General features: G+C 40.1%; 54 protein-coding genes, 1 other RNA gene and 2 pseudogenes (2 of these 57 cut by a window edge). 33 read left to right on the forward strand and 24 right to left on the reverse strand.

From position 1 onward, the window contains the following. The 5 genes in view from bamA to lpxA are tightly spaced (at most 41 nt apart) and all read left to right on the forward strand, a layout consistent with a single transcriptional unit that may run on beyond the window. Positions 1–904 carry the final stretch of an outer membrane protein assembly factor BamA gene (gene bamA / locus FTU34_RS04030; RefSeq protein ID WP_373686473.1) on the forward strand. It extends 1,637 nt beyond the left edge of the window, so the window shows 904 of its 2,541 coding nt (coding positions 1,638–2,541); its start codon lies beyond the left edge, outside the window; it ends in the stop codon at positions 902–904. A gap of 41 nt (positions 905–945) precedes the next feature. Continuing rightward, positions 946–1,446 (forward strand): OmpH family outer membrane protein, encoded by a 501-nt coding sequence (locus FTU34_RS04035; RefSeq protein ID WP_180034786.1) that lies wholly within the window; start codon positions 946–948, stop codon positions 1,444–1,446. Positions 1,447–1,449: 3 nt separating this feature from the next. Beyond that, the gene (lpxD, locus tag FTU34_RS04040; protein WP_180034787.1) at positions 1,450–2,520 is read left to right on the forward strand and encodes a UDP-3-O-(3-hydroxymyristoyl)glucosamine N-acyltransferase; all 1,071 of its coding nucleotides are present in this window, start codon (positions 1,450–1,452) and stop codon (positions 2,518–2,520) included. Positions 2,521–2,525: 5 nt separating this feature from the next. Next, a complete protein-coding gene (fabZ, locus tag FTU34_RS04045; RefSeq protein ID WP_171263789.1) occupies positions 2,526–3,011 on the forward strand; it encodes a 3-hydroxyacyl-ACP dehydratase FabZ in 486 nt (161 codons plus the stop codon). Next, entirely contained in the window at positions 3,008–3,796 is a 789-nt protein-coding gene (gene lpxA / locus FTU34_RS04050) for an acyl-ACP--UDP-N-acetylglucosamine O-acyltransferase (RefSeq protein ID WP_180034788.1), read from the forward strand. Before fabZ ends, lpxA begins: the two co-directional genes overlap by 4 nt. Before the next feature lie 59 nt (positions 3,797–3,855). On the opposite strand, the pseudogene FTU34_RS04055 reads toward lpxA, so the two are convergent. Beyond that, positions 3,856–4,717 (reverse strand): annotated as a pseudogene (locus FTU34_RS04055) (YbgF trimerization domain-containing protein). 291 nt (positions 4,718–5,008) lie between these two features. Here FTU34_RS04055 and ffs point away from each other — a divergent pair. After that, positions 5,009–5,105: signal recognition particle sRNA small type (gene ffs / locus FTU34_RS04060), an RNA gene on the forward strand. A gap of 107 nt (positions 5,106–5,212) precedes the next feature. Here ffs and FTU34_RS04065 read toward each other — a convergent pair. The 4 genes from FTU34_RS04065 to FTU34_RS04080 all read right to left on the reverse strand — a co-directional run bounded on the left by FTU34_RS04065 (position 5,213) and on the right by FTU34_RS04080 (position 8,261). Next, a complete protein-coding gene (locus FTU34_RS04065) occupies positions 5,213–5,857 on the reverse strand; it encodes a regulatory protein RecX (protein ID WP_180034789.1) in 645 nt (214 codons plus the stop codon). Positions 5,858–5,937: 80 nt separating this feature from the next. Further along, positions 5,938–6,981: a recombinase RecA gene (gene recA / locus FTU34_RS04070; protein ID WP_078193524.1), complete on the reverse strand. Its 1,044-nt coding sequence runs from the start codon at positions 6,979–6,981 to the stop codon at positions 5,938–5,940. 145 nt (positions 6,982–7,126) lie between these two features. After that, positions 7,127–7,567, reverse strand: coding sequence for an RNA-binding S4 domain-containing protein (locus tag FTU34_RS04075; protein WP_168377604.1), 441 nt, complete (start codon positions 7,565–7,567; stop codon positions 7,127–7,129). Then, positions 7,560–8,261 (reverse strand): HAD-IA family hydrolase, encoded by a 702-nt coding sequence (locus FTU34_RS04080; protein WP_180034790.1) that lies wholly within the window; start codon positions 8,259–8,261, stop codon positions 7,560–7,562. The genes FTU34_RS04075 and FTU34_RS04080 overlap by 8 nt, the downstream gene beginning before the upstream one ends. 13 nt (positions 8,262–8,274) lie before the next feature. Here FTU34_RS04080 and FTU34_RS04085 point away from each other — a divergent pair, with 13 nt between their 5' ends. Together FTU34_RS04085 and FTU34_RS04090 are read left to right on the forward strand one after the other, a co-directional pair. Beyond that, entirely contained in the window at positions 8,275–9,126 is an 852-nt protein-coding gene (locus FTU34_RS04085; protein WP_180034791.1) for a 3'(2'),5'-bisphosphate nucleotidase CysQ, read from the forward strand. A 69-nt stretch (positions 9,127–9,195) separates the two neighbouring features. Beyond that, on the forward strand, positions 9,196–9,939 hold the full coding sequence (locus tag FTU34_RS04090; protein WP_078188709.1) for a histidine phosphatase family protein: 744 nt from the start codon (positions 9,196–9,198) through the stop codon (positions 9,937–9,939). Positions 9,940–10,027: 88 nt separating this feature from the next. Here FTU34_RS04090 and FTU34_RS04095 read toward each other — a convergent pair whose 3' ends face one another. Continuing rightward, on the reverse strand, positions 10,028–10,471 hold the full coding sequence (locus FTU34_RS04095; protein ID WP_180034792.1) for a hypothetical protein: 444 nt from the start codon (positions 10,469–10,471) through the stop codon (positions 10,028–10,030). A 444-nt stretch (positions 10,472–10,915) separates the two neighbouring features. Between FTU34_RS04095 and FTU34_RS04100 the strand changes: the two genes are divergently transcribed. Continuing rightward, positions 10,916–13,510 (forward strand): M66 family metalloprotease, encoded by a 2,595-nt coding sequence (locus FTU34_RS04100; protein WP_180034793.1) that lies wholly within the window; start codon positions 10,916–10,918, stop codon positions 13,508–13,510. A gap of 94 nt (positions 13,511–13,604) precedes the next feature. On the opposite strand, the gene rpsT is transcribed toward FTU34_RS04100, so the two are convergent. Continuing rightward, entirely contained in the window at positions 13,605–13,871 is a 267-nt protein-coding gene (rpsT, locus tag FTU34_RS04105) for a 30S ribosomal protein S20 (protein WP_078188707.1), read from the reverse strand. A gap of 215 nt (positions 13,872–14,086) precedes the next feature. Between rpsT and FTU34_RS04110 the strand changes: the two genes are divergently transcribed. The 6 genes from FTU34_RS04110 (at position 14,087) to FTU34_RS04135 (ending at position 19,718) form a co-directional block, all read left to right on the forward strand. Further along, a complete protein-coding gene (locus FTU34_RS04110; protein WP_180034794.1) occupies positions 14,087–14,752 on the forward strand; it encodes an NAD(P)H-binding protein in 666 nt (221 codons plus the stop codon). 10 nt (positions 14,753–14,762) lie between these two features. Continuing rightward, positions 14,763–15,275 carry a ribonuclease E activity regulator RraA gene (rraA, locus tag FTU34_RS04115; RefSeq protein WP_180034795.1) on the forward strand — a complete coding sequence of 171 codons (513 nt, stop codon included), beginning with the start codon at positions 14,763–14,765 and terminating at the stop codon, positions 15,273–15,275. A 147-nt stretch (positions 15,276–15,422) separates the two neighbouring features. After that, entirely contained in the window at positions 15,423–16,202 is a 780-nt protein-coding gene (locus FTU34_RS04120) for a glutathione S-transferase N-terminal domain-containing protein (protein ID WP_180034796.1), read from the forward strand. A 224-nt stretch (positions 16,203–16,426) separates the two neighbouring features. Next, positions 16,427–17,110 (forward strand): response regulator transcription factor, encoded by a 684-nt coding sequence (locus tag FTU34_RS04125; RefSeq protein WP_078188703.1) that lies wholly within the window; start codon positions 16,427–16,429, stop codon positions 17,108–17,110. Beyond that, positions 17,110–19,002: an ATP-binding protein gene (locus tag FTU34_RS04130; protein WP_180034797.1), complete on the forward strand. Its 1,893-nt coding sequence runs from the start codon at positions 17,110–17,112 to the stop codon at positions 19,000–19,002. The genes FTU34_RS04125 and FTU34_RS04130 overlap by 1 nt, the downstream gene beginning before the upstream one ends. Before the next feature lie 20 nt (positions 19,003–19,022). Further along, positions 19,023–19,718 carry a hypothetical protein gene (locus FTU34_RS04135; RefSeq protein ID WP_180034798.1) on the forward strand — a complete coding sequence of 232 codons (696 nt, stop codon included), beginning with the start codon at positions 19,023–19,025 and terminating at the stop codon, positions 19,716–19,718. A gap of 50 nt (positions 19,719–19,768) precedes the next feature. Here FTU34_RS04135 and FTU34_RS04140 read toward each other — a convergent pair whose 3' ends face one another. The 4 genes from FTU34_RS04140 to FTU34_RS04155 all read right to left on the reverse strand — a co-directional run bounded on the left by FTU34_RS04140 (position 19,769) and on the right by FTU34_RS04155 (position 22,660). Then, positions 19,769–20,935: a cupin domain-containing protein gene (locus FTU34_RS04140; RefSeq protein WP_180034799.1), complete on the reverse strand. Its 1,167-nt coding sequence runs from the start codon at positions 20,933–20,935 to the stop codon at positions 19,769–19,771. Between the two features lie 96 nt (positions 20,936–21,031). Further along, entirely contained in the window at positions 21,032–21,577 is a 546-nt protein-coding gene (locus tag FTU34_RS04145; protein WP_162689708.1) for a hypothetical protein, read from the reverse strand. Positions 21,578–21,683: 106 nt separating this feature from the next. Next, complete coding sequence (locus FTU34_RS04150; protein WP_078193512.1) at positions 21,684–22,277, reverse strand: nucleoside triphosphate pyrophosphatase; 594 nt, start codon at positions 22,275–22,277, stop codon at positions 21,684–21,686. Beyond that, positions 22,277–22,660, reverse strand: a complete 384-nt coding sequence (locus FTU34_RS04155) for a DUF2237 family protein (RefSeq protein WP_078193708.1) — start codon at positions 22,658–22,660, stop codon at positions 22,277–22,279. Before FTU34_RS04155 ends, FTU34_RS04150 begins: the two co-directional genes overlap by 1 nt. 140 nt (positions 22,661–22,800) lie before the next feature. Between FTU34_RS04155 and FTU34_RS04160 the strand changes: the two genes are divergently transcribed. From FTU34_RS04160 to FTU34_RS04175, 4 genes are all read left to right on the forward strand, one after another. Then, entirely contained in the window at positions 22,801–23,988 is a 1,188-nt protein-coding gene (locus FTU34_RS04160) for a phosphoglycerate kinase (RefSeq protein ID WP_180034800.1), read from the forward strand. Between the two features lie 151 nt (positions 23,989–24,139). Continuing rightward, the gene (locus FTU34_RS04165; protein ID WP_180034801.1) at positions 24,140–24,415 is read left to right on the forward strand and encodes a hypothetical protein; all 276 of its coding nucleotides are present in this window, start codon (positions 24,140–24,142) and stop codon (positions 24,413–24,415) included. A gap of 122 nt (positions 24,416–24,537) precedes the next feature. Continuing rightward, positions 24,538–25,575, forward strand: a complete 1,038-nt coding sequence (fba, locus tag FTU34_RS04170; RefSeq protein ID WP_078193509.1) for a class II fructose-bisphosphate aldolase — start codon at positions 24,538–24,540, stop codon at positions 25,573–25,575. Between the two features lie 111 nt (positions 25,576–25,686). Further along, a complete protein-coding gene (locus FTU34_RS04175; RefSeq protein ID WP_078193508.1) occupies positions 25,687–26,541 on the forward strand; it encodes an EamA family transporter in 855 nt (284 codons plus the stop codon). Here FTU34_RS04175 and FTU34_RS04180 read toward each other — a convergent pair. From FTU34_RS04180 to nfsB, 3 genes are all read right to left on the reverse strand, one after another. Then, on the reverse strand, positions 26,501–26,731 hold the full coding sequence (locus FTU34_RS04180; protein WP_168379675.1) for a hypothetical protein: 231 nt from the start codon (positions 26,729–26,731) through the stop codon (positions 26,501–26,503). The genes FTU34_RS04175 and FTU34_RS04180 overlap by 41 nt on opposite strands. 148 nt (positions 26,732–26,879) lie before the next feature. Next, on the reverse strand, positions 26,880–27,113 hold the full coding sequence (locus FTU34_RS04185; protein ID WP_078188692.1) for a hypothetical protein: 234 nt from the start codon (positions 27,111–27,113) through the stop codon (positions 26,880–26,882). Positions 27,114–27,228: 115 nt separating this feature from the next. Continuing rightward, positions 27,229–27,882 (reverse strand): oxygen-insensitive NAD(P)H nitroreductase, encoded by a 654-nt coding sequence (gene nfsB / locus FTU34_RS04190; protein WP_111883737.1) that lies wholly within the window; start codon positions 27,880–27,882, stop codon positions 27,229–27,231. 252 nt (positions 27,883–28,134) lie between these two features. Between nfsB and hpaI the strand changes: the two genes are divergently transcribed. Both hpaI and FTU34_RS04200 read left to right on the forward strand, forming a co-directional pair. Next, positions 28,135–28,929 (forward strand): 4-hydroxy-2-oxoheptanedioate aldolase, encoded by a 795-nt coding sequence (hpaI, locus tag FTU34_RS04195; RefSeq protein WP_180034802.1) that lies wholly within the window; start codon positions 28,135–28,137, stop codon positions 28,927–28,929. Positions 28,930–29,256: 327 nt separating this feature from the next. Beyond that, on the forward strand, positions 29,257–29,475 hold the full coding sequence (locus FTU34_RS04200) for a transposase (protein WP_111883736.1): 219 nt from the start codon (positions 29,257–29,259) through the stop codon (positions 29,473–29,475). A 52-nt stretch (positions 29,476–29,527) separates the two neighbouring features. Here the strand turns inward: FTU34_RS04200 and FTU34_RS04205 are convergent, their stop codons facing one another. Then, positions 29,528–30,937: an LLM class flavin-dependent oxidoreductase gene (locus FTU34_RS04205; RefSeq protein ID WP_180034803.1), complete on the reverse strand. Its 1,410-nt coding sequence runs from the start codon at positions 30,935–30,937 to the stop codon at positions 29,528–29,530. A 303-nt stretch (positions 30,938–31,240) separates the two neighbouring features. Here FTU34_RS04205 and FTU34_RS04210 point away from each other — a divergent pair, with 303 nt between their 5' ends. Further along, positions 31,241–32,488 carry an SfnB family sulfur acquisition oxidoreductase gene (locus tag FTU34_RS04210; protein ID WP_180034804.1) on the forward strand — a complete coding sequence of 416 codons (1,248 nt, stop codon included), beginning with the start codon at positions 31,241–31,243 and terminating at the stop codon, positions 32,486–32,488. Between the two features lie 12 nt (positions 32,489–32,500). Then, positions 32,501–33,760 (forward strand): monooxygenase, encoded by a 1,260-nt coding sequence (locus FTU34_RS04215; RefSeq protein ID WP_180034805.1) that lies wholly within the window; start codon positions 32,501–32,503, stop codon positions 33,758–33,760. 233 nt (positions 33,761–33,993) lie between these two features. On the opposite strand, the gene FTU34_RS04220 is transcribed toward FTU34_RS04215, so the two are convergent. Next, complete coding sequence (locus tag FTU34_RS04220; protein WP_180034806.1) at positions 33,994–34,713, reverse strand: UDP-2,3-diacylglucosamine diphosphatase; 720 nt, start codon at positions 34,711–34,713, stop codon at positions 33,994–33,996. Positions 34,714–34,851: 138 nt separating this feature from the next. Then, on the reverse strand, positions 34,852–35,361 hold the full coding sequence (locus FTU34_RS04225; protein ID WP_078193500.1) for a peptidylprolyl isomerase: 510 nt from the start codon (positions 35,359–35,361) through the stop codon (positions 34,852–34,854). Between the two features lie 168 nt (positions 35,362–35,529). Between FTU34_RS04225 and FTU34_RS04230 the strand changes: the two genes are divergently transcribed. Beyond that, complete coding sequence (locus tag FTU34_RS04230) at positions 35,530–37,257, forward strand: glutamine--tRNA ligase/YqeY domain fusion protein (RefSeq protein WP_180034807.1); 1,728 nt, start codon at positions 35,530–35,532, stop codon at positions 37,255–37,257. A gap of 135 nt (positions 37,258–37,392) precedes the next feature. Continuing rightward, positions 37,393–38,304 (forward strand): bestrophin family protein, encoded by a 912-nt coding sequence (locus FTU34_RS04235; RefSeq protein ID WP_180034808.1) that lies wholly within the window; start codon positions 37,393–37,395, stop codon positions 38,302–38,304. Positions 38,305–38,313: 9 nt separating this feature from the next. Here FTU34_RS04235 and FTU34_RS04240 read toward each other — a convergent pair whose 3' ends face one another. Continuing rightward, entirely contained in the window at positions 38,314–39,237 is a 924-nt protein-coding gene (locus FTU34_RS04240; RefSeq protein WP_180034809.1) for a LysR family transcriptional regulator, read from the reverse strand. A gap of 96 nt (positions 39,238–39,333) precedes the next feature. Between FTU34_RS04240 and FTU34_RS04245 the strand changes: the two are divergent. Together FTU34_RS04245 and FTU34_RS04250 are read left to right on the forward strand one after the other, a co-directional pair. Next, a pseudogene (locus FTU34_RS04245) lies at positions 39,334–40,399 on the forward strand (aldo/keto reductase). 80 nt (positions 40,400–40,479) lie between these two features. Beyond that, positions 40,480–40,938 carry an SRPBCC domain-containing protein gene (locus FTU34_RS04250; RefSeq protein ID WP_372491103.1) on the forward strand — a complete coding sequence of 153 codons (459 nt, stop codon included), beginning with the start codon at positions 40,480–40,482 and terminating at the stop codon, positions 40,936–40,938. A 139-nt stretch (positions 40,939–41,077) separates the two neighbouring features. Here the strand turns inward: FTU34_RS04250 and FTU34_RS04255 are convergent, their stop codons facing one another. Then, complete coding sequence (locus FTU34_RS04255; protein ID WP_111883727.1) at positions 41,078–41,614, reverse strand: lecithin retinol acyltransferase family protein; 537 nt, start codon at positions 41,612–41,614, stop codon at positions 41,078–41,080. Positions 41,615–41,749: 135 nt separating this feature from the next. Here FTU34_RS04255 and FTU34_RS04260 point away from each other — a divergent pair, with 135 nt between their 5' ends. Continuing rightward, positions 41,750–42,526, forward strand: a complete 777-nt coding sequence (locus FTU34_RS04260; RefSeq protein ID WP_257226213.1) for a phosphodiester glycosidase family protein — start codon at positions 41,750–41,752, stop codon at positions 42,524–42,526. A gap of 56 nt (positions 42,527–42,582) precedes the next feature. Here FTU34_RS04260 and FTU34_RS04265 read toward each other — a convergent pair whose 3' ends face one another. The 4 genes from FTU34_RS04265 to putA all read right to left on the reverse strand — a co-directional run bounded on the left by FTU34_RS04265 (position 42,583) and on the right by putA (position 48,615). Beyond that, entirely contained in the window at positions 42,583–42,831 is a 249-nt protein-coding gene (locus FTU34_RS04265; RefSeq protein WP_111883726.1) for a hypothetical protein, read from the reverse strand. Positions 42,832–43,094: 263 nt separating this feature from the next. Continuing rightward, entirely contained in the window at positions 43,095–43,319 is a 225-nt protein-coding gene (locus FTU34_RS04270; protein ID WP_078188679.1) for a hypothetical protein, read from the reverse strand. Between the two features lie 252 nt (positions 43,320–43,571). Next, on the reverse strand, positions 43,572–44,654 hold the full coding sequence (gene trmA, locus FTU34_RS04275) for a tRNA (uridine(54)-C5)-methyltransferase TrmA (protein WP_180034810.1): 1,083 nt from the start codon (positions 44,652–44,654) through the stop codon (positions 43,572–43,574). 229 nt (positions 44,655–44,883) lie between these two features. Further along, positions 44,884–48,615 (reverse strand): trifunctional transcriptional regulator/proline dehydrogenase/L-glutamate gamma-semialdehyde dehydrogenase, encoded by a 3,732-nt coding sequence (gene putA / locus FTU34_RS04280; protein ID WP_180034811.1) that lies wholly within the window; start codon positions 48,613–48,615, stop codon positions 44,884–44,886. Between the two features lie 133 nt (positions 48,616–48,748). Here putA and FTU34_RS04285 point away from each other — a divergent pair, with 133 nt between their 5' ends. Beyond that, positions 48,749–49,243, forward strand: coding sequence for an Lrp/AsnC ligand binding domain-containing protein (locus FTU34_RS04285; RefSeq protein WP_180034812.1), 495 nt, complete (start codon positions 48,749–48,751; stop codon positions 49,241–49,243). Between the two features lie 61 nt (positions 49,244–49,304). On the opposite strand, the gene putP is transcribed toward FTU34_RS04285, so the two are convergent. Continuing rightward, a complete protein-coding gene (gene putP / locus FTU34_RS04290; RefSeq protein ID WP_078193488.1) occupies positions 49,305–50,807 on the reverse strand; it encodes a sodium/proline symporter PutP in 1,503 nt (500 codons plus the stop codon). 423 nt (positions 50,808–51,230) lie between these two features. Here putP and aspA point away from each other — a divergent pair, with 423 nt between their 5' ends. The 4 genes from aspA to FTU34_RS04310 form a co-directional block, all read left to right on the forward strand. Further along, positions 51,231–52,679 (forward strand): aspartate ammonia-lyase, encoded by a 1,449-nt coding sequence (gene aspA, locus FTU34_RS04295; RefSeq protein WP_180034813.1) that lies wholly within the window; start codon positions 51,231–51,233, stop codon positions 52,677–52,679. A gap of 335 nt (positions 52,680–53,014) precedes the next feature. Continuing rightward, positions 53,015–53,371: a hypothetical protein gene (locus FTU34_RS04300; RefSeq protein ID WP_078193486.1), complete on the forward strand. Its 357-nt coding sequence runs from the start codon at positions 53,015–53,017 to the stop codon at positions 53,369–53,371. 179 nt (positions 53,372–53,550) lie between these two features. Beyond that, positions 53,551–57,018, forward strand: coding sequence for a transcription-repair coupling factor (gene mfd, locus FTU34_RS04305; RefSeq protein WP_180034852.1), 3,468 nt, complete (start codon positions 53,551–53,553; stop codon positions 57,016–57,018). A 223-nt stretch (positions 57,019–57,241) separates the two neighbouring features. Continuing rightward, positions 57,242–57,671: the 5' portion of an HIT domain-containing protein gene (locus FTU34_RS04310; protein WP_067762788.1), read on the forward strand. It continues 5 nt past the right edge of the window; only the first 430 of its 435 coding nucleotides appear in the window; the start codon lies at positions 57,242–57,244; the stop codon falls past the right edge of the window.

The following is a 57,671-nucleotide window of genomic DNA, read 5'->3' on the forward strand; positions in this document are numbered from 1 at the left end:
GCCAAAAGGGCAAGGTGAATATTGTTCATCGGGCAATACTTCTTCACAGTGGGATCTTGATTTAGCTGCAAATCCTAACCTTGAAAAACCTACTGATAAAGAAGATGAGTATTTTAAAAAGTTATGTAGAAACTCAGTAAATGAAGACATTGGTTTTACAGGATTTGATGATGAGTTTTCTGGTGATTTTTTAACATATAATCTTAATCTTGGTTGGTCTTACAACACTTTAAACCGTCCAGTATTCCCAACATCGGGCATGTCACATCGTATTAATGCAGAGGTTGCATTACCTGGTAGTGATGTTGAGTATCAAAAAGCAACATATGATGTTCAAGCTTTCTTCCCGTTGGGCAAAGACTTTGTTTTACGTGGCTATGGTAAGTTAGGCTACGGTAATGATCTACCATTCTATAAAAACTTCTATGCTGGTGGTTTTGGTTCGGTCCGTGGCTATGACAACAGTACTTTAGGTCCAAAATATCCAGGTGTAACTTATAATGAATCGCACAAAATTGATTATGACCCTGAAGAGGTTGGTGGTAACGCCTTAGTACAATTTGGTGCGGAATTAGTTTTACCTGTGCCATTTAAAGGAGATTGGGCTCGTCAAGTTCGTCCAGTATTGTTTGCCGAAGGTGCGCAAGTTTTCGACACGCAATGTGATGTTCCTGAGGGGAAATTATATTTAACAGGTGAGTTGGACGATAAAGGTATTGATGCGAAGAAATATTGTAAAGATAACTTTGGTTTCGACACGAACAATATGCGTTATAGCGTGGGTGCTGGCTTTACTTGGATCACGATGATTGGTCCAATTTCACTCAGTTATGCATTCCCGCTTAATGACAAAGCTGGCGATGAAACAAAAGAAATTCAATTCGAGATTGGTCGTACGTTCTAAGTACGACCCTTCGGGGAATAACAAAATTACAGGTTGATAAGATGAATAAATTATTTGCTGGTTTGGCCGTATTGGGTATGTCATGTTCTGCTGTGGTACATGCAGCAGGTTACGGTGTGGTTGATTTAGAAAAGGTGGTGGATCAAAGCGCTTATCTAAAACAACAAAATGCTCAAATTCAACAGCAATTGAAACCACAAACCACTAAAATTGAATCACTTGCTAAAGAGCTGGAAGCAATGCAACAAAAAGCTCAGCAAGGTGGTGATAAGTTGACTGCTGCGCAAAAGCAGCAAATGGGTCAACAGTATCAAGCTAAACTTAAAGAGCTGACTGATTTACAGCAAAAAGTTCAAGCTTCGGTTCAAGGGAATATTCAGTCCTTAAATCGCACGATGGATACTCGAATCAAGCAAGTTGCAGAACAATTGCGCACAGAAAATAAGTTAGATGTTATTTTGAATAAAAATTCAGCACTTGCGTATGACCCTAAGTTTGATTTAACTGATAAAATGATTCAAAAGGTTAATGCAATTAAATAATCAATGAGTTCTCAAAAATTCAGTTTAGAAAAGCTTGCTCAACTTGTTCAAGGTCAATGTATTGGTCAGCTAGACTTGCAATTCAGTGGAATGGCAAGTCTAGAGAGTGCTCAACCGCATCAGCTTGCATTTTTAAACGCAGAGAAATATCTGAATGAAGCTCAACAGTCTAAGGCTGGTGCGCTGATTGTGACTGCAGACATGCAGTCAAAAATCCCTTCACAGCAAAACTTCATTGTTGTACCCAATCCGTATCTGGCTTTCGCTATTCTAACGCATGTTTTTGAAAAAAAATCTGTAGAAACAGGAATTGAAAGTACTGCCCAAATTCATCCTTCCGCAATCATTTCTGATACTGCTTATATTGGGCATTATGTGGTGATTGGTGCGAATAGTGTGGTGGGTGAAGGAACGCGCATTGAATCACAAGTGAAGATTGATCATGGTGTTGAAATTGGTAAAGATTGTTTTATCGATTCGCATGTGACGATTACTGGTGAAGCCAAGTTAGGTGATCGTGTACGTATCCATGCAAATACGGTGGTCGGTGGTGAAGGATTTGGTTTTGCACCTTATCAAGGGAAATGGCATCGTATTGCTCAATTAGGTTCTGTACGTATCGGGAATGATGTGCGTATTGGTTCAAATTGTAGTATCGACCGTGGTGCTTTAGATGACACAATTTTGGAAGATGGTGTCATTATTGATAACCTTGTGCAAATCGCGCATAACGTCAAAGTTGGTGCAAATACAGCAATGGCTGCGAAATGTGGTATTGCCGGTAGTACAACTATTGGCAAAAATTGTGTGCTAGCAGGGGCTGTTGGTATCGTAGGTCACATTAATATTGCAGATAATGTGACAATTACCGGTATGTCAATGGTCACAAAAAGTATTTCCGTTGCTGGGAGTTATTCTTCAGGTACGCCAATGCTTGAAAGTGGTTCTTGGAAAAAGGCAGCAATCCGCTTTAAACAATTAGCAGATGTGCCATTGACCCAATTGGTCAAACGACTTGATCATATGCAGTCTCAAATTGAGTCCCTTGAATCAACATTTAAATTGCGTAAATAATTATGATGACAGAGTCGAATACCCCAGCTTTCACAAAACCTGAATTACCAATGACTATTCAGACTATTCGTGAATATTTGCCACATCGTTATCCGTTTTTATTGGTTGATCGTGTTGTTGAAGTGACTGACAACGGGATTGTAGGCTATAAAAATGTAACGATTAATGAAGAATTTTTACAAGGCCATTTCCCTGAATACCCAATTATGCCGGGTGTGCTGATTGTTGAAGCATTGGCGCAAGTATCGGGTATTTTAGGTTTCATCATGAATAATGAGAAACCTTCAGCGGGTTCGCTGTTCTTATTTGCTGGTGCAGAGAAGGTTCGATTTAAAAAACAAGTCGTTGCAGGCGATCAACTTGTATTAAAATCGGAATTAGTGATGCAAAAGCGTGGCATTTACAAATATAATTGTGTTGCCACTGTAGATGGCGTAGTCGCAGCAACCGCGGAAATTATGGTTTCGCATCAGAAAACAGAGACAGCATGAGCAATAACGAATTAATTCATCCTACCGCCATTATTGACTCATCAGCAGTAATTGCTCCGGATGTGCAAATTGGACCATATTGTATTATTGGTCCTAAAGTCACAATTGGAGCGGGCACTAAACTGCATTCACATGTTGTGGTGGGTGGTTATACCCGTATTGGTCAACATAACGAAATTTTTCAATTTGCCAGTGTTGGTGAAGTCTGCCAAGACTTAAAATATGCTGGTGAAGAAACCTGGTTAGAAATTGGGGATCATAACTCGATTCGTGAACACTGTAGTTTACACCGTGGTACTGTTCAAGATCAGGGTCTAACTAAAGTTGGTAGTCATAATTTATTGATGGTAAATACACATATTGCACATGACTGTGTGGTAGGTGATCACAATATCTTTGCCAATAATGTCGGTGTTGCAGGCCATGTCCACATCGGTGATTATGTCATCGTAGGTGGTAACTCTGGTATTCACCAATTCTGTAAAATCGATTCATACAGTATGATTGGTGGTGCATCGCTTATTTTGAAAGATGTACCTGCTTATGTCATGGTATCTGGTAATCCAGCCCATGCTTTTGCCATGAACATTGAAGGCATGCGTCGTAAAGGTTGGTCTAAAAATGTGATTCAAGGTTTACGTGAATCTTTTAAATTGATCTATAAAGATGGTTTAACGACGAATGAAGCGATTGAGCGTATTCGCATTGAAATTTTGCCTGAAGTGGCAGAAGCGCAATTGTTGATTGACTCACTTGAGCAGTCTAAGCGCGGTATCGTACGCTAAATGCTGCGAATAAAAAAAGACACCTTATAAGGTGTCTTTTTTTTGCGTTAAAAATAGGACTATTTTTTAACAAAGCCTGCTTCTTCAGATTTTGGATACTTTTGGGTGAGCTTGGTTTTGAGCTGCGTTGCTAAATTGCTATTTCGATCGACATCTTTTGCAATGCTATACAGTTGATATAACGCTCTAGGTGCGCGGGTCGACTCAGGGTATTGATCTACTACGATACTATAGTTCTTTTTCGCTTCTGCATAATTGGTCGGTTCAACAGCAAGGTTGAACTCAGCTAACCAAAAATATGCATTGCTAATATAAACACTGTTAGGATTATTCTTAATAAAGTTTTTCATTGGTGCAATGGCTTTCTTTGCACCACCTTGTTTGTATGCGTCTAAAGCAACGGTATACGCTGCTTTCTCAAGCTCAAGTGAGTCACCACCTGCATTTACAGGTTGGTTTGCAGATGAGCTTAATATTGATTGGGTCGTAGGTTGTTTAACAGGTGTAGGCGCTGTATTAGCTGTTACTGGGTGCAGTACCTTGTTGGTTATCCTCCGCAGCCTCTGTGTCTTCACTTGGATCTACTTTTTGTTGGAGTAGTTCTAAACGTTGATCTAAATCTGCATAGCGGTTTGTAAGTTCACTTTTTAATTGTTCAATAATATTGTCTTGCTCTTCCATTTTACCGCGTAAGCTACGCAATTCATTTTCAAGCTGTTGGTTCTTCTGCATAAGCTGCCAATTCAAATTGGTTGGAGTAGGGGTAGAGCCAGCTCCTGTTTGAATGGCTGTATTATTTGCTGTATACACAGTACCATTATTAGCGCCACTCAAACCACGAGATTCAATTGGAATATTGGCAAATAATGCACCTGAGCAAGTCAATGTAAGGGCACACAATACATGCTGTTTAAACATCATAAAAATTCCATGTAGTTACAAGCATGTCCGTATAGAATAGTTTTATTACAGACAGCTTTAGATAAAACGATAAGCACATTAAAAACGCCAAAGATCTGAATTGCAATAAGCTTTTACAATCTTGTTGTGTATTAAAGTAAAAATATAGTGATGAAGTTTCACGTTTTCTACATCATCGACCATCATATTGATTTATAAATAATCAAACAGTTTTTTCTATTCAGGAATTCTTGGTTTTAGGCTTGCATGTTTATTAAAAATCTCTATACTCTGTTCTTGCAATGGTAGCCCTGCCGGTTACTTCGCAATTGTACTCTATAAACCCCGCCAGGACCGGAAGGTAGCAACGGTAGTAGAAATATGATGTGCCGAAGTCTTGCTGGTAGGGTTGCCACCAGTTTCAACAATAATAAATTAAACGTCCTCTCATTTTTTCAATCCTATATTATTCTTTATTTTAGTTTTATTAATTCTTCATTTAGATCTATATCTTTGTTATTCGTCATCAAATTCTTTACGTGCAATCACTTTAAAAATCGTATCGAGATCAAAGCCTCGATATTGCAAAAAACGTATTTGTTTGGCTTTTTGTTTTGGATCACGTTCAACAGCTTTGCCAAATTTTTTTATCTTGAGCTGGTAGGCTTCAGTGACCCAATCTGTTTCTTTTAATTCATCCTGAATTAATTCACTGTCTACTTTTTTATTTTTTAACGCGAGCTTTATACGATTAGGGCCTTTACCTTTACGTTTTTGACTCGATAGCACCATCTCCGCTACACGCTGATCGCTTTGATAGTTCTCACGTGCGAGTTCTTCCACTAAGTGTATGACTTCTTCACGACTATCCGCATACAGTGCTAATTTTTCGATTAAATCTGCTTTTGAGTATTCTTTACGTGTGAGTACTGCAAAAGCGTACGAGCGTAGACGAGAGCCGCGCAGTCCCGGTTTTTTTTCAGCATGAACATCTTTACCATTGGTGTCAAAATGCAACGCAGTGTGATCGATCACCGAAGTATTGTCATGTGAAATGTCAGTTTGTGCAGCATGATTTACGCAGGTAGTTTCTTCAGCTTCTGCAAACTGTTGTTTCAGTGCTTCATAATCAAGCAAGAGTGGAAAATGGTCTTTAGTCATGGGGTCATTTTAATACAAATTTTGAGTGCAAAACAAAACGCCCCGTAGGGCGTTTCGTCTGCTATTAAAGTATGCTGTAATTAAGCATCTAAAAAGTCTGGTTCTTCTTCGTCTTTGTCTTCTACAGGTGCTGTACCCGTAGTCAGAAGTTGTTCACGAATCAGTTTTTCGATAGTTTGCACAAGTTCAGGGTGTTCTTCTAAGTGGCGAATGGTATTGTTTTTACCTTGCCCAATCTTGTCACCTTGGTATGAATACCAAGCACCTGCTTTTTGAACAATTTCTTGTTGTACTGCGAGGTCAACAAGCTCACCTAAATGGTTCACGCCTTTACCATAAAGAATTTGGAAAATCGCTTCACGGAATGGAGGAGCCATTTTGTTTTTCACAACTTTCACTTTAGTTTCTGAACCAATGATTTCGTCGCCTTCTTTCACTTGACCAATACGGCGGATATCTAAACGTACAGATGCATAGAATTTAAGTGCATTACCACCAGTTGTGGTTTCTGGGCTACCAAACATTACACCAATCTTCATACGGATTTGGTTAATGAAGATCACCATACAGTTCGAACGTTTCGCATTACCGGTAATTTTACGCAGTGCTTGGCTCATCAGGCGAGCTTGTAAGCCCATGTGTGAGTCACCCATTTCGCCTTCAATTTCGGCGCGAGGGGTCAGTGCAGCTACAGAGTCGACAACGATCAGGTCAATGGCACCTGAACGTACCAGCATATCTGCAATTTCAAGTGCTTGTTCACCATTGTCTGGCTGTGAAACAAGTAAGTTATCAATATCTACGCCAAGTTTACGTGCGTATTGAGGGTCTAATGCATGTTCAGCATCGATGAATGCACAAGTACCGCCAGCTTTCTGACATTGTGCAATAGCTTGTAATGTCATAGTCGTTTTACCAGAAGATTCAGGACCGTAGATTTCTACGATACGACCTTTAGGCAAACCACCAATACCTAGTGCGATATCTAATGTTAAAGAACCTGTAGAGACAGCTTCAACTGCCTGTACAGTATTATCACCAAGACGCATAACGGTGTTTTTACCAAACTGCTTTTCAATTTGGCTTAAGGCCGCATTTAACGCCTTGCTTTTATTATCATCCATCTTACAACCTCAATACGATGTCACGAAACAATATACTCAAGTGGATGTATTCAGTTTAGATCTGTTCCACGAGGGTATAGTGACAGAAATCATCCTTTTGTTCTATGAAAATCACAACAGGTGCGACATGTTGTGACGCTTTAACTTAATCATCATTATAAGACCATTGCTGGTCAAACTGTTGATCATTTTCTCTTTTAAATTTACCAATATCTCGACGATCTTTTTTACTTGGTCGATGATCTGGCCGAGCTAGATTATGCAACTTTCTTTGGGATGCGAGCAATTCCCGTTTTGCAATACTGACCTCAGTTTCATCATAAAGCAGCTGAGCGGTGGGGGCAGGCCCACGAACATCCGACAGTGCTTTCACCACCACGGTTTTTTTCTCAAGGCCTTGGGCAATGGTTAATTCCATGCCTACACGAACTTCACGAGAAACTTTAACGCGTTCGCCATTATGATGAACTTTACCGCCTTCAATCGCATTTTTGGCAATAGAGCGTGTTTTAAAAAAACGTGCAGCCCACAACCATTTGTCTATACGCATACCAACCGCATCTTCGGCTAGATTTGATTTACGCATATTTTTTCTGTTCCTCGGCTTGCTCAATCATTTGAGCTTCTAAAATAGGGATTAAATCTGTTAATGCGGACAGCATTGGGTAATTGCAAGTCTCGCGAGGCGCTTTGGCAGATGAAGGCTGCTGAATCGAATAGAGCTGTTCAATCCCAAAAAGTTTTGCACCATTAAGCACTTTTTCTGTGTCATCAATGAAATAACAGTTTTTTGCATCGAAGAGATGTTTGCTTGCTAATATTTGCCAAAACTCAATAAACTCTTTGGCATGACCGAGAGTCTCTGAACTGACGATAACATCAAAATAATCACGAAGACCGGTTTCTTCAAGTTTGAATTGTAAGCCTGCATAGTCGGCATTGGTCGCAAGCCAAATAGGATAGCCATTTTCTTTAAGATAGGTGAGTAGCTCAATGCAGCCTTCGCGTTTAGCCACTTTGGCTTTTTGTTCTATTTGCATTGCCAAAACATCAACGCCAACTTGTGACGTCCAAAAGCGAGAGGAGTACCATTTTAGGGTATGATTATGCTGTTGATAAAAACTAAATAGCGTTTGCTTGCTTTGTTCGAGTGAGCACTTATGCTGTTCAGCATAGCGAATTGGCAGCAGCTCATTCCAAATGAAATCATCATAAGCAAGATCGAGTAAAGTACCGTCCATATCAAAAATGATCGTCGGCTTTTCTGAGTAATTTGGCATATAAAGGTATTCTATGTTTAAAACAACAACAGCACCGCAAGACCCACTGATTTTGCAGTTGGTTCCCATTGTGACACAAGCTTGCGAAATTTTGCGAGAAGAATATCAGCGTTATTGCTCAGGTGCGGATTTTGATGTGGAACGTAAAAGTGATGATTCACCTGTAACGCAAGCTGACTATCGTGCAAATAGCTATATTACCCAAGCATTATCTAAAGTTTCTAGCTTGCCTGTATTGTCAGAGGAAGGTGACAAGTCTGAACGTATGCAATGGCAAAAATTTTGGCTGCTTGATCCTTTGGATGGTACCAAAGAGTTTTTACATAAAAGACCTGAATTTACCATTAATCTGAGTTTGGTTGATGGCGCTAATACCACCTTTGCCATATTGGCGATCCCGGGGGAATATAGCGTATATATTTGCCCCTTAGAGGGACTACCGCTGAAATATGATAGCCAGTCAACTGCATGGTATGAGTATGTTGAAGCCTCTGTAGAGAATGTCGTACACATTGGTTTGAGTCAAAGTGCCAAAAATAAGCCGATTTATACGGACTATCTAGACGCTTTAGAAAAACTTAGTCCTTATCAGGCCTACCATGCTGGTAGTGCATATAAGTTTTGTATGATGTTAGAAGATCGAGTGGATATTTATCCTCGTTTTCACCCCACCTGTGAATGGGATACGAGCGCTGGACAATGTTTAATCGAGCGTATTGGTGGTGGATTGGTTGATTTTAAAGGTCGCGCTTTTTTATATAACCAACGTACAACTTTATTAAATGGTGGATTTATTGCATTTAAAAATGCCGAAATGAAAGAATTGGCCTTAAATGCTTTGGCAAACATGCCTGACAAAACTTGAGCTAAATCGGGTTCATGCTATAGTGTCTGCACACTCCGTTAAATCTCCTGCATATAAGAACTGTCAATTATGGCCCTAGATTTGCTCCCTCCTAGTATGCTGAAAGCAATAGACTTATTGCCGGATGAAAAGACGCCTGTAACATTGTTTACACGTCATTCCATTCGTGAAGTTGTACAAGGACAAGGCTTGGCCGGTTATGACTTGCAACTGACCCATCAAGGACGAGATTTAGCCGAAGCGTGGGGCAGCTATTTGGTTGAAAATACCGACCGTGTTATTCAGCACTGTATTTCGAGTCCAATTCAGCGCTGTGTGGATACGGCAGCATTGATGATTCAAGGTGCAGATAACGTCACGATTGAACCGAATACCCACCATATCGAGATCATTGAACAAGGATTATTGGTCGAGCCGGGAAGTTTTGTGCTCGATATTAAAAAAGCAGGACCATACTTTCAAAAGCAAGGTGCTTTAGGCTTTATCAATAGTTTTGTGAATAATGCTTTGCCGGGTATGAAACAGCCCATTCATGGGGTGGTAGATGTTTTGGAGTTGATTTACAACACTCATCCAACCAATGATTATGGTCTGAGTCTAGCGGTGAGTCATGATACGATTTTGGCTGCAATTCTTGCCATTATTTCAGGTAAAAATATCGTGACACGCGAAGATTGGCCTAAAATGATGGAAGGTTTATTTGTTTGGTTTGAAGGAGATGTATTCCTTGAGTCAAAACTGAAATGGATTTGGCGTGGTGAACTAAATGAATTAAATATTCGTGAATTTCAGCAAGCTGAACAGCAACTTTAAGAAATTTTGCTAATAATAAAAAATTTATAAAAGGCATCCATGTGCGGATGCCTTTTTTATCTGTTTCAGTATTTCATTAAATAAAAGATTAAATATTGGCTTTAATTCGTGCAGGGTATTGATTTAAATCAATACTTGAACCGTCGTCACTATAAGGCCAGCGGCTAGTATTAACAGGTAGATGCTGTTGGTGGATTCGACTGTATTTGTCTGCAGCAATCAATGTCGCAATGTCATGATCCTTAATGCTATACGCTTGTACGATTTCAACTGGATATTGTGTGCGATCAAAAAATTCAGCTTCTGTTTCCCCTTGATGCAGTGCAAAAATACGTTCTACAGCTGGTAAGTACACGCCATATGCTAACCATGAATCTACGCCTTGAGAGGCTTGAATCTCAGCGGTCGATTTCATATTTGAAATGACTTTACCTAAAATGTCTTTTTCACCTTTAGATGTAAAATATTCAATATATTGATTTTCTGCTTCTGCAAATTTTTCTAATGATGGCAAAAATTGGTTAATCGACATTTTTATCCCTCTTTTCATTTGTACAGCAATGGCTGCCTAGGATGAAAATTAAAATACCATAAAAAATATATGGGATTAAGCCATTTCTTAAAATTTTTATTTACAAAGTTTCTAAAAATATCCAGACAATTTCTGTCGGGAATATACGATTGTATTAACAGGTTTACATCTTAATTTTAGTTGAAAAGTGAAGTACCTGTCACATTAATAATGATTCTACCAATACAAAATATTTAGATTTTATTTGAATTGTTAATAAGTGACAAAACACGGCAATTGAATGATTAAAAAAAAGAAAATAGCATTAACTTTGTTGTAAATTATTGATTTATATATTTTATGTAAGTCTCTTTATTGGATTCTTTTGTGGCTAATTGGGGAATAGTAGTGAAAAGTGTGATAGATTTTTCATATAACAAATTATCAATTTGTATTGTGTCATTAATGTTAGTTGCTTGTGGTGGTGGAGGCGGTGGTGATAGTTCAAGTGGTTCTGCATCAACTGCAAATTATCCAGAACCGACTCAAGACATAGTCGATGATACCATTATTGGCTTTTTTGACTACGATGCAAATGATGCTGTTCGTGAAATACGAAATGATTTAGTCGGCAACTTTTCAGCGCAAGTTCAATTTGGTCAAAGTCATTTCGTCGATCCGAATGCGAACGAATCCAAGAAAATGCCACGGTTAACCAGTGAAAAAGAAGCGCTGCTTATCGTGACGCCAACACTTGATATGCAAAACATCAAGCAACTCAAAGTAGAAATCTATCAAAACAACCGCTTAATTCGTACCGCGACATTGGATGATCCGACGCAAATGCCTGTTTCAGACCAGAGTGGGCAAAGAGGTCGTCCAGATGTTTGGTACAGTAAACGTGCGTGGACCACGAAACTCAATTGGGATGAAGTTAAACCCGGTCTAAGATTAAAATTTATTGACGCAAATAAAGTCAGCGGTGAATTGGCTGAGGATAAAATCGATTTTGCTGCACCAGGTGAATTAGTTTTAAATAATATCCGTGTTGGTATGTTGGCAGATAAGCCAAATTCTACCGGCCACTATATGCTACTAGAGCCTGAAAAAGCGGGCACAGATTATTTCCAAACCATTCCTGCAGCAGAAATGACCGTTGCACAATATGATGATATGCAGTTAACACGTGCAATGGTTTCTTCAGGTGTTATTTATGACAGTAAAAGTGCCGGAGATGGGGGTGTCTATGCTGGAGACATGCGTGAGGATGTCGGTAAATCAACCTTTAGTGTTGGTATAAACCTTGCCAACTGGGGCATTACCAGTGCATCTATGGCCAACCAGAGCCAGCCACAATTAACCCAAACAGTGGTTGTCCATCATACGAAGGGGAACTACGCCAATGGTGTGCATACCCATGGCCTGAGTGGCGGTAATGGTATGTTGACACTCTATGATTCTGTAGGGAATGAATTTAGCCATGAAATCGGTCATCACTATGGTTTAGGACATTACCCTGGTCAGGTAGGTGACAATCTATTTTGGGCTGCACATCATGCGGACAGTGGATGGGGTTATATTGCCAATCGCAATATGATGCGCGGAAATCTATCATGGACGGCGACATGGAAGTGGGATGGAGCGAATGGTATCCCAAATTTTAAAAATTTGTTCCCGTACGGAAAAGATGCCATGTCCGGCGGGTATCCTGATAGTAATGTATCACGCTACACACACTATACGGGTTACAGCACATTCCTGAAAATTCAACCACACTTTGACCGTTATGTCTGGGATGAAACTTCGCCTACCGGCTACAAAAAGTGGAACAAAACCACTCGTGAAATGGAAGTCGCTCAACCGAAGATGCCAAATTCTACGGCTCCGGTTTGGTATAACGCAGATCAAAATTATCCACGACCACGGGTTTTTGGTCAGCCTGTCATTACCATTTTAGGGGGCTATGATCCAGTCAATCAAGTTGGTTTGTTGTATCCTGCTGCACGTTCAAACTGGGGTAATGTGTATGACTTAAATGCTGCCAATACCGCTTTGGATCAAGCGGCATGTTGGTTGAATGTGCAATACACGAATAAAGTCAACAATATTGCTTTAGCACCTGCACGATTAGGCAGTAATGCCAATAAATTGCATGTCAATTTAGCTTTGGCAGATCAACCACAGAAAGTTGATTTGTATTGTAAAAAAGCAGGTGAAGAAGCCAAGTTATTAGCAAATATTGATATTCCAGTCTACAGTACAGCGATCAAGCCGGCCGTCAAAATTGGACGTCAGCATGGTTATAGTGCATTGCGTGCTATCGAACTTCCTCAATTAGAAAGTGCTTTGGAAGCGCAAGCTGTAAATGCTGTTGTTGCACTTAATCCAACTGAAAAAATGCTGTACGAGTCCTATAAAAATGACAAGTCATTGATGAATAGTGTGGCGCGACAGCAATTAACCCGTTATGAGTCGCAACAAAACACCGCATACCGACTAAATCGTTGGATGAATGTATATGCACAAGACCTAACCAATCAAGTACCTGAGGCGCAAAGCGCGCTCGAAGCATTTATGAAAAAGCTTTCAGTCACTCAAGAAGGTTTGTTCGAGCAGGCGACATTGATCAAAAATGGTAACAACTGTTTGAAATCTGAAACCTTAACTGATGGAACATTAAATTTATACATCAGTGGCCCAAGCGGTTGTACGGCGGATGATACTGAACAGTGGGTATATGATGCCATTGGTCGGATACACAGTAAGTCAAATCCAGATCAATGCATAACAGGCAACGGTGGTTCAGCTAAAGTGACGCTAGAACGTTGCGTGTTAAACCAAACCAACCAAATTTGGACCATGGACCCTGCGACTACAACGATTCGTCAAAGTGGTCAATGCATGGATTTAAATACGGGACGTTTGCAAAATAACCGTGCGGATTTAATTCGATATAGCTGTACCAACGGTGGCAATCAACGTTGGACAAATTTGACAGCAAGCAAAAACTTATTATGGACATATTTATCAGCGACGAATATGAAACTGATTAATAAATAATCTGTAAAAAGTAAATAAAGTCCTTATTTTTTTGCTTTTAAAAATCAATAGGCACAAAAAAAGCCCTAAAAAGGGCTTTTTTCATCGCAACAAATTAGTTAGCTAAAGCTTTAACTTGTGCATTTAAACGGCTCTTATGACGAGCAGCTTTGTTTTTATGGATGATGCCTTTATCAGCCATACGGTCGATTACAGGAACAGCTTTTTTGTAAGCTTCTGTAGCGACAGCGTAATCACCAGCAGCAATAGCAGCTACTGTGCGTTTAAGATAAGTACGAACCATAGAACGTAAGCTTGCGTTGTGTTGACGTGCTTTAACGTTTTGACGAGCACGTTTTTTTGCTTGAGCAGAGTTTGCCACTCGTGCACTCCTTGAAATAGATTGGTCTGGGCGGGCTGAAATTACATCTGAAAACCAACATCAGAAGAACTATCACCAGCCCGTAAACAAGTGCCATATTGTGATTAAACTAAGCGCTTAAGTCAAGTCTTGACATGCTTTGACAACATTTTAGATGCAGAAAAATTTTAAAGAAAACGTTAGATTAGTCTAAAGTGATTGAGATTGTATGAAAAATGACTAAAAGTATAGAGAATGCGATTGTCATCGGAGCAACAGGATTGGTCGGGCGGGAATTGGTTCGTCAGCTCAGTCAAAATGCAAGATGTAAGAATATTACTGCTGTGGTACGTCAGCGTGACCATGAACTGAATGGACTGGCAAAAGTTCAACAAATGGTGATCAGTGACTTTCTTTCTCTGACTCAGGATGATGTGAGAGATTATAGTCATGCCTTTAGTTGTTTAGGCTCGACCATTAAAAAAGCAGGGTCTAAAGATCATTTTTATCAAATTGATTTTAGCATCAATGCGCATTTTGCTGAATTATTAGAATATACAGATACACAATTGATCATTGTCAGTGCTATGGGCGCTGACGCCAATTCCGCATTTTTTTATAATCGAGTCAAAGGGGAATTGGAATATTATTTAAAAACCTTAAAGTTAAATCAACTTTCGATATTAAAGCCTTCGCTGTTACTTGGTGAGCGTAATGAATCTCGACATTTAGAGGATGCGACACAGAAGCTCTATATGCGCTTTTCGCATTTTGTACCTGACCGTTTCAAGTTTAAGCCAGTGACAGCACAGCAAGTGGCTCATACTATGGTCGAGGCGGCACAAACTCAGACTGAAAAGTTCGAGATTTATGATAATTTACGCATACTAACAATTAAATGAGGGAAATACCGTGTCTACAGTTCCATTCGTCACCTGTGATTTACTTGATGATCATCCAGATAAAGAATTACAAGTGGTGATCCCGTCATTGGATGGTAAGTTCTTTCAAAGTTATGGTGCACGGAAAAGTTTTGGCGGTCAGGTGGTGACGGTCAAATGTTTTGAAGATAACTCTCGTGTTAAAGAATTATTGGCAACCGATGGTACGGGTAAAGTATTGGTTGTGGATGGTGGCGCTTCGATGCGCTGTGCCTTGATGGGCGATATGATTGCTGAATCTGCAGTTAACAATCATTGGAATGGTGTCATTATTTACGGCTGTGTGCGTGATGTCGATGCGATAGCCGAACTTGATTTAGGTGTGCATGCTTTGGCTGCGATTCCACAAAAAAGTAACCGCAAAGGCGTGGGTGAAACAGATATTCCATTAAGTTTTGGTGGGGTAAACATTCAGTCTGGTGATTTTATCTATGCTGATAATAACGGCATCGTTGTTTCAAAAGAGCAATTGGTTGCTTTATAAGCGTATTTGAATTTTTAGTCGTGAAATGAAAGCGTGATTTTTGCTCATACACGACGATATAAATGTGAAAAAGTAAATACAAACATCAGCTGAGGACTCTCGGCTGATGTATAAAAATACGAAATAAAAAAAGAAAGGAAAAAAAGTATGTTGTTGCATCAATTAAAAGTGGCGCAAGCGTTGCTCTCAGGCGTAGCAGAGGGCGGACGTGGTACAAATGGGACGCCTTATCCCAAACAACCTGAAAAAGCCCTTAAACTGTACGAATTTGAAGGTTCTCCGTATTGCCGTCGTGTGCGTGAAGTTTTGACCACACTTAATTTGGATTATGAGGTTTACCCATGTCCCAAAGGGGCTAGAAAGTACCGTTTAGAGGTACAGAAATTGGGTGGAAAACAACAATTTCCTTTCTTGGTGGATGACAATACAGGGGATCGTTTGTACGAATCTCAGCAAATTATTCATCATCTATTTAAACATTATGGTAAAACAGGCCAAACGCCTAAAAAATATGCCAATTATCCTAAAATTCCGTATGTTGCCTATGTTGGAACCTTAATTAATGGGGCTCAAGGCGTGTGGGTGCAGCGTAAAGTCATTCATCGTGATGCTCCAACTCAACTCTTAGAACTGTGGGGTTTTGAAGCGAGTCCTTATACACGCATTGTACGTAGCGCATTGTCTGAAATGGAGTTGGCATATACTTTTCATAATGTGGCTAAGGAGCGTTGGCAAGATCAGGGATTAGCGGTGATGCGCTTAAAACCGGGTAAATATGTACCCCTGAAAGGTGGTAAGCGTGAACAAGTGTTAAAAATCATGGGGAACAATATTCAAGTGCCATATTTGAAAGATCCCAATACAGGTGTTGAACTTTTCGAATCTGAAAAAATTGTGCAATATCTGAAAAAGCAATATTTGGGCTAATCTCACTTAAGTTTAAGCTAAGTGCTGTGTATAGTCAGACAGATGACTATACACATGTTGTAATGATAAATGGGTCTAAAATTAGAAGAAAAATGCATCATAATTGCGCAAATTGAATTAGAATAAATTGTTAAAAATAAGAAATTTACTTAATTACAGGGATATCCTAAAAGGATTAAACTCGTTAATGTAAAAGACATTTCATTTTTCGGGGGAAGTAAATCATGTCACCACAAGAAGTCATACTACCCGTACCTGTGCTCGTCGTTGAAGATGAGGAAATTATTCAATTACGTTTACGTCAAATTTTGACGGAGCTGGGTTATAAGCGGGAAGAGCTTATCTTCACCAAAAATGTCAAAGAATCTATTCAAGCCGTAGAGACCCAACCGATATCCTTAGCCTTAGTTGACTTAGGTTTGCCTGATGGTAGTGGTATCGAAATTATTGAAAAAATACGTTCCCTCGAAAGTAATACTATGATCTTGGTTGTCTCTGCATGGAGTACACAAGAAAGCTTATTTGCTGCGATTAAAGCAGGCGCAACAGGCTATGTATTAAAAGAACGTGATGATGCTGAAGTACTTTTATCTATTCGGAGTATTTTACGTGGTGGGGCGCCGATTGACCCATTTATTGCACGAGAAATCCTCAAACAAATATCTGAAGCTGAAGCACCAAGTCCAGAACAAACAGTCGCCGATGAAGCAGACTTAAACCTGCTGACTAGTCGTGAAAAAGAAATTTTATGTTTGGTTGCTCAAGGTTTGAGTAATCGTGAGATTGCTGAACAGCTTTTTGTATCACGCTATACCGTAGAAAGCCATATTAAACATATTTACCGAAAATTAGCCGTAACGAAACGAACAAAAGCCGTGAGTACAGCAAGATCTATGGGTATTTTATAATGCGTAAAGGAGGATATTTTTTATTATTTATCCTCTGTTTAGTATGGGGGACCTTGAGTCATGCAGAGCAAGTTTTCCCTGTAAATGATCAATGTAATGTGACTGTAAATAGCATTTCACGGGTGAAAACACCATCCAATCAAGAATTACCCAGAACGGGATGGAAAACCACACAATTACCTGATCGTTGGAAAGAAGATAAAGACTGGGAAGGTTATCAAGGTGGTGCTTGGTATAAACTAGACTGGTCTTGGTACTGTAAAAATAATGCCCGTTTGGCAGAACCCATCGTACTATATATTGATTATATCATTAATACGGGTTCAGTCTTTCTGAATGGCGACTTGCTGTGGACCAATAAAAATCTTCAAGAACCGATTTCTAAAAGTTGGAATGTTGCGCGCTATTGGATTTTACCGATAAGTGGAATCAAACATGATCATAATGAAACTTTGATCTATGTGTATGGTTACTCGAGTTTAAATGCTGGCTTGGGCCCAGTAGTATTTAACAATGTAATGGCAACGGTAGAGCAAGCCGAAAAAACAACATTTACACGTCGGACCATATTACAGTTAAATATTTTTCTTTCTGGGGTCTTGGGTCTAATTTGCTTTATCATTTGGTTGATGCGTCCTCGTGATACCAGTTTTGGCTGGTTTGCGCTTTCAACAGTGCTGTGGATTTTATTTCTCAGTAATGCCCTGACTACTGAAACCTTTCCATACCCAGATTCGGTTTTTTCTGCCAAAGCTAATCTGATATTTGTAATGCTGTACTTTCAGTGCTTTAGCATTTATATCTTACGCTTTCTTGGGCGTAAGTTTCCACGAATAGAACTGTCATTTACAATGTTGACTGCTGCACTGATTGGTGTGGTGTGTATTTGGCCATTCGAACAAAATGCAGATATTTCGAACCTTATTTTCTTTTTGTATTGTGCATTCTTTTTTATCACTTACCTCTATCTGTGTAAAATTTGTTTCAAAGAACGAAGAAAGGACTATATTTTATTAGCAATCTGTTTGACTGCGATAATTGTGATAGTCATAGCTGACATCATGGTCTTGGTACTATTTCCAAAAGAAAATTTTACACCTTTATCACCCTTTACTTCACCGATTATAACCTTATTTATAGTGGTGATCTTGGGGGAGAGACTCAATCGAAATATACAGAAAATTGAAAAATATAATGATGATTTGGCATTTGAAGTTCAGAAAGTCAGTGATGAACTATGTAGTAGCTTGAATGATAAACATCAGCTTGAACTGAGTAATGTACGCCTGCAGGAACGGATTAAATTATCGCATGATCTGCATGATGGTCTGGGCGCATCCATTGTGCGCTCGATGATCTTGGTTGATCAGTGTGAAAGTAATATTCCAAACAGACAGTTCTTGTCGATGTTGAAATTATTGCGCGATGATTTAAGGCAAATTATTGATAGTGGATCATCTTTGGATAGCAAGGTGCCAGATTCTCCTTTGCTCTGGATTGCACCTGTACGACATCGCTTTAGTCAGTTAATGGATGAAGTTGAAATGAATGCGAAATGGTGCATTCCTTCACAGTGGGCGATCAAACCAACGGCAATTCAGTGCCTGACTTTAATACGAGTAATTGAAGAAAGCCTGACCAATATTGTGAAACATAGCCAAGCAAATCATGTCAATGTGACGCTGTCACAATTCGAGAATGGCGCATTGTTATTAACTATTGAAGATGATGGCGTCGGTTTTGATGTTGAGAGTGTTTCAAATCATGGCATGAGTATCGGTATGAGAAGTATGAAAATGCGTGTGGAGCGTATAGGCGGAAATTTCAAAATTCATTCTCAGCAAGGCTGTACCATTATTCAAACAGAAATTAATTTAAAATCAGCTGCATAAAATAATAAGTTGAAATAATAATGATGATCAATTCGATATTAAGTCATCTAAAGCGCATTGCATTCTTCTGCTGTGTCACTTTTATAGCAGCTTGTGGTTCGCAGGATCAAGCGCCTAAACCGGGTGAGTATGGGCAAATTTTGTTCCAGCATGCGGTGTTAAGTACCGAAGAAATTCAGCAATTACTCACAGAAAGTCAAAGCGATACAAATGCATTAAACACTAAAAATTTTGCAGTGGATTACACGGCGACATCGAGCCAAAACCCATATCGTGCAGTCTTGTTGGTCAAAGGTAGGGCAATGATCAGTGGTGAGGTATCTGTAAAATTTCAAATTGATAACTACAATGCCGCTATTCAACAAACCTCAAGCAATCTTATGCAAATGGGTGCAGGTATTGATCAGGTTGAACGATTAGAAACATTGGATGCAGGACAAGAATTTATTTTTGTTATGGACGGTGCGCCTTTTTCAGTCAATGCTGCCAATGATCCAAATAGTATGACCAGTCAAATAAGTTTGTTAGAGTCGAGGAATGTAGAGTTTCAAAGTATTGAATTACAAATTTGGCAAGGCAAAGGTAGTCAATACGGTGTAATGCGCTATCTGTGGTTTATTGGATTTGTGTTGTTGATAATATGGGTTTATCACGTCATCGTGGAAAAAAAAGCCGATCAAGTCGAAGATTTTTTAAATCGGAGAAAGCGAAAATAATGCTATTCAGCAGTATAAAAAGGGAGCATGACGCTCCCTTTTTATTGAGTTTATTCAGCTTCCGTTGGGACGAGCATCAGCACAGATTCATTTAATAGCATGGCAATATCTTCTAAGATATCAGCATCATATAAAGATTCGTCTAGCGCTAGACTTTGGCCATCGGCAATGGTTTTTAAATGCACTGCAAATTCGTCTGAGATACAGATTCCTTCGCCATTTGCCCAAAACAAAATATCACCGTCTTGCTCTGTATATAGTAAGCGTGAAGCCGGTTCTAACATGAGTTGATAGCCTTGATCTAAGGCCTCTTCAAGATCACCAGTGCCGATTTCTTCGGCTTCAGGAATATTGTCAGGATATTTAGGTTCTGACATTAAGCTCATGATTGCATCTTCAAGTACGGTTGAATTTTGCAATTGTTCAAATAACTTTTCTTTTAAATACTCAAGTTCATTTTCAGTCACTTGGCCAATCGCACTGATTTGGTCACGTAAAATGTCAGTTAATGGATTTTTAAGTAGAGGATTGTCTGTGAATTTGTCTGTCACTCGATCCATCATTTCAGTGACATTTGGCATGCGGAAGCCAAATGAATAGGTCAGACATTCATCTTCAGCTACGCCATAGTGTGATAGGCCTGGTGGCACATAAAGTAAGTCGCCGGGAGCAAGCACTTCATCAAAATGTACGTCCATTTCTGGTAGTAAGCGAAGTGGTTGACCTTCTACAAATGCAGTATCTGCATCACACATCTGACCCAATTGCCAACGGCGATGACCATAGCCTTGTACGAGGAAGACATCGTAAAAATCAAAATGTTGTCCGACAGAGCCGCCTTTTTGTGCATACGACACCATGATGTCATCACGACGCCATTGCGGAATAAATGAAAACTGCTTCCAAAGCTCGGCTAGGTCAAAAGAATAATGATCGACAGCTTGAACCAATAAAGTCCACAGTTTCGGCATTTTTTGAAAATCGGCTTTAAGTAGTGGAGAAGATTTTACTGTCCATTGGTTAGGATTACGATCTTTTTGTTTGATGAGACGTGCAGTGACGTTATTTTCTAAAGCCAATTCTAGAACGTCTTTCGGTTCAAGTATTTGGGCAATTTCAGGGAGTGCATTTCGAACCAATAATGGTTTTTTTTGCCAATATTCGGCAAGGAATTGTTCAGCGCTGATGCCGCCGAGGATGTCAAGAGAATGAGCCATAGCTAAATACATACAATTTCAATGGATATATTGTCCCTTGAGATTCCAGTTTTTAGCAAGGCTCTATTTTATTAAATTATTTCGATTAGCTTGAGACTATTTTAAAGGATTGTCTTTGAGATATTGCATGACTAATTTTTCAACTTCCAAATCATAGCTATTGGCAGCAGCCGTAGTCGCTGAAAATTTCATGAATTGCTCAAAATGTGCATTGGTATCAATTTTAGTATTTTCTTTATCAGACATTAATTTGAAATGATTCGGCATGACTTTTGCCATCATTTCAACGTTTTCGGTTTGTAATTTTAGAAGTTTTTTTACTTCAACTGTTTGTGGCTGAATGCTTTCAAATTTTTGTTTGCCTAGAGCAACCAGTTTATTGATTTGTTGTTCTGGCGTGTTACTACCACCGGTTTTGGTTTTAGTGCCTAGTTGTTGAATGATTTGCTCCTGCATCGCAGCGCCTTGTTGTTCTAATTCAGCATAGATAAATTTATATTGAACCCACTCATTGACTAAGTTTTTGTTGTATTGCTGAGAGTTGGTCACAGTTTGATTCACTGTATTGGTATGACCGTTTGTCGAACAAAATAGAAGGCTAATGCTAATGAGGCTAGATGAAATTAAATTAAACGTTTTCATGTTTTCAGTTCTTGGTTGTAATAAATAAGTAAGTGACTTTTTAATCATTAGCCCATAAAGAGCTAATGATGTGTTTATTATGCTGTAACAGATAAAGATTTTAAAATTATGGGACTAAGATCTTAAGCTCACGCAAAATATTGCAGAGTTTAATCATCGGCATACCCATGAGTGTAGTTTGGTCTTGCCCGATCATTTCTTCAAATAAGCTAATCCCTAAACTTTCACATTTAAAACTGCCAGCGCAGTGTAACGGTTGTTCAACCTGAACATAACGTTCAATTTCAGGCAAGCTAAGTTTGCGAAACTTCACTTTATAGTGCTCGACAAGGGTTTGTTCAAAACCTGTCGATTTTTGTTGGACACTGAGTGCCGTACTGAAATAAACGATTTTGTCAGAATTGGCTTGAAGCTGCTTAATGGCTTTTTCATCGCAAAGCGGTTTACCGATAAAAATATCTGGTGCGCCTTCGCGCCATGCGACTTGGTCAGAACCAATCACAATCGCGTCTGGGTGTTGGTTTGCAATTGCTGAAGCTTTTTCAAATGCCAGTCGCTTTGCTAACTCATCAGCGTGGTTCTCACCACGAGGTGTTTCGTCTATATCTGGTACGATTGAGAGGTAATCAATCCGTAAACGGTCCATTAGGTCTTTACGGGTTTGGCTGCTAGAAGCCAAAATGATTTTGGAAGTACTCATTACACTGCATATTCCATAAGTACATCAAGCGGTACATAAGACAGCACCGCTTGGTGACACGCTTGTATTTTAATAGGTGGGGCAAATCCTTCTTGATACGCTTCCACCCAGCGAGTCACACAGATACACCAGAAGTCACCAGGTTGTAGTCCTGGAAAACCAACTTCGGGTAAGGGTGTGATTAGGTCATTGCCAACTTTTTGGGAAAAGTTTAAAAATTCAGATGTCATTTGTGCACACATCGTATGCTGACCAAGGTCTGTTGTTGCTGTATGGCAAAAGCCATTTCTAAAATATCCGGTAATCGGATCAAAACAACAGCTTGCCAAGGGTTCGCCTAAAACATTTAAACGATTAATATTTGGGTCTGGATGAATCGACATAAGCGCTGAATCTTTATAAGGCTTTTCGCTATCATAACAAAACTTTGGCTCGACATAGCTTTTCTGCAAAAGAAGCTAACGTTTTTCTGCATAATCATTTAAAATCGTCGCGTTTTGATATCAATAAAAGAGAGTAATGCATGAACTTTCAGCGTATGACTGACCTAGATTTGGCGGGTAAACGTGTTCTGATCCGTGAAGATCTTAACGTACCAGTTAAAAATGGCGTGATTACAAGCGATGCACGTTTACGTGCGGCGTTGCCAACAATTAAAGCAGCTTTAGAAAAAGGTGCTGCTGTAATGGTGTATTCACACTTAGGTCGTCCTGTTGAAGGTGAGCCTAAAGCAGAACAGTCTCTAGCACCTGTAGCCGCTTATTTAACAGAAGCTTTGGGTCAAGATGTTCAACTGATCACTGATTATTTAGACGGTGTTGACGTTGCGCCAGGTCAAGTGGTTTTACTAGAAAACTGCCGTTTCAACGTAGGTGAAAAGAAAAACAATCCTGAATTATCTGCTAAATATGCAGCACTTTGTGATGTTTACGTTATGGATGCATTTGGTACGGCTCACCGTGCAGAAGCATCGACTGAAGGCGTAGCACGTTGTGCAAAAGTGGCTGCCGCAGGTCCTTTACTTGCTGCTGAGCTTGATGCGCTAGGCCGTGCACTTAAAACTCCTGCAAAACCAATGGTTGCGATTGTTGCAGGCTCAAAAGTTTCTACTAAATTAGATGTATTAACTTCACTATCTGACATCTGTGATCAATTGATCGTGGGTGGTGGTATTGCCAATACATTCTTAGCTGCTGCGGGCTTCAATGTTGGTAAATCACTTTGTGAAAATGACCTGATCGACACAGCAAAAGCCATTGCTGCAAAAGTATCTGTACCACTTCCAACAGATGTGGTTGTTGCTGATGCTGCTGAAATTGATTTTGCAGACTTCCTCGGTTCATTAGCTGCTGCTAAAGCTGTCGTGAAAAAAGTTGAAGATGTAACAGACAACGACATGATTTTGGATGTGGGCCCTGAAACTGCAAAAGCATTTGCAGAAATCTTGAAAACTTCAAAAACTATTCTATGGAATGGTCCAGTAGGTGTGTTTGAAGTTGATCAATTCGGCGAAGGCACCAAAGCATTGTCTTTAGCGATTGCAGAATCTGAAGGCTTCTCGATCGCGGGTGGTGGTGACACGCTTGCTGCAATTGATAAATATGAAGTTGCAGACAAAATTGGTTACATCTCGACTGGTGGTGGTGCTTTCCTTGAATTCGTAGAAGGTAAAACACTCCCTGCTGTAGCAGCGCTTCTTGACCGTGCTTAATTTAGTATTATTAATAAGATAATACAGTATTAAAAAAGGTTGGCTTCGGTCAGCCTTTTTTTATCGCCCATTCATTTTGCCGTCATTAAAGTGCAATATTTCTGCAATAAAATTCATCGCAACACCTAATTCGAAGTAGTAGGAAACAACGATGAACTTAAAACTTGCACTTGCTGTACTTTTAATCGCACCATTAACTTTGACAGCTTGTGCTAAAAAAGAGTCTGCACCAACGGAATCAGAAGCATCTGCTGTTGCCGTAGACAATGCTCAAACAACGCCAGAACAACAAAAAGCCATTGATGAACTTGATAAGCCAGTATTGGATGAAAAGAACCAAGATGTTCCTGCTGAAATTGCAAATGCACCTGCAGACGAAGCAACAGCTGACGCTGAAACAGCCGCTTCAGCAACAGCAGCTCACTAAGATTGTTGTCTTTATTTAAAAAGTCCCTGCAAATGCAGGGATTTTTTTTTAAATAGTGTTATTTGTTGCTGAATTGAAATGATTGAGCATGTAGAATATGCGGCATTACCTGGGAGGATATTATGGCTCTTATTTCATTGCGCCAGCTCTTGGATCACGCCGGCGAACATGCTTACGGCGTACCAGCATTCAACGTAAACAACTTAGAACAAATGCGTGCAATTATGCTTGCAGCAGATGCAACAAATTCACCTGTAATTGTACAAGCATCTGCGGGTGCACGTAAGTATGCAGGCGCTCCGTTCTTGCGTCATTTGATTTTGGCAGCAATCGAAGAATGGCCACATATTCCTGTGGTTATGCACCAAGACCATGGTACTAGCCCTGATGTATGTCAACGTTCTATTCAACTTGGCTTCTCATCAGTGATGATGGACGGTTCTTTAGGTGAAGACGGTAAAACGCCAACTTCATACGAATACAACGTAGACGTGACTCGTCGTACTGTTCAAATGGCACATGCGTGTGGCGTTTCAGTAGAAGGCGAAATCGGTTGTTTAGGTAGCCTTGAAACTGGTATGGCTGGTGAAGAAGATGGTGTAGGCGCTGAAGGCGTACTTGATCATTCTCAGCTTTTAACTTCAGTTGAAGAAGCGCGTTCATTTGTAGCTGATACCAATGTTGACGCACTTGCAATTGCAGTGGGTACTTCACACGGTGCGTACAAATTTACTCGCCCACCTACAGGTGACATCTTAGCGATTGACCGTATTAAAGAAATTCACGCTGCGTTACCAAATACGCATCTTGTAATGCACGGTTCAAGCTCTGTGCCACAAGAATGGTTAGCTGTAATTAATGAATTCGGTGGTAACATCGGCGAAACTTATGGTGTTCCAGTAGACCAACTTGTAGACGCAATCAAACACGGTGTTCGTAAAATTAACATCGATACTGACTTACGTCTTGCATCTACAGGTGCTATGCGCCGTATGATGGCTGAAAAACCAGCTGAATTTGACCCACGTAAATTCTTCTCTGCAACTGTTGATGCGATGAAACAAATTTGTATCGATCGTTATGAAGCATTTGGTACAGCGGGTAATGCTGACAAGATTCGTCCAATTTCTTTAGAGAAAATGGTGAGTCACTATAAATAATTTGTCTTGAGATAGATTATTTTTGAAGAAAAGCCCACAATTAAGTGGGCTTTTCTTTGATTTGAACTTAGAAAAATTGCTTTAAATACAACTCAAGAATAAGAGCGTGTCATGGAATTGATCTTTGCTGCCGCGATTTGCAGTGTTCTCGTTTCAGTAATTCTAAAACTATGTCGTGATCGGGGTTTTAACCCTGCACAAATGATCACATGGAATTATGCATCTGCGAGTATTTTATGTTTTCTATGGTTTAAGCCGGATCTAGCTCATATTTCGATTAATAAAACGCCGTGGGTTTTAATTGCGGCTTTGGGTGTATTACTGCCGACGATTTTTTATTGCTTAGCACGCTCACTGCAAACAGCGGGTATTTTAAAAACCGAATTGGCTCAGCGCTTATCTGTTGTGCTTTCTCTTAGCGCAGCCTATTTTATTTTCAGTGAATATTTTAATGCCATTAAGCTCATTGGTATCGCACTTGGTGTACTTGCGGTATTGCTGATTTTATTTTCACAGCGCAAGGGAAGCATTGATGGAAAGCAGGGGATTTTATTTTTATTGAGCGTTTGGGCAGGCTATGCACTGATTGATGTGCTATTAAAATTTGCTTCAGGTTTGGGCATGCAGTTTGCGGTGACTTTAAATTTGGTGTTTATTTGTGCATTTTTACTTTCGAGCATTTATAACATCGTACAGCACGGCAGTTTGGGGCAGACCAAAAACATCCTTGCAGGATTGGGCTTAGGTCTCTTAAACTTTGCTAATATTGCACTGTATGTGAAAGCCCATATGTTGCTTAAAGACACACCTGCAATCGTGTTTGCTGGAATGAATATTTTGGTCGTGGTTTTAGGTGTGGTTGCGGGCCTTATCATCTTTAAAGAAAAATTGAGAGTCGCAACCGTATTTGGTTTGATTGCAGGGATCATGAGTGTGGTTTGCTTAGCATATGCCATGTCTGTCTAAGATAATTTTTAGCAAAAACGATCGGGTGTTGTAGTAAATCATCCCATTCAGCCACGCCCATGAGCAGTCCTTGATCTCGACAGGTTGGACACTCTGGGCAGTGATGATCTGTATATTGATAAGTATGCAGATACATTTGATGGCAATGACCGCATTCAAACTTCATCGGCATTTGTAGTAAATATGACATGTCCCACCTCTGCTTGAATTGTTGTTTTGATTCAAATTATTCAGCAAAGTTCAGACCAATTTATAAATTTTCTATTTTCACATTGTTGCTAAATATGTCGTTATTAAAAAAGCCCTCGTATTGAGGGCTTTTAGTTTTAGAAGCTTAGTTAACGTGTGAGTTGTTGAAATCGTTGTAAGGTATTTTCAAAATAACATTTACCCACTGCAACGGGGTGTTTTAGGAAATCTTGAGTTTCAATCGTGCCTTGTAACTGACCCGGTTGTTTACAGTTTGGGCAGTTTGGATAGCTATGAAGCATATCGCCCGCATATTTTTGTAAATAAACCGTATTGCACGCTTCGCAATGAAATTTCATGGGTAATTTTATAGCTGTAGGCATAGGGAGAGACCTGAGTATATTTTGAGCAGAATATACTCGATAATTGTTTAAATAATAAGTCCCGAAATGACAAAAAAGAGGCAAAATTGCCCCTTTCGTCGGTTTTATGGAAAGCTTAGAGGTGTGTAAAAATTTCTTCAGCATTCAGACGTGATTTAGGTAATTTCGCATTGAAATCATTTTCACTTCGATAACCTAAAGTCATCAGTACAGAAGGAATCAAGTTTTGTTCAACTAAGCCCAATTCTTCAGTGATGATCGCTTCGTCAAATCCACCAATCGGTGTTGCATCGACACCTTCAATGCCTGCTGCCAAAAGCATTTGACCTAAAGCAATAAATGTTTGGTTTTCAGCCCAACGTTGAATATCACCTTTTTCATTACGATAATAATCGACATAACCTGTACGGCTGTCTTTTTGACCTTGTTTTGCTTTGTCATCTTTAAAGCGACCACTACGATCATCCTGATTTAAAAGATTATCTAAATGCTCTGCAGTGATGTCTGCTTTAGTACAGAATAAAATCGTATGTGATGAATCTAAAACTTTTGGGGCATTGTAGGCATATTTTCCTACTAAGGCTTTGGCAATGCGTTGTTTGGCTGCATCATGATCTGCAATAAAAAAATGCCAAGGCTGAATATTAATGGAAGATGGTGTTAAACGGAGTATTTGTAATAAACGCTCAAATTGTTCCTGTGGAATTTTTTTAGCAGGATTATATGCTTTCGTGGTATAGCGTTGTTTTGATACGTTTAACAGATCCATCGAATATCTCCAGATATAGTTTGCTGTAGTTTAGCGGATAAATGGACAAATGGTCTAAGGAGAAAATTTTCCAAGGATAGATCTTAGTCGTATATGCTGTACTCATTGGCTAAAAATTAACAGATTTAAGCTGTATGAAGTGCGAATTAGAGTTATATAAAATCATAAGATAGATAAATGCTATTGGTAGTTTTTGCCAAAAGGCGTTTAATCAATTGTAGTTAATCATAGTTTAAGCATGAGACAGCAGCGATGGATTACACCAATCATTTCAAGAAAAAATTAAAAACCGAACAGCAGATTGGTTTGTGGGTCGGTTTAGCCGATGCTTATGGTACTGAAATAGCTGCAAATGCAGGTTATGACTGGTTGCTCATTGATGGTGAGCATGCGCCAAGTGACTTGCGGACGACATTGTCGCAACTGCAAAGTATTGCAGCATATCCTTCGCAGGCTGTGGTTCGACCTCCAATTGGTAGTGTGCAACTGATTAAACAATTGTTGGATATCGGTGCGCAAACCTTGCTCATCCCTATGGTCGAAACTGTTGAACAAGCTCAACTTATGGTTAAGGCAGTACGTTATCCACCCGAGGGTATTAGAGGCGTTGGTGCAGCATTAGCACGTGCAACACGTTGGAACAGTATTGCTGACTATTATGCAAATGCACATGAAAATATCTGTTTACTGATTCAGATTGAGTCGGTTGAAGGGATTAAAAACTTAGATGAAATACTGAAAATTGATGGCATCGATGGGGTGTTTATTGGTGCCGTGGATTTGTCGGCGACGATGGGTTATCAAGGGAATCCGAATCATCCTGAAGTACAAAAAACCGTGATTGATGCGATTCAGCGCATACGTAAGGCGGGTAAAGCTGCAGGTATTTTGTCAACACAGCATGATGCGACTCAAAAGTATATCGAGTTAGGCACAGAATTTGTTGCCGTGGGTGTCGATACCAGTGTGCTCATGAATTCGTTACGTGAACTTTTATCGAAATACAAAAATGATACCCCAGTTACGAAAACAGAAGGTGGTTACTAAGCGATACAGCCTTCGTTATATTATTCACTGTATGGGTAATTAATTTACTCGATGGTTAAAATTTTAATTCAATAATTTTAGCAAAAGTAGTAGCTTAGAGTATATGTAAACTCTACTTTTGCTAATCAAAGCGCAATATTGTATACTTCTGCTTAACTCGAAGCGGGTAATGTTCCTGCTTATCTTTTTTATTTAGCTGATTGTGATTTATCTGTATTCAAGCTTCTGACTTGAATCTTATCTTTGTAACTACAGAATTATTATTCCAAACCCGATTGATTAATCTCTTTGTTCTGTCACAAAAAGCTCACATGTTGAGTAAATCTTTTGAATATTTTAAATACTTGGCAAACTGCCAAAGCTGTAAATGGCGATGAAATTAATGTGAAATTGGTGCCTTTGAAACGTCAACAAAATACCAATGCTGGTTTAATTTGGGTGGATGTTGGGCAAATGATTGAATTAGAAACAGGCGAGACATTTAACCTGAATCTAGATGGCAAAAGCTTCTATACTGGCCCAAACCAGCTATATCGCTTAGCCTGAAAGCAAAAAACAGCAGATCATCTGCTGTTTTTTTTTGCCTAAATAAAGCGGCTTAAACCATTTCTACGTGTTGATTGATGTTCCCAACTTGAGCGTGGTTTTTATATCGGTATTGCGCCGCACGGTGGTTGTCGGGCAATTTCGCGCCTTGGCCGAAGAGTTTTTCACGCAAGGTTCCGTCAGCATATTCTGTTTGATATACACCACGACGTTGTAATTCTGGTACCACGTATTCCACAATATCTTCAAAACTCTTATGCGCCAATATGTAGGCTAAGTTAAAGCCATCGATACCAGTGTACTCAATCCACTCTTGTAAGCGGTCTGCCACGGTTGCTGGAGAGCCGACAATAACAGGTCCGTTACCGCCGACACTGGTCCATTTTGCAATTTCCTCAATCGTCCAAATTTTATCAGGATCTGCCTCTACATAAGATTGCAGCATAGATTGAATGGCATCGGTTTGAATGTATTCCACTTGATCTGTTGGTTTAAACTGAGAAAAGTCGACACCTGACCAGCCAGAAGCCAGGGTCAAGCCGCCGTCATAGCTGCCATATTGCTGATATTCACGGAACTTAGCTTGGGCTTTTTCATCGGTTTCATCAACCACTATGGCCAGCATGGTATAGATCAGAACAGAATTCGGATCTTTGCCTTCTTTCACTAAATTATGCCGAATACCATCTGCCAGTTTTTTTACAGCAATTTGAGTTGGTGCAGAGATGAAAACACATTCCGCATTTTGACTAGCAAACTGTTGTCCGCGTGCTGAAGCGCCAGCTTGATATAAAACCGGTGTACGCTGGGGTGAAGGTTCGCAAATATGAATGCCAGGAACTGTAAAGTATTTTCCTTCATGTTGAATTGGATGCACTTTGCGGTGATCAGCAAAGATACCATTTTGTTTATCGCGTAGCACAGCATCATCATCCCAAGAACCTTCCCAGAGTTTATAGAGGACCTCTAAATATTCATCTGCGATATCATAGCGGTTATCATGGCTGACTTGGGTTTTCAGACCTAGATTTTTAGAGCCACTTTCTAGATAAGAAGTCACAATGTTCCAACCTGCACGGCCTTTCGTTAGATGATCCAAAGTACTCATACGCCTTGCGAAAGGATAGGGGTGCTCAAATGAAATTGAAGTCGTGACACCAAAGCCTAAATGTTTGGTGACGGCTGCCATTGCGGGAACAATTTGCAAAGGATCATTCACTGGCACTTGCACTGCGCCAGTCAGCGCATGTTCAGCAGAACCATGATAGACATCATAGATACCCAAAACATCTGCTATAAAGACACCATCAAATTTTCCGCGTTCTAAAATTTTTGCTAAGTCAGTCCAATATTCTAAGTCTTTGTATTCGGTGGAACGGTCTAGGGGGTGACGCCATAGACCGGGTGACTGATGTGCAATACAGTTCATTTCAAAGGCATTGAAGCGAATATTTTTAGACATGATTTTTTACTGGGTTATTTAATCTCTTGCATAAGAGGGTATATAAAAATACAGCTGCATTTATTAATAAAAAGTCAAAAACAAATCTGAATAAATGCTAATCATAATTTTTGAATACTTCATATATTCATATGGATAAGCAGATATTTTTTTGTTTGGTACGGCTTATAAAGATTTTGTTTGACAATTAAAAATGTAAATTCCATGTCATGAAAACTGATTTGTTTTGATGATAATTCTATAAATAATCAAAATAAAAAGTGCTAGCTTATTTGAATAATATCTAAACTGAGCATTTTAATAATGACTTCAAAAATTGAAATTAAATTAAAAGAGGCGCAAAACATTCCGCGCGATTTCTATCAACCTAACGGTTTAGCGCATATTATTCGATCTGATCAAGAAGCTATCGAGGTTGCTGAACAATTAGCTGTGGAATTTACAAAAGAATCAGCTAAACGCGATCATGAACGCCGCTTACCTTTACAGGAAGTACAGCAATATTCAGCATCAGGTTTGTGGGGCATTACTGTACCGCGTCAATTTGGTGGTGCAGGAGTGAGTTATAAAACCCTTGCAGAAGTGGTCAAAATTATTTCTAGTGCAGACTCATCCCTAGGACAAATTGCTCAAAACCATTGGGCCTTTGTCGAGCATATTCGTTTGGATGCAAATCCATCACAGCAAGAGTTTTTCTTTGATCAAGTCTTACAAGGTAAACGCTTTGGCAATGCATTTTCAGAAAAAGGTTCCAAAACAGTTGCAGAATTAACAACAGCCATTGAGTTTAAAGATGATCATGCGCTCATTAATGGTCAAAAATTCTTTGCAACAGGCGCTTTGCTTGCACATTGGATACCTGTTGTTGCTGTGAATGATGGAAAGCCTTATGCAGCCTTAGTACCCCAGCATACGCCGGGTTTAACCATTATTAACGACTGGAGTGGTTTTGGACAAAGAACGACAGTCAGCGGTTCTGTACTGTTGGACAATGTCAAAGTGGATTTAAATCACATTGTACCCATTCATCAAGCTTTTGAACGTCCAACGGCTGCGGGCGCTATTTCTCAATTCATTCAATCTGCTGTCGATGCTGGTATTGCGCGCGGTGCGATTAATGAAACGATTCAATATGTGCGCCAGCATGCACGTCCTTGGATTGATTCGGGCTTAGAAAAGGCGGTGCAAGATCCGTATACGATTGCCAACATCGGCGAGTTGAAAATTAAACTCCGAGCTGCAGAGGCAGTGTTGGCTTTGGCGGGTGAAGCGATAGACCGAGCCGTAGAGAACCCAACAGAAGAAACGGTGTCAGAGGCAACACTACTAACAGCAGAATCTAAGGTCCTGACGACTGAAATTGCGTTACTTGCGGCGAATAAACTATTTGAACTCTCAGGCACACGATCAACGTTGTCTGAGCTGAATTTAGACCGTCATTGGCGTAATGCGCGCACGCATACTTTGCACGATCCCGTACGTTGGAAGCTGAATATTGTAGGCAACTACTATTTAAATGATGTACCACCGCCGCGCCATGCTTGGAGTTAAGAGGAGAAGATTATGACGATTCAAAATAATAAACAGCCCTTATCTTTAGGTGCTGACTATGATCAAGTGGCCGCTAAGTTCCGTCCGATTTTTCAGAGAATTGCAGAAGGCGCTTTGGCGCGGGAACAAAATAGGAAACTGCCGTATGATGCAATTTCATTGTTAAAACAAGCTGGATTTGGTGCGGTCCGTGTACCCGTGGCTTTTGGCGGTGAAGGGGTTTCACAAAAACAGTTGTTTCAGCTGTTAATTGAATTGGCTAAGGCCGATTCTAATGTTGTACAGGCATTAAGAGGTCATTTTGCTTTTGTAGAAGACCGTTTAAATGCGCAAAAAACACAAGATCAAACGGTTTGGTTTAAGCGCTTTCTGCAAGGCGATTTGGTCGGTAATGCTTGGACAGAAATCGGAAAAGTTGAAATTGGAGATGTTGTTACCCGAGTTACTGAAAATGCGCAAGGTCAGCTAAGGGTCAATGGTCAAAAATACTATTCTACCGGAACAATCTTTGCAGATTGGATCGATCTATTCGCTTTAGATGAAACAACGAATCAACATGTTATAGCCGCAGTTTCAACATATGACGCTGGCATAAAAGTATACGATGATTGGGATGGCTTTGGCCAAAAAACCACAGGCAGCGGCACACTGAATATTCAAGATGTTAGTATTGATCGTGATCATATTTTGCCGTTCGATCAGCGCTTTAAATATCAAACGGCGTTCTATCAGGTCGTGCATTTGGCAACGCTGGCAGGTATAGCACAAAATGCTGTGGACGTTTTCAGTAATGAAGTCCGTGAACGCACACGTATTTACAGCCATGGTAATGCTGATTTAGTTCGAGATGATGCACAAATTTTACAAGTGATTGGTAAGGCGTCGGCACAGTCTTATGCAGCTGAAGCAATTACACTTCGTGCAGCAGAAGCTTTGGATGTCGCATATTTAAGTCATTTTCAGTCTGATACCCAGTTGGATCAGCAAGCGAATGACCGTGCGGAGCTTGAATCCTCTAAAGGGCAAGTGGTCATATCAGAGTTGGTACTAAATTTGAGTTGTGAGTTGTTTAACGCCTTGGGTGCTTCAGCAAGCTCGACAACTAAACAGTTAGACCGCTTTTGGCGTAATGCTCGTGTAGTGTCATCGCATAATCCACTTATTTATAAACAGAAAGTCATTGGTGATTGGGAGATTAATCAAACGCCGCTACCATATGTATGGCAAATTGGTAATAGTCCAGCAGTTAAGCAACCTGTCATTGCTGCTTAATTAATATCTGAAGATGTTCACTGTGGATGAAAGTAGTCCATAGTGAATTCCTTGTGAAATTATTTTTAAGTTTAAACTTTGTTTTTTTAAGTTTTAAATGACGTTAATCTGCTATATGTAGGATGCAGTTCAATTGATAATCTGTTGAGATAGTCTGGTAAAAGGCTATGTCTTGATATATGGATGTGTTGTTTTAACCAAATTTGACGACAGGATTAACTAAAGTCTAAGGGTTAGTAAGACCATTTTTTTAATTTTAAATCACTCACAGATGGGTTTTCACCAACCTCTAATATTTGAGCTTGTTCTGTGCGCCAGTCCCCTAAAACGATACGTAGTTTGCCATGCACATCATGTATTTGGGGCCGGTGGGTATGTCCATGAATTAGTAGATCGGCTTGCTCTAAAGCTTTTTCTACAGCTTCGGCATTTACATCCATGATGTCATAGGATTTAACTTGCTTGGTTTCTGTACTTTTTTTGCGAAAGCCATTGGCGATTTTTTGTCGAATGCTAAGCGGTAAGCTCTTTAAGAAACCTAAAAGGAAAGGATTACGAATCACTTTACGAAACTTTTGGTAAGACACATCATCGGTGCAAAGTAAATCGCCATGTTCGAGGCGAATTTTATAGTTGCCAATGTGGAGATAATCCACGTCTTGTAATAATTGACCGTGAAATTTATCTAAAAACTTTTGACCCAATGCAAAGTCACGATTACCCACTTGGAAATAAATTTGATTTCCCAACGCAGTAAAATCTTTAAGCGCTGCAATGATTTCGTCTAACCATGGGGCATTAAAGTCATCACCAATCCAAGCATTAAACCAATCACCTAAAATATACAGCTGGGTATTTTGAGTTTTGTATTGTTCTAACAAAGCTAAAAACCCCCGAACGAGTCGAGGGTGTTCAGGTGACAAATGTAAATCAGCGATAAACAGATAGGTCACGAATCTTTTCCTTATTCTAAAAATCCCTCCCAGCCTCCCTTTAGAAAAGGGAGGAGTTCCGACATTTATTTCATATTGAAACTCCCTCCGTTATTAAAGGGACTTGCGCAGCAATGCTACTCAGGGAGAATTTAAAAATTACTCAGAAATGATTTTAGCTGATTCGATTACAACGTTCTCTAGAGGAACGTCTGCGTGGTAGCCACGGTTACCAGTACGAACGCTTTTGATTGCGTCAACAACGTCAAGACCTTCAACTACTTTACCAAATACTGCATAGCCCCAACCTTGCGCTGTTTTACCAGTGTGGTTAAGGAAGGAGTTGTTTTTCACGTTAATGAAGAATTGAGCTGAAGCAGAGTGAGGTGCTTGAGTACGTGCCATAGCGATCGTACCAACATCATTGCTTAAACCGTTGTCAGCTTCGTTTTCAATAGAATCACGAGTTGTTTTTTCTTTGAAGTTTTCATCCATGCCGCCGCCTTGGATCATGAAACCATCAATAACACGGTGGAAAATCACGCCGTCATAGAAACCATCGCGAACATACTGTAAGAAGTTTTCAGCAGTTTTAGGTGCTTTTTCAGTGTTAAGCTCAAGAACAATACGACCTTTATTGGTGTTTAATTCGACTTGAGGAAAACTCATTGTGTAATCTCCTGTACATGGACATGAAAGCCATGGGTTTTTTGGTTGTGAGAAGCATAAGCAAACTGTAAACTACAAGGCAAGTAAAAACGTTACTTTCTTTGTTAAAAATAAAGAAAAGCGTTTTAATTATCCTAATTTTATCTTTATAGAAGTGATTTTATTACCATGAAGCCAAACGATGTTGTTTCATCCCTGCCTAACAATCCGACAACCAAGAACAATGCCCCTGTCGAAGCTGCGCAGCAGGAACAACAGCCAGGCTTAGATTTTGTACGTCAAGTCATTACCGATGATTTATCTGCAGGTCGTACCGAACAAGTTGTAACACGTTTCCCACCAGAGCCAAACGGCTACCTACATATTGGTCATGTAAAAGCTATTTGTCTAAACTTTGGTATTGCTCAAGAATTCGCAGGTCTATGTAACCTCCGTTTTGACGATACAAACCCGGATGCCGAAGAGCAAGAGTATGTAGACGGTATTGCCAATGACGTGAAATGGCTAGGTTTTGAGTGGAACGGCGAGCCACGTTATGCATCAAGCTATTTTGATCAGCTTTACACTTGGGCAGTGCAATTGATTGAACAAGGTGATGCTTATGTGGATTTGCAGAGCCCTGAAGAAATCAAACTAAACCGCGGTAATTTTGTGGAGCCGGGTAAAAATTCGCCGCAACGTGATGCTAGCGTAGAAGAAAACTTAGCGCGTTTTGAACAAATGCGTAATGGTGAGTTGGGAGAAGGTCAGGCAGTACTACGTGCCAAAATTGATATGACTTCACCTAACATCCATATGCGTGATCCTATTTTGTATCGTATTTTGCATTCTGAACATCATCAAACTGGTGATAAATGGAAAATGTACCCAATGTACGACTATGCGCATCCATTATCAGATGCCATTGAAGGGGTTACGCATTCACTGTGTACACTAGAGTTTGTTGATCACCGTCCATTCTATGACTGGGTTGTCGAGAAAGTTAAATCACCATCTGTACCACATCAGTATGAATCAAGCCGCCTAAATGTAGATTACACCATTACCTCTAAACGTAAATTACGTAAATTGGTTGAAGGTGGTTTTGTGAATGGTTGGGATGACCCACGTATGCCGACCGTTGTGGGTATGCGCCGTCGTGGCTTTACTCCAGAAGGTCTACGTGACTTCTGTAAACGTGTAGGTGTAACGAAAGTTGATGGCAGTATCGTAGATGTTGCAATGCTTGAATACTGCATCCGCCAGTCTCTAGAAAATACTGCTGCTCGTGGTATGGCTGTGTTGAATCCACTCAAAGTGACTTTAACTAACTTGCCTGAAGCAATGGATTTGGTGCATGCACGTCATCCAAATGTAGACATGGGTGACCGTATCATTCCGTTGACTCAAGACATTTACATTGATCGTAAAGACTTTGAAGAAGTTGCGCCTAAAGGCTTTAAACGTTTGATTCCGGGCGGTGAAGTGCGTTTACGTCATGCGTATGTGATTAAGTGTGTTGAAGTGATTAAAGACGAGAACGGTGAAGTGGTTGAATTGAAATGTTCAATCGACCCTGAAACTTTAGGTAAAAACCCTGAAGGCCGTAAAGTGAAAGGTGTTGTACATTGGGTTTCTGCAAGCAAGGGTATTGCTGCGGAAGTTCGTATCTACGACCGTTTATTCACTGAATCAGACCCTGAAGTGGGTGATGACTTCCTTGCAAACTTAAATCCAGAATCACTTAAAGTGGTTCAAGCGGTCATTGAGCCTGCATTGGCAGAAGCAAAACCTGAAGATCGTTTCCAATTTGAACGTGAAGGTTACTTTGTTGCAGATCAGTTTGATCATACAGCTGAAAAACCAGTGTTTAACCGCATCTTAGATTTGAAAGACAGTTTTAAACCGGGTAAATAAAATCTTAGTTTTTAAAGGGATTCATCTTTGAATCCCCAATAGGTTAAGATCAAGTAGGTTAAGATTAAGCTCAACTTCGGTTGGGCTTTTTTCATGCTTGAGATGGTTCATTAAGGCAGTACAGAGGGGAAATAAGTGATCATTCGAAATAAAAATAATAGCTTTAAACTTTTATTTGCATGGCATGGCACGATACTCCCAAAAGTCATGCCTGCGTTGGCTGTCGTCGTGAGTTTGTCGGCGATTTTGGTGTATCTTAGCGCTGCACATTACCTGAATACGCCCGAAGTTCCAGCCATCGGGTTTACTATCTTTGGGGTAATTCTGTCGATTTTTTTGAGCTTTCGAAATACTGCCTGTTATGACCGTTGGTGGGAAGGTCGCAAGCTTTGGGGCACATTGATTGCCAATACACGCCACATGATTCGTAATAGCCATGTCCTTGAAGATGAGCAAAGAAACGTGTTGATGTACCGCATCATGCTGTTTTGCAATTTGTTACGTGATCGCTTACGCCATGAATCACAAGATATTGCACATTTTAAAGACGGCGTAGCTTTGACGGATCAGCAATGGCAGCAATGCCGAGACAATATCAATGCACCACAGTATTTACTTGAAATTATTCAAAAAGATTTAGTCAAAACCTATAAACAAGGTCAGATTACAGACATTATTTACAGCACGCTCACATGTTATACTGTAGCGATGGGTGATATCCATGCAGGCTGTGACCGTATCATGACCACGCCATTGCCATTTTCCTATTCGGTGCTTTTACATCGCGCAGTGTATTCATTTTGTCTGATTTTGCCATTTAGCCTAGAGGCCAGTTTAGGGATATGGACACCTGTCATTGTGGCTTTGATTGCATATTTATTTTTAGGTTTGGATGCGTTAAGTGCAGAACTGGAAGAGCCTTTTGGCTTGCAGGAAAATGATTTACCGCTGGACTCGATTGTACGAAACATTGAGCGTGAAATGTATAGCAGCTTAGAAGTTGAACTTCCGCCGCTGATTAAGACTTTTAACAGTAATTTAAGATAAATTCTTGGCCTAATTTTCAGATAAATTCGGCGATACGTACCAAGCATATTGATGCTGAAAATAATCGTCCAAGTGTCGCATAAAAGCCTGTACTTTAGGCGGAACAAAATGTCGATGCGGAATTACCACATAGATTGCAGTACTTTGAACAGGGATCTTGGGTAGAACTTGGATGAGCTTGCCAGATTGTAAATCTTCCTCCACATGCCAGATGGAGTGGTTTGAGATGCCTAAACCTGCAAGTGCTGCTTGGCGTACGCCTTCACCTGAGTTGATATGAACTTGTCCTGAAACAGGTATATTTATGTTGTGTTGATCTTGGACGAATGTCCAAAGCTGCGAAACACCCTTAGGGTATTTCTGTAAAATGCATTGGTGTATAGAGAGCTCTTCTAGGGAGTGAGGTTCGCCATGTTGTTCGATATAGCTAGGCGAGGCACACAAAATACGACGGTTTAAGCTGAGCGGTTTAGCAATCAGTGATGAGTCTTCTAACTGTCCAATACGTATCGCAACATCTAAACCTGCGGAGACCAAATCTAAATTTTGATCGGTCTGTTCAATATCCAAAGTCAATGTTGGATGCAACTTGGCAAAGGCTGCAAATACTGGCCCTAAAATACGATTTCCAAAAACTTCTGAACAGGTGATTTTTAATACGCCGCTGAGTTGTTGTGGTTCAGGCTGAAATTGGCTCAGGAGAGAATTAAATTGTTCGAATAAGGGAAAACCTTGCTGCAATAAAACAGCACCTTCCTGTGTTAAATGTAGCTGCCGTGTAGTGCGATGAAATAAGCGCAGCCCTAAACTATGTTCAAGTCTGTGTAGACGGCTACTAGCGACAGAAACAGAGAGATTGGCTTCTTTGGCAGCTTGACTGATTGAACCCAGTGCCGCCATTCGTGTGAATAAGTCAAAATCTTCAGTTAGCATTATCAATATAATCAAGAAAGTCTTTCTCGATATTCAGGGTTTTTCTGATAAATATCTGTGCCTATTCTGTGTATAAATTAAACACAGGAATTCACCATGAACTATCACAACCTAGGGCAATCTGGCTTACAAGTTTCAGAGTTCGGCTTTGGTGCAGGTACATTTGGCGGGCAAGGCCCTATTTTCTCTGCATGGGGGCAAGCGAGCTTAAATGATGCTCAGCGCATGATTGATCTGTGTATTGATCAAGGCGTGAATTATTTCGATACCGCAGATGCTTATTCAAATGGTGCCTCTGAGCAGATGCTCGGTGCATTACTTCAATCAAAACGCCAAGAGGTGATTATTTCCAGCAAAGTGGGTATCCGATTGAATGATGGAATCAATCAAGGTGGATATTCTAGAAGCTATTTAATTCAAGCCGTAGAGGCGAGTTTAAAGCGTTTAGGCACAGATTATATTGATGTGCTGCAACTGCATCAGTTTGATAGCACGACGCCACTTGAACAGCTGATGCACAGTTTAGATGACTTGGTACGTAGTGGAAAAGTTCGCTATATCGGTACGTCGAATTTTTCAGGCTGGCAGCTCATGAAAGCTCAGTCGATTGCCCAACAGCATGGCTATGAAAAGCTGAGTGTGCATCAAGTCTATTATTCTTCGATTGGACGTGACTATGAATGGGAGTTGATGCCTGCGCAGCATGATCAACAGATTGGTGCAGTGGTTTGGAGTCCGCTGGGCTGGGGGGAGATTAACAGGGAAATTTGATCGTGAGCACGCGATTCCAAAGCAAAGCCGGCTGCATGAAACAGCACAATTCGCACCGCCAGTTCAACACGAGAAGTTATATGCGGTGTTAGATGTAATGCAAGAAATAGCCTTGGAAACAGGGCATTCTATCCCGCAGATTGCATTGAATTGGCTGAAAACCAGACCGACAGTTTCTAGTATTTTGATAGGCGCACGTAATGAACAGCAACTGTTGGAGAACCTTGCGGCGAAGGAATGGTCATTAAGCGTAGAGCAGTTAGCTCGATTAGACGCAGTCAGTGCAGTGTATCCACCTTATCCATACTATCCGTATTGGAATGGGCAATTTGCAGAGAAAAATCCAACGCTAGTGACATCAGCATTTATTTCAGAACATACAGCAGAATAGGGCAATAACAATTCAGTGGTAGGCAATGATCAGTGCTCTGTGCTATCACTGAATAAAATTAAAATACTGTAGGAATGCTGATGAGTGTCGTGATTGAAACCCAGATGTTAATTCGTAAGTCAATCAATATCGTATTTAATGCTTTTGTTGATCCTTTAATAACACAGCATTTTTGGTTTAGTGCATCGAGTGGCTATCTAGAAGAAGGTAAAACCGTGCAATGGACTTGGCAGAAATATAATGCAGTCGCCGATGTAGACGTGCTGAGTATTAAGGAAAACAAATTAATTCAAATACAGTGGGGAGAACCAAAAACTCAAGTCGATTTTATTTTTGAGCAGATTAGCCCGATGGAAACCTACGTTCGTATCAAAAATTCAAAGATTCCTCTGCAAGGTCAGGCATTAATTGATTTTATTATCGATAGTACAGGTGGTTTTACAACGGTTTTGGATGCAGCCAAAATTTATTTAGAACATGGCCTGCAAAGCAATTTGGTTGAAGATAAATTTCCACCTTTTAGCAATGCGAACTTTTAGCAATGTGAAGAGTGACCAAAATTAAGCATGACATCTGATACGCGGTAAGCAGAATCTTGTGTATTGGCACAGGATCTCGAAGCAATGTGCTGATGTATTGAAATTTGATAAAGCCACGGTTCAATGCTGCTGCAGTGAATTAACGATTTTTATGTTCTTCACGCTTTAAATAGGTATAAACCGGCATTTGCATTTTGGCTTTTTCGCGCAGTTTCTTTTTAATATAGAACACCAGTGCAAAGCAAGTGGTGGTCACGGTTAGCATCATACTGCTCATAAAGCTCATCAGAGAACTGACATAGCCAATCGTGGTGAGTCGGTTCATCATACGGAATACTTGTGGACTACTTTCAACACCAGTAATGGCCCAGGTGCATAAGTGTTCACAGTTATTAATAATCAGATGATAGTTGTTTTCATGCATACGTGAGCGCATGCGACGCACCACTTTACGACCTTTAAATTTTGGATTGCTATATGACTGAACGATAATTTTTTTGCCGTGGCTGAAATTTTCGATAGAAGTCATTTCAATTGGATGTTTTTTGAAAAGGTGTGCAAAACCAGAGTAGTGAATGACTCTACCGCGGCCGGCATATATGCCATGATGGCTATAACCGAAGTGTTTAACAATCAGATGTGTTCCAAGAGGAAAACCATCTTTCTGCACGTGCATGAATTTACCAGTCCTACTTTAAATCCGAATTATTTTTAAAGATTAGTCTACTTTTAATCTGTGAATTAATCGACTATTTTAGCGATGATTTAGCTAAAATTTGTTCGATTTTTAACGTGCACTATGGATAGGGTCATGCTTGGTCTTCAATCAACCTCAATGTTTAAAAAAATGCGTTTTATGATGCTGCTCAGTCTGATTTTCTCACCGAGTATTTCCTATGCCAATATTCAAGCGAAACGTGTCAGTCAGCCCATTGCAGTGGATGTGGTTGAAATTTCGGATCTGAGTCAACTAAAGCTCTATTTATATGATGCAGAGCAGCAGCCATATCGAGACCTACAGCGTTTAAAGCAGTCATTAGCGCGTAAGTGTAATACGATGAACTTCGCAATGAATGCAGGGATGTATCATGCAGACTTAGCGCCTGTTGGTCTTTACGTTGAAAATGGGCTGCAGAAAAAAGCCTTGAATCGTGCAACACGAGGCTTTGGTAATTTTTTAATTCAGCCGAATGGTGTTCTAGCATGGAATGACAAGCAAGCGGTGATATTAACTACACAAAAATATGCTTCCACAAATTTTAATGCACGTTATGCGACGCAGTCAGGCCCGATGCTAGTGGTAGATGGAAAAATCAATTCAAACTTTATCCCACAGTCAGATTCATTGAAAATCCGCAATGGTGTGGGGATCAAGAACGGGAAGTTGTATTTTGTGATCAGTCGTGAAGGCGTGTCATTTTATGCATTTGCACAATATTTTAAGCAGCAATTATCGATTAACAATGCCTTGTATTTAGATGGATCTGTGTCTAGTGCAGATATCCAAGCGTTGAATAGACATGATTCAAGTTTGAAAGCTTTAGGGCCAATTGTAGCGTATACAACAGCATCTCAATGCAAACAATAAAAGCCCGAATAATCGGGCTTCATCTGTACAGTGTTTAGATTGATAGAATCTACTGTTTATTTGCCGACTAAACCTAAAAAGGTACTTTGGGTTTGGCACATTTGAATGGCTTGTTCTTTAGATTGTTTTTTAATACTTTCTTCAAACTGTTTTTTCTGTTCTTTGATTTGCTCTTCATTTAAGCCCATTTGTTTCGATAAGGCTTCGAGTTTGTCCCAAGATTCTTCGCATTCTTTGGGAATTTGGCTACAAGCACTTAGACTAAGTATGCAGCAGGCGATTAGGCAAATTGTTAATTTATTCATGTTCATTCCTTTAGTTTTTATATTAATCCAGTTTAGTGGTTATCTGCTTTTTATTTGATGCAATATTAGGTTTTATTGTCGTGTGTTTAAAAATTAGACATCACTGAGTTGCCTTAGAGCATAGCATAAAAGCTGTAAATAGCGATGTGGCCAATCCACAAAACCTGATCTGTAAATAAGCGGCATACTTTTGATTAGACTAAAAAATGAAAAAGGCACTCTGTAAAACAGAATGCCTTGTTTGAACATTGAATGTTCAGACTCTACTGTAGAGGTAGATGCTGGATTTCATTTAATTCCTTACGGCTATAACCGCGCGAAGCGAGTACTTTTTTGATACCGAGGATAACATCTTCATCCGTTGCCTTTGTAAGAGCAGCAATAAGCTGTTCATTGGTTTTACAAGAGCAATCATTTTCAACACAGGCAATTTGATTCTTATGCCCGTTTTGCTGTTCTTTAGCGAACAACTTATGCCAAAAACTCATAGAGCCTTCATTTGCGACCTAACATAGGACGAAATATAACCAATCCAATAAATAAAGCAAGACTACTAAAGTGATATTTTAGCCAGTTGAATGATCATTTTTTCGATTGGACTTTTAGAATCTTTGCCTAATTGATATAAAAAGGCATCCATTGCACTGCATGTGGCGAGAAAATAAAGCTTTTTTAGCATATAAAAAAGGAGCTTTTAGAAAGCTCCTTTTATGACAACAACATGACTTGAAATAATTTGTTTAAATCTTTTCAAGAAACACACCAGACTCTATATGGTGTGTATAAGGGAATTGATCAAACAAGGCAAATTTACTGATTTTATGCGTTTGTGAAAGCAGTTTAAGATTGTCATGCAAAGTATCTGGGTTGCATGAAATATAGATAATGCGTTCAAAACGTTGCAACAGTTTTAGTGTTTCATCATCGATGCCTGCACGCGGTGGATCGACAAATACCGTATCGAAGTTATAGCTTGAAATTTCAATTTCAGCTGCTTCAAGGCGGCGGAATGTACGTTCAGCATTGTAGGCTTGGGTAAACTCTTCAGCTGATAGACGAGCCACTTGAATATTATCAATGCCATTTTGCTCAATATTCCACTGTGCTGCATAGACTGAAGACTTGGCTAATTCTGTTGCCAAAACGCGATTAAAGCGTGTTGAAAGAGGCAGCGTGAAATTACCATTACCACAGTAGAGCTCAAGTAAGTCTTTGTCTGAATGATCGGCAGCCTGACACGCCCATTCCAGCATTTTTTGACATACGCCGGCATTGGGCTGCGTGAAGCTACTTTCGATTTGTTTGTACTGATATTTACGGTCAAACACTTGGAGTTCTTCAATCACATAGTCATCAGTCAAAATCACGCGCTGACCACGACTACGACCATAAATCTTGATATTGAGCTTTTCAGACAGCGCTTTGGCAGCAACTTCCCATTCAGCATTGAGCGGGCAGCGGTAAACCAATGAAACCAGCATTTCACCTTTCAGCGTCGCTAAGAAATGAACCTCAAATAAACGGCTCGATAAGATCTCTTGCGCCTTGAGTTCATATAATAATACGGGCATTAAATCATTAATGCTTTTATCTGCAATCGGGAAATCTTTAATTTCGACAACTTGTTTTTCATTGTCTGCATTGCGTTCAAACATTGCATAGAACATATCATTTTCAGTATGCCAAATTCGGAATTCCGCTCGCATACGAAAGTTTTGTTCAGCAGAAGGAAAAACTTCTAAAGAGGGAGGGTTGTATTCTGAAAATTGAGCCGTAATGCGGGCAACTTTGGCATCAAGTTGTTGCTGATAAGTTGAAGTCATATGCAGTAAAAAATCGCAAACATATTAAAAAAAGTCATGTTAGCAAAATTCACCTTATAAGACTAAATTAATTCCACTTTTGGCTGTATTTATCTGTCGAGAAAATGAGTCTGAATGCGCTAAACAGAATATTTATCTAGGGGTAGTTAAAAAAACGCTCAATCTTTATGGAACATTCATAAAGATTGAGCTAAGTGAGGAACTGATTAGTTGGAGTTCATTCCCATGTTTAATTCATCGTCATTAAGCTGGCATTACCACCGGCTGCCGCTGTATTGACACTGATTGCACGCTCAATCACGAAACGCTCTACAGGGATGTCATATTGGCCTGAAGCTAAATGCGTAATGCCAATAATTGCACCTTCACGAGAAGCGATAACCTGTTGAATCTTTAATAACTCAGCTTGTTCACCATGGTGTAAAACCGCATCAAAATTGCCATGATAAATATCCGTGATCACTTTAAATTGGTCTACGAGGATTTTTGGCATGCTATTTAAGTGTTTCAACACAAAAGTATTGTCTGCAAGTACAACAGGCTGACTACCCACCGATAAAATCGCAGCAATTTGATTCAGTTGATCTGCATCATTATTAGCCAATGAAAGCACACCCTTACGTGCCAAAATGGCATATTGGTTGTTTTCACCGGTTGGTCCTTGCAGTTCAAAACTTTGTCCTGCGGCTATGGCCTGTGGTGTTTGAATCGCAATGCCTGAAAAATGCTGCTTCGCCCAAGCGTTAAAAGCTTCATATGCAGGGAAGTGTGCAGCTTGTGTTTCTGCCTGAGCGGCATAAGGTGTAGCTAATTTTTTCTCAGAAATTTGATGCATTAAACGGTAAAGATATAAAGGACCGCCAGCTTTTGGACCTGTACCTGATAAGCCTTCGCCGCCAAAGGGTTGTACACCAACCACAGCACCTACAATATTACGGTTAATGTACAGGTTGCCGACTTCTGCATGACCGATGACTTTTTGAATCGTGTCATCAATACGTGTATGCAAGCCCATGGTTAAACCATAACCTTTGGCATTAATTTGTGTTAATAGGTTTTCAATCTCACCATATTTGTAGGTGATTAAATGCAATACTGGCCCAAAAACTTCGCGCTCTAAATCATTTAAATTTGGCAGTTCAATCAAAGTTGGTGCAACGAAAGTTCCCGTACTTAAGGCATTGTCATCAGTATTAAACATGATTTGATGTACTGGATAGCCTTTGCTACGCATCTTCTCAATATGTTTTTCAATATTTTGCTGTGCTTCAAGGTCGATCACTGGGCCAATGTCAGTTGCTAAAAGTGCAGGATTTCCGACACGAAGTTGCTTCATCGCACCTTGTAACATGGTACGGACAACGTCCACATTATCTTCTTGTACACAGAGAATACGTAGGGCAGAACAGCGTTGACCTGCACTGTCATAGGCAGAGTTAACGACATCCAATACCACTTGTTCTGTCAATGCTGATGAGTCAACAATCATGGCATTTTGACCACCAGTTTCAGCAATCAATACCACGCTCTCACCAAATTGGTTTAAGCGCTGTGCCACGGTTTTTTGCAAGATACGTGCGACTTCCGTTGAACCTGTAAACATGATGCCTTGGACACGTGAGTCCGCGCTGAGTTTGGCACCAATGGTTTCGCCACGGCCAGGAAGGAGTTGCAATACATCAAACGGAACACCTGCTTCCCATAAAATATGTACAGCTTGAGCAGCAATTAGCGGTGTTTGTTCAGCAGGCTTGGCAATCACGGTATTACCTGCAACCAAGGCCGCAGCAATTTGACCTGTGAAAATAGCCAACGGGAAGTTCCACGGGCTAATGCACAGCACAGTACCAAAGGGTTCAATTTGCGTATTTTCAGCTAGATCAATCATTTGAGCCGCATAATAACGTAGAAAATCTACAGCTTCACGGACTTCAGCAATAGCATTGGCGTAGGTTTTACCGCTTTCACGTGACAACAACACCATAAGAGATTGCAATTGTGCTTCCATCAAATCTGCCGCACGGTTTAAGCATGCTGCACGCTGATCTTTAGCTAAAGTTTTCCATGAAGCTTGGGCATTTACAGCATTATTGAGAGCGATTTCCGCTTGCTCTAGACTAGCTTCACTGACACTGCCGACCACATCACTACGGTTTGCAGGATTTGTAATGTTGATACTTGCAGTATGAATTTCTTCTAAATTAGCGCCCATTGCACTAGCATGCCACTGGGTATGTGCATGCTGTACTGCCGTGGTATTGAGCTGAGATAAGTCGCGATCATTGGCTAAATCGAGTCCTTTTGAGTTGCGACGTTCTGTGCCATACAAATCTTGCGGAAATGGGATAGAAGGATGCTTAGCTCCAGTGATACCTTCTTTTTCAGCCGTCGCTAATATCGTCTGTCTTGGATTTTCAATTAAATCTTCAATTTTTAAATTTTTATCTGCAATACGGTTGACGAAAGAGGTATTCGCACCATTTTCCAGTAGACGTCGAACCAAATAGGCCAATAAGGTTTCATGGTTACCCACTGGTGCATAAATACGACAAGGCACACCCAGTTTGTTATCAGACTTCGAACCCACCACTTGTTCATAGAGGGGTTCACCCATGCCGTGAAGGCACTGAAATTCATACTGGCCTGGATAGTAAAGCTCTGGCTGTGCTAATTGGTAGATCGTAGCAACGGTTTGCGCATTGTGTGTTGCAAACTGAGGATAAATTTGCTCAGGTGCTGCTAAAAGTTTTTTAGCACATGCAATATAAGACAGGTCGGTATGAACTTTGCGCGTAAATACAGGATAGTCACTCATACCTTCAATTTGCGCTTTCTTAATTTCGCTGTCCCAGTATGCACCTTTCACTAAGCGGATCATTAAACGTTTTTGGCTACGCTTAGCGAGGTCAATAATATGGTCGACCACATAGAAACAGCGCTTTTGGTAGGCTTGAATCACAAATCCAATACCTTTCCAATCCGCTAATTTAGGCTCAAAACACAGGCGCTCAAGTAGTTCCAAAGAAATTTCTAGGCGGTCAGTTTCTTCAGCATCAATGTTTAGACCAATATTGTAATGCTTGGCTAATACTGCAAGTTCAAGCACTTTGCCATAAAGTTCGTTATGTACACGGTCGATCTGTGACCGTTGGTAGCGTGGGTGTAGGGCAGATAATTTGATCGAAATGCCTGCTCCGTTATAAACATCCTTACCTTCAGAAGCTTGACCAATCGCGTGGATCGCATCGGTATAGTCTTGATAATAACGTTCTGCATCAGGTTCAGTTAATGCTGCTTCACCCAACATGTCATATGAATAGCGGAAGCCTTTGTCTTCTAAAATTTCTGCATGTTTAAGTGCTTCATTGATGGTCTCGCCTGTAACAAACTGTTCGCCCATCATACGCATAGCCACGTCGACAGCTTTACGGATAATGCCACGACCACTGCGTGCTAAAATACCCGTCAATAGACTAGACAGACTTTTTTGTTGAGGGGTTTCCATCAGTTTGCCCGTCAGCATTAATCCCCAAGCAGCAGCATTAACGAACATGAGGCTACTTTGGCCAACATGATCTTTCCAGTTACCTTGGTTGATTTTATCTTTGATCAGTAAATCACGTGTTGCTTTGTCTGGAATACGGAGTAGCGCTTCAGCTAAACACATGAGCGCGATGCCTTCCTGTGAAGACAATGAAAACTCTTGTAGCAAGCCTTGTACAATGCCTGCTTTACCTGTACCACTTTTACGTTCACGTAATGAATGGGCTAAGTCAAAAGCCAATTGTTGAATTTGTTCGCTGATCGGGGAAGGGATTTCACTGTGTGCTAATAAGTTTTCAATGCACTTAGTTTCAGCACGACGCCATGCTGTATTAATAGATTGTTCAAAGCTATTCTTGTCTTTAAATTCGGTGATGTAGTCATCGCTTCCCGTGACTTCAAATACTTTTCCATTCATGTTTCAAATTTCCGTGTCAAAGTTCTATGACGAGCAAATAAATCTTGAGCTTGATCCTTTATTTAATTTATCATCACAGAATATTTAGCGAATAACTCACTATAGTTTTAATAATATTTAGAGAAAAATTCAGATGAGTAGCCAATATTTGAGCTTAGACCGTATAGATATTCGAATTTTAGAGCTGCTGCAACAAGATGGAAAATTGTCCAATATTAAGCTTGCAGAAATGGTGAATTTATCACCTACTGCGGCGTTGGCACGTGTGCAAAAATTATCGAAGGAAGGCTTTATTTTAGGCTATGAAGCACGTTTAAATCCGGTCTTACTCAACAATGGATTTGTGGTTTTTGTGGAGATTTTACTAGATAAAACCACGCCCAACGTATTGGAAGATTTTTCGGATGCAGTGCGTCAAATTCCAGAAATCGTAGAATGTCACATGATCAGCGGTGGTTTTGATTTTGTGGTGAAAATACGCTGCGCAAATATGGAAGAATTTAGAAAAATTTCAGGGCAGGTGCTTTGGCAATTACCTGGTATCAAGGAAACGCGTAGTTATCCTGTGATGGAAGTGATCAAAGAAAGTATGCAAATTAAGCTGAAACCTGCGGCTCGGCCGAAGTAGCTAATCATCAATAATTGAGTACTAAAAAGGGGCATTTAGCCCCTTTTTAGTGTCAAAAATTTTAGATTTCAGACATTTCTTTTTGATATTGCGCTTCGGCTTTTTCAAAGCGTTCAACCACATCCGCCTCTGGTGCTTTGCCCAATAAGCTCACGACAACGATACTGATCGCAGAGAAAATAAAGCCTGGAATGATTTCGTATAAACCAAGGTGGCCTAAGTAGTTTTTCCACACGATGACAGTCACAGCACCCACGATCATGCCAATGATAGCTCCGTTAAGCGTCATACGTTTCCACAGCAATGAAAGAATAATCAGCGGGCCAAATGCAGCACCGAAACCTGCCCATGCATAAGCCACTAAGCCTAAAACTTTACTTGCAGGGTTCATTGCAAAGGTGATTGCAAATACGGCAATTGCCAAGACCATCGCACGTCCAATCCAAACCAATTCTTTTTGCGATGCGTTTTTACGAATAAATCCTTTGTACAAATCTTCCGTCAAGGTGGTTGAACACACCAATAACTGACAGCTAAGTGTGCTCATCACCGCAGCTAAAATTGCGGCTAAAATAATCCCTGCAATCCACGGATTGAATAGAATTTTAGTCAACTCCATAAATACCGTTTCAGGGTTGGCATTAACGACACTTGCCAGTTCTGGGTGGACTTGGAAGTAAGCAATACCGATATAACCCACTGCTACAGCACCGCCTAGACACAGGATCATCCATGTCATACCAATGCGACGTGCATTCGGAATGGATTTAACAGAATCGGCTGCCATAAAGCGAACCAAAATATGCGGCTGACCAAAATAGCCTAAGCCCCATGCCATGCTGGATAAAATCGCAACTGTACTTAAGCCTTCAAATAAATTGGAAGCTTGTGGGCGAGCTGTTTCCAAAATAGCAGCAAGATTTTGACTGTTATCACCTAAAGCAAGGTAAGCGATGATCGGTGTGATCAGTAGTGCAAAGATCATCAGACCCGCTTGGAAAGTATCGGTCCAACTAATCGCTAAAAATCCACCAATACAGACATAGCTGATGGTTGCAATGGCACCAATCCACAGTGCTGTTGTGTAGTTCCAACCGAATAAACTTTCGAAAAGTCGTGCGCCAGCCACCATGCCAGAAGCACAGTAAATCGCAAAGAAAACTAAAATAACTACAGCTGAAATGATACGTAAAATCTTTTTACGGTCTGCAAAACGGCTTGTGAAATAATCGGGCAGGGTCAGGGCATTATTTTGATATTCGGTATGAACACGCAAGCGTCCTGCAACGATCAGCCAGTTCAACCAAGCACCGATAATTAAGCCGATTGCAATCCAAGCTTCAGAAAGACCAGATAGATAAATTGCACCAGGGAGACCCATGAGTAACCAACCACTCATGTCGGATGCACCTGCTGAAAGTGCGGTCACAACACTTCCTAAACTTCGTCCACCTAAAATGTATTCGTCAAAGTTATGCGTAGCTCTGTAGGCATACAAACCAATGGCAAGCATTGCAAGAATATAAAAAATAAAGGTGACTAATGTCGGGTTTAAATGGCTCATAGGCGGTTCGTCCTTAATGAAAGCAAATCATCTCTGTCCTAGATGAAAATTTGTACTTCTGTCGTAAGTCGCAGATTCAAGCACGATTTAAAAATTACACTCTGTAACCTTTAAGCATATTTTATGTATGTTTTACGTAAATGATATTTTTTCTTATTACAAATCGAATTTTTTATTGTACTGCTGAAATGTTGTCCAGAAGGGAATTTAAATTTTGTTAAGTAAATCTACCTAAGACTTTTCATCACAAAAAGAGAACTAATGAAATTAGGTAAAAATTACACAATGTTACATAGTGAACAAGAAATGTGCATTTGAAATATTTGGTTGCAAATGTGCATCACATCATCTGTAGTGAGATGATTTGAACAGGTCGAATATGAGGTATGCACAGTCTTGGTGCGTAATTAGAGGGAATGCGCAGTGACAACGGTTCAAATGGAAAAAACGAGAATAGAGCATGATTTATTGGGGGATAAAGCAGTCCCGCAGTCATGTTATTACGGCATACATACATTGCGTGCCATCGAAAACTTTCAAATATCAAAGCAGCATGTCGGACAAAATGTAAACTTTGTACGCGCTATTGCTCAGGTAAAAAAAGCATCAGCAGAAACCAATTATCAATTTAACTTAATACAAGATGATATTCGCCAAGCGATTCAGCAAGCGTGTGATGCATTGATTGATCATCCTGAACAATGGGCAGATTCATTTCCAATTGATATTTATCAAGGTGGAGCAGGCACTTCTATTAACATGAATGCCAATGAAGTCATTGCCAATATTGCCCTTGAGTCGCTCGGAGATGCTAAAGGCAGTTATCAACGGATTCATCCAAACGATCATGTTAATAAGTCACAATCCACCAATGATGTCTATCCAACAGCGCTGCGTCTAGCAACATTTAGCGCTTTTGATGCTTTATTTGTGGTTTTAAATCAGCTAATTGGAAGCTTACATATTAAAGCCGATGAGTTTAAACATGTCATCAAAATGGGGCGTACACAGTTACAAGATGCTGTTCCGATGACTTTGGGGCAAGAGTTCCGAGCATTTGCAACATTATTAAAAGAAGATTTGAAGTTGATTGAGCAAAATCGACAGCTTCTATTGGAAATTAATTTAGGTGCGACGGCAATTGGCACTGGCGTGAATTCTCCTGCGGGTTATGCAGCGAAGGCCGTTGAAAATCTAGCTCATTTGACCGGTCTAAAATTGCAAGGTGCAGAAGACTATGTCGAAGCAACCAGCGATTGTGGCGTATTTATTTTATTATCAAGCTGCTTAAAACGTTTAGCTGTCAAACTTTCTAAAATTTGTAATGACTTACGTCTTTTAAGTTCGGGGCCACGAACAGGTTTAGCGGAAATTCGTTTACCTGAGTTACAAGCAGGTTCGTCGATCATGCCTGCAAAGGTTAATCCAGTGATCCCAGAAGTGGTCAACCAAATTGCATTTCGAGTAATGGGGAATGATTTAACCATTACTTTGGCTGCAGAAGCAGGGCAATTACAATTAAATGTCATGGAGCCGGTCATTGCATTGTCCATGAATGAATCGATTGAGCTTTTGGTGAATGCCGTAAAAACATTAGACAGCAAATGTATTCAAGGGATTCAGGCAAATGAGCAAGCGTGTTTTGATGCTGTGATGCGTAGTGTAGGAATCGTGACCTTACTCGATCCATATTTAGGTCATGCAAAATGTGATGAAATCGGTAAGCAATGTATTGCCGAAAATAAAACCATTCGCCAAGTGGTTTTAGAGCAAGAGCTGTTAACTGAAAGTCAATTGGATGAAATTTTCTCGATTGAAAATTTAGTTTCTGAAGTGACACCATTTAGTATGCCACTCGCTCAAGTGAGTTAAATGCTTATTTAAGACTTTTAAATAGCCCAATGATGAGTAAATGACGAAGGTTAAACCTTCGTTTTTTATTTGAAGAAATCAGTGGTAAAGCTAGAGAACTAATCTGATGGCAGTGATGTATTAAGTCTCTAATAGGAACTTAATTTCTAAAAGAAAGTATTGGGTTGAAAATAAAACGCTATATTTGCTTAAGATCGTAATTATAGTTCTATATATAGTCTTGAAGGTTTGGATGAAAAATTTAGCGAATAGATAAAGTCAGAACAGCTTTAACTTGCCCAAAAGAGGACGTAATCGAAGTACAATAGGTTTTTTATCATGTTGTAGATAGTCAGATGTTTAATAAGTTAGTCGATTTATTCAAAGGCGCTAAAGAGTCGCCTGAGCAACTTTACTTAGAACAACACCACATTCAATATGATGAAACACAGGGCTATATCATTGAAGGCGTAGTTTTAAATACATTGTCTGAACGTATGGAATATCTGTCGAATAGAAAAATGACAAATTTCGATGATTTAAAACAGCTCTATGCAACTGCAATGATTATCAATGAAAAAATAGACTTGGAAATTGCAAGTCAACGCTTTGTTGCACGATTAGGCAATACTGAAGAAAATCTGTTGCAGTTTAAACTCTATGTCAAACTATTGAATGATTATTATCGTCAATTCATCCGTGATCGTAAGTAAGTGAAGGGACTGCAGTGTTTGAGTTTGATGGGTGCGTTAAGGGTACTCATCAATAGAAAATTCAAACGCAAATCCATATTGGTTAAAACACTGTATATAGTTGCTTAAATCTCGGAATGTAAAAAGCATCGTGTTAATATGATCACCAAGTGATTAAAACATTAAAAGCTATTTACATCATGTTCCAGCAAGAAATTTCACAACTCAATCTTAAACAGCTCAAAGCTGGCGAAAAGCGGTGGGTCGGAAACTTACAAGGCTCATCTGCTGCATTATTATTTAAAGAAATTAGCAAACAATCCAAACAGTTGTTTGTGATTGTAGCACGTAATAATCAGCATCTCGGGCAGTTAGAAAGTGAGCTGGAATTTTACGGAATTAAGCCGACTATTTTCCCTGATTGGGAAATTTTACCTTATGACCGCCTATCGCCACATCAAGACATCGTTTCTGAGCGCTTGGCGATTTTGTCCAATATGCCACAGCAAGGTGTGTTGTTGGTTTCAGCAACAACTTTAGCGCAGCGAGTTGCGCCTGCATCTTGGGTATTAGGTGAACACTTTGATATTAAAGTAGGTCAAAAATTTGATATAGAACAACAAAAATTAAGATTAGTACAAGCGGGCTATCACTTGGTGGATACCGTTTATGATCATGGTGAATTTGCAGTACGCGGCAGCATCATGGATATTTACGCTTCGGGGCAAAGTTCACCGATTCGTATTGACTTATTTGATGATGAAATCGATACCCTCAAATTCTTTGATCCTGAAACTCAGCGAACCACCCAAAACTTAGATCATTTTACGGTTTTACCTGCAAAAGAATTTCCATTAAAAGAAGCGCGCTCACTGTTTCGTGATCGATATGCGGAAAATTTTCCGACGGCAAATCCAAAGAAAAATCCAATTTATCAGGATGTACAAGATGGCATAGCTTCACCGGGTATTGAGTTTTATTTTCCGTTGTTCTTCTCTGAACAAGCCATGAAAGAGCAAAGTACGCTATTTTCGTACTTACCAGAGAATGGCATTGTCATTACAGATAAAGCTATTGATGACACATTGATTCAGTTTTGGTCGGATATTGTGCGTCGTTATGAAGACCGCCGTCATAATGTCGACCAACCGATTTTGCCGCCAGAGCAGATTTTCCTACAACCAAATCAAGTGTTAGAACAATTAAATCTTTGCCGTCGTATCGTGGCTTCGCCTGAGGCTTTTGATGAACGCAATGGCGTGATCAATCTTGCTGCTGAGATTCCACCCCGTTTACCTGTCGATCCTAAACGTGAAAAGCCATTTTATGCTGTTAAGCAATATATCGATGCGGCAAATTATCCAGTGCTTTTGGTGGCTGAAAGCGCTGGTCGACGTGAAACTTTAAAAGATGCATTGCGTCCAAGTTTGGGTGATATCCCAACGGTCGAAAGTTTTGATGATTTTATGCATTCTATGCATGCGATTGCGATCACCAATGCGCCCTTAGATCGTGGTTTATTGCTAACTGACAAACTCAGTGTAATTTCTGAAAATCAGCTTTATGAACACCGTGTGGTTCAACGTCGTCGTAAACGCCAACAGGAAGTATCAGAAGAGTTTCTTGTTCGTAGTTTAACCGAGCTAAGTATTGGCGCACCTGTGGTTCATATTGATTATGGTGTAGGGCGATATGCAGGTTTAATTACCTTGAGTATCGATGACCAAGACCATGAGTTTTTGCAGTTAGACTATGCCGATGCAGCCAAGGTGTATGTCCCTGTAACAAATCTGCATTTAATTAGCCGATATAGTGGTGGTGACCCGGATCTAGCACCATTACATAAATTGGGCACAGATGCATGGTCTAAAGCCAAACGCAAAGCTTTAGAGCAGATCCATGATGTGGCAGCAGAACTTTTGCATATTCAAGCACGTCGTCACTCGAAGCCGGGTTATGGATTTGAACTGGATCAAAGTCTCTATATGCAGTTTGCCAGTGGCTTCGCCTATGAAGAAACTTTAGACCAAGCCAATGCTATTGAAGCGACACTGTATGACATGCAACAAGCGAAGCCGATGGATCGCTTGGTTTGTGGTGATGTCGGTTTTGGTAAAACAGAAGTGGCCATGCGTGCTGCATTTGTGGCAGTACAAAATAACAAACAAGTGGCTGTACTTGTTCCAACCACGTTGTTGGCGCAGCAGCACTACGAGTCTTTCAAAGACCGTTTTGCGGACTGGCCTGTACGTATTGAAGTCCTATCACGCTTTGGCTCATCAAAATCACATACCAAAACCATTGAAGACCTCGCAGAAGGCAAAGTGGATATCGTGATTGGCACACATAAAATCTTGCAGGAAAGCGTGCAATTTAAAAATCTCGGTCTCATGATCGTGGATGAAGAGCACCGTTTTGGTGTACGTGATAAAGAGCGAATTAAAGCCTTACGTGCCGATGTTGATATGCTAACGCTAACTGCAACGCCTATTCCACGTACGCTGAATATGGCTTTTAGTGGTATGCGTGATCTATCTATTATTGCAACGCCGCCTGCACGTCGACTTGCTGTGAAAACCTTTGTACAAGAGCATACTGGAGATTCAATCAAAGAAGCGATCTTGCGTGAACTATTACGTGGCGGGCAAGTGTATTTCTTACACAACGAAGTCGAGACCATTGAACGCACGGCAGAGACTTTACGTGAATTGGTTCCTGAAGCACGAGTCGCGGTAGCACATGGTCAAATGCGTGAGCGTGAGCTAGAGCAAATCATGCAGCAGTTCTATCACAAAGAATATAACGTGCTGGTGTGTTCAACCATTATTGAAACTGGGATTGACGTACCAAACGCCAATACCATTTTGATTGAGCGTGCAGATAAACTTGGACTAGCGCAGTTGCACCAACTACGTGGTCGTGTTGGTCGATCGCACCATCAAGCCTATGCTTATTTACTAGTGCCTTCGCTCAAAGGTCTAAAAGGTGATGCTGAAAAACGCCTAGATGCCATTTCTCGTGCATCGACTTTGGGTGCGGGTTTCATGTTGGCTACAGAAGACTTAGAAATTCGTGGTGCAGGTGAGTTGCTGGGTGAACAGCAAAGTGGCTCAATGCAAACCATCGGTTATAGTCTATATATGGAAATGCTTGAAAAGGCCACCAAAGCCATTCAAAAAGGCAAAACACCTAACTTTGACTCTCCATTATCATTAACGGCTGAAATTAGCATGCATATGCCAGCCTTAATTCCAGATGATTATTTAGGTGATGTACATCAACGGTTATTGTTCTACAAACGCATTAGTAATACGGATACTCAAGAGAAACTTGATAACATTCGTATGGAGTTGATTGATCGTTTCGGCTTGCCTCCGCAAGCAGTCAAGCAGTTATTCTCTGTCCATCAGTTGCGTTTAAAAGCGGAACAATTGGGTATTACTAAAATTGATATCAGCTCACATGGCGGCAGTATTGAATTCTCGCCAGATACACCAGTTCAAGCCATATCCATCATCCAAATGATGCAAAAGCATCCGACTTTCTTCCGAATGGAAGGTGGACAGCGTCTAAAAGTGATGGTCATGCTCGAAGAATATGACAAACGCATTCAATTTATAAATGACTTATTAGACAGTTTACTGAAGGAATTAGCGCCAAATCACTAGATTTGGCGTATAAATTGCTTGTTTAGAATGAGTAGATTTTTATGCGTGTTTTTTCTATAGAAGAAACGCTTGATTTTTTTGAAAAATTTATTAGAGTCATAAGCAAGCAACGTTTTATTCAAATGCGGTTTATTTGTAATGAAACGTTCTGTACTGAATATTCACACCCATAAGGATGTGATAGTATTAGCCATCATTCTAATTTTGCATCATTTATAAAGATATGTTTAGTTTACATCCACAACTTGCTCAAGATACGTTTTATGTAGGCGACTTTCCTCTGTCAACATGTCGTTTGATGAATGATATGCAATTCCCGTGGCTTATTTTGATTCCACGTGTTCCGGGAATTACAGAGCTTTATGAATTAAGTCAGGCAGACCAAGAGCAGTTTTTACGTGAATCAAGCTGGTTATCAAGCCAATTGTCACGTGTATTCCGTGCAGACAAAATGAATGTAGCTGCATTGGGTAATATGGTTCCACAATTACATTTTCATCATGTTGTTCGTTATCAAAATGATGTGGCTTGGCCGAAACCAGTTTGGGGTACGCCAGCAGTTCCTTATAACAATGATGTCTTGGCACATATGCGCCAAACACTAATGCTTGCACTACGTGGTCAAGGTGATATGCCTTTTGATTGGCGTATGG

This window comes from Acinetobacter sp. YH12094 (assembly GCF_013419295.1).
Classification (GTDB): Bacteria; Pseudomonadota; Gammaproteobacteria; order Pseudomonadales; family Moraxellaceae; genus Acinetobacter; species Acinetobacter amyesii.

Coding starts and splice junctions, on each gene's coding strand:
- FTU34_RS04035 (WP_180034786.1), top strand. CDS start 946: ATGAATAAATTATTTGCTGGTTTGGCCGTATTGGGTATGTCATGTTCT.
- lpxD (WP_180034787.1), top strand. CDS start 1,450: ATGAGTTCTCAAAAATTCAGTTTAGAAAAGCTTGCTCAACTTGTTCAA.
- fabZ (WP_171263789.1), top strand. CDS start 2,526: ATGACAGAGTCGAATACCCCAGCTTTCACAAAACCTGAATTACCAATG.
- lpxA (WP_180034788.1), top strand. CDS start 3,008: ATGAGCAATAACGAATTAATTCATCCTACCGCCATTATTGACTCATCA.
- FTU34_RS04065 (WP_180034789.1), bottom strand. CDS start 5,857: ATGACTAAAGACCATTTTCCACTCTTGCTTGATTATGAAGCACTGAAA.
- recA (WP_078193524.1), bottom strand. CDS start 6,981: ATGGATGATAATAAAAGCAAGGCGTTAAATGCGGCCTTAAGCCAAATT.
- FTU34_RS04075 (WP_168377604.1), bottom strand. CDS start 7,567: ATGCGTAAATCAAATCTAGCCGAAGATGCGGTTGGTATGCGTATAGAC.
- FTU34_RS04080 (WP_180034790.1), bottom strand. CDS start 8,261: ATGCCAAATTACTCAGAAAAGCCGACGATCATTTTTGATATGGACGGT.
- FTU34_RS04085 (WP_180034791.1), top strand. CDS start 8,275: ATGTTTAAAACAACAACAGCACCGCAAGACCCACTGATTTTGCAGTTG.
- FTU34_RS04090 (WP_078188709.1), top strand. CDS start 9,196: ATGGCCCTAGATTTGCTCCCTCCTAGTATGCTGAAAGCAATAGACTTA.
- FTU34_RS04095 (WP_180034792.1), bottom strand. CDS start 10,471: ATGTCGATTAACCAATTTTTGCCATCATTAGAAAAATTTGCAGAAGCA.
- FTU34_RS04100 (WP_180034793.1), top strand. CDS start 10,916: ATGTTAGTTGCTTGTGGTGGTGGAGGCGGTGGTGATAGTTCAAGTGGT.
- FTU34_RS04110 (WP_180034794.1), top strand. CDS start 14,087: ATGACTAAAAGTATAGAGAATGCGATTGTCATCGGAGCAACAGGATTG.
- FTU34_RS04120 (WP_180034796.1), top strand. CDS start 15,423: ATGTTGTTGCATCAATTAAAAGTGGCGCAAGCGTTGCTCTCAGGCGTA.
- FTU34_RS04125 (WP_078188703.1), top strand. CDS start 16,427: ATGTCACCACAAGAAGTCATACTACCCGTACCTGTGCTCGTCGTTGAA.
- FTU34_RS04130 (WP_180034797.1), top strand. CDS start 17,110: ATGCGTAAAGGAGGATATTTTTTATTATTTATCCTCTGTTTAGTATGG.
- FTU34_RS04135 (WP_180034798.1), top strand. CDS start 19,023: ATGATGATCAATTCGATATTAAGTCATCTAAAGCGCATTGCATTCTTC.
- FTU34_RS04140 (WP_180034799.1), bottom strand. CDS start 20,935: ATGGCTCATTCTCTTGACATCCTCGGCGGCATCAGCGCTGAACAATTC.
- FTU34_RS04145 (WP_162689708.1), bottom strand. CDS start 21,577: ATGAAAACGTTTAATTTAATTTCATCTAGCCTCATTAGCATTAGCCTT.
- FTU34_RS04150 (WP_078193512.1), bottom strand. CDS start 22,277: ATGAGTACTTCCAAAATCATTTTGGCTTCTAGCAGCCAAACCCGTAAA.
- FTU34_RS04155 (WP_078193708.1), bottom strand. CDS start 22,660: ATGTCGATTCATCCAGACCCAAATATTAATCGTTTAAATGTTTTAGGC.
- FTU34_RS04160 (WP_180034800.1), top strand. CDS start 22,801: ATGAACTTTCAGCGTATGACTGACCTAGATTTGGCGGGTAAACGTGTT.
- FTU34_RS04165 (WP_180034801.1), top strand. CDS start 24,140: ATGAACTTAAAACTTGCACTTGCTGTACTTTTAATCGCACCATTAACT.
- fba (WP_078193509.1), top strand. CDS start 24,538: ATGGCTCTTATTTCATTGCGCCAGCTCTTGGATCACGCCGGCGAACAT.
- FTU34_RS04175 (WP_078193508.1), top strand. CDS start 25,687: ATGGAATTGATCTTTGCTGCCGCGATTTGCAGTGTTCTCGTTTCAGTA.
- FTU34_RS04180 (WP_168379675.1), bottom strand. CDS start 26,731: ATGTCATATTTACTACAAATGCCGATGAAGTTTGAATGCGGTCATTGC.
- FTU34_RS04185 (WP_078188692.1), bottom strand. CDS start 27,113: ATGCCTACAGCTATAAAATTACCCATGAAATTTCATTGCGAAGCGTGC.
- nfsB (WP_111883737.1), bottom strand. CDS start 27,882: ATGGATCTGTTAAACGTATCAAAACAACGCTATACCACGAAAGCATAT.
- hpaI (WP_180034802.1), top strand. CDS start 28,135: ATGGATTACACCAATCATTTCAAGAAAAAATTAAAAACCGAACAGCAG.
- FTU34_RS04205 (WP_180034803.1), bottom strand. CDS start 30,937: ATGTCTAAAAATATTCGCTTCAATGCCTTTGAAATGAACTGTATTGCA.
- FTU34_RS04210 (WP_180034804.1), top strand. CDS start 31,241: ATGACTTCAAAAATTGAAATTAAATTAAAAGAGGCGCAAAACATTCCG.
- FTU34_RS04215 (WP_180034805.1), top strand. CDS start 32,501: ATGACGATTCAAAATAATAAACAGCCCTTATCTTTAGGTGCTGACTAT.
- FTU34_RS04225 (WP_078193500.1), bottom strand. CDS start 35,361: ATGAGTTTTCCTCAAGTCGAATTAAACACCAATAAAGGTCGTATTGTT.
- FTU34_RS04230 (WP_180034807.1), top strand. CDS start 35,530: ATGAAGCCAAACGATGTTGTTTCATCCCTGCCTAACAATCCGACAACC.
- FTU34_RS04240 (WP_180034809.1), bottom strand. CDS start 39,237: ATGCTAACTGAAGATTTTGACTTATTCACACGAATGGCGGCACTGGGT.
- FTU34_RS04250 (WP_372491103.1), top strand. CDS start 40,480: ATGAGTGTCGTGATTGAAACCCAGATGTTAATTCGTAAGTCAATCAAT.
- FTU34_RS04255 (WP_111883727.1), bottom strand. CDS start 41,614: ATGCACGTGCAGAAAGATGGTTTTCCTCTTGGAACACATCTGATTGTT.
- FTU34_RS04260 (WP_257226213.1), top strand. CDS start 41,750: ATGCTTGGTCTTCAATCAACCTCAATGTTTAAAAAAATGCGTTTTATG.
- FTU34_RS04265 (WP_111883726.1), bottom strand. CDS start 42,831: ATGAATAAATTAACAATTTGCCTAATCGCCTGCTGCATACTTAGTCTA.
- FTU34_RS04270 (WP_078188679.1), bottom strand. CDS start 43,319: ATGAGTTTTTGGCATAAGTTGTTCGCTAAAGAACAGCAAAACGGGCAT.
- trmA (WP_180034810.1), bottom strand. CDS start 44,654: ATGACTTCAACTTATCAGCAACAACTTGATGCCAAAGTTGCCCGCATT.
- putA (WP_180034811.1), bottom strand. CDS start 48,615: ATGAATGGAAAAGTATTTGAAGTCACGGGAAGCGATGACTACATCACC.
- FTU34_RS04285 (WP_180034812.1), top strand. CDS start 48,749: ATGAGTAGCCAATATTTGAGCTTAGACCGTATAGATATTCGAATTTTA.
- putP (WP_078193488.1), bottom strand. CDS start 50,807: ATGAGCCATTTAAACCCGACATTAGTCACCTTTATTTTTTATATTCTT.
- FTU34_RS04300 (WP_078193486.1), top strand. CDS start 53,015: ATGTTTAATAAGTTAGTCGATTTATTCAAAGGCGCTAAAGAGTCGCCT.
- mfd (WP_180034852.1), top strand. CDS start 53,551: ATGTTCCAGCAAGAAATTTCACAACTCAATCTTAAACAGCTCAAAGCT.